The following is a 52,236-nucleotide window of genomic DNA, read 5'->3' on the forward strand; positions in this document are numbered from 1 at the left end:
CAACGTGACCTTCACGGTGGAGCTGATCAAGCCCATCGCCATGGAGGAGGGCCTGCGCTTTGCCATCCGTGAGGGTGGCCGCACCGTCGGCGCCGGCGTCGTCACCAAGGTCCTGGAGTAAAGTCATGGTCGCCCCGAAGATCCGTATCAAACTGCGTGGTTTCGACCACAAGGCGCTGGACCAGTCCGCGAGCAAGATCGTGGACACGGTCCGGCGTACCGGGGCGGACGTGAGCGGTCCCGTGCCGCTCCCCACCCGCATCCGCCGCTTCACGGTGCTGCGCTCGCCCTTCAAGTACAAAGACGCGCGCGAGCACTTCGAGATCCGCACCCACAACCGTCTGGTGGACATCATGAACCCCACCAAGAAGACGATTGACTCGCTGATGACCCTCGACCTCCCCACGGGCGTGGACATCGAGATCAAGACCGTCGGGGGCCGGGCATGACCAAGGGCATCCTCGGCACCAAGATCGGCATGACCCAGATCTGGCGCGGCGACCGGGCCGTGCCTGTGACGGTCGTGCTCGCCGGTCCCTGCCCCGTCGTGCAGCGCAAGACGCGGCAGACGGACGGTTACGAGGCCGTGCAGATCGGCTTCGCGCCCAAGCAGGAAAAGCGTGTGACGAGGCCCCTGCTCGGGCACTTCCGCAAGGCGGGCGTGTCCCCGGTGCGCTTCCTGCGCGAGTTCCGCGACTTCGCCCCCGAGGGCGACACCGTGAACGTGGACATCTTCGCCGCGGGCGAGAAGATCGACGCGACCGGCACCAGCAAGGGCAAGGGCTTCCAGGGCGTCATGAAGCGCTGGAACTTTCAGGGCGGTCCCGCGAGCCACGGCTCGAAGAAGTGGCACCGCCGCCCCGGGTCCATCGGCCAGCGCAAGACGCCGGGCCGCGTGTACAAGGGCAAGAAGATGGCCGGGCACATGGGCATGGAGCGCGTCACCGTGCAAAACCTCGAGGTCGTCGAGGTCCGCCCGGGCGAGAACCTGATCCTCGTGAAGGGGGCCGTCCCCGGCGCGAACGGCGGGCTCGTCGTCCTGCGCCAGGCCGTCAAGGGAGGCAGGTAAGATGGCGCAGATCAACGTCATCGGTCAGAACGGCGGTCGCTCCATCGAGCTCGACCTGCCGGAAGTGAACCCACACGTGCTGCACGAGGTCGTGACCTGGCAGCTCGCGGGTCGCCGCCGCGGCACGGCCAGCACCAAGACGCGGGCCGAGGTCAGCCGCACCGGCAAGAAGATGTACAGCCAGAAGGGCACCGGTAACGCCCGCCACGGCGACCGATCCGTTCCCACCTTCGTGGGCGGCGGCGTCGCGTTCGGGCCCAAGCCCCGCTCCTACAGCTACACCCTGCCCCGCAAGGTCCGGCAGCTCGGCCTGGCGATGGCCCTCGCCGACCGCCAGCAGAGTGGCAAGCTCCTCGCGGTGGACGGCTTCGGCCTCGACGGCAAGACCAAGGGCTTTGTCACCTGGGCCAGGGAGAACGGGATGGACGGCGGCGAGCGTGTGCTGATCGTCACCGACGACGCGCAGACCCGTCTGGCGGCGCGCAACGTCGCGTGGGCGACCGTGCTCCCGGTCGCGGGCCTGAACGTGTACGACATCCTGCGCCACGAGCGCCTGGTGATCGACGCGGTGGCGCTGGAACCCGCCCAGGACGACGGGCAGGCCGACCCGGCCAGTGCCCAGCAGGAAGGGGCCGCGCAATGAGTTTCTACGACATCATCAAGCAGCCCGTCATCAGCGAGAAGGCGTACGCGGGTATGGAGCGCGGGGCGTACTCGTTCTGGGTCGACCCCAAGGCGACGAAAACCGAGATCAAGACCGCCGTGCAGCAGGCGTTCGGCGTGACCGTGATCGGCATCAGCACCATGAACGTCGCGGGCAAGCGCAAGCGCGTGGGCAAGTTCGTCGGCCACCGCGCGGACCGCAAGAAGGCCGTCGTGCGCCTCGCCGAAGGCCAGAAGATCGAGGCCCTTGAGGCCCTGGCCTAAGGAGATTTGGAACATGGCCGTCAAGAAATACCGCCCGTATACCCCGTCGCGTCGCCAGATGACGACGGCGGACTTCTCGGGCCTGACCAAGAAGCGCCCCGAAAAGGCCCTCACCGAGGCCCTTCCCAAGACCGGCGGACGCAACCACCACGGCCGCGTGACCAGCCGCTTCATCGGCGGCGGGCACAAGCGCCTCTACCGCATCATCGACTTCAAGCGCCGCGACAAGGCGGGCGTGACCGCCAAAGTCGCCGCCATCGAGTACGACCCCAACCGCAGCGCCCGCATCGCCCTGCTGCACTATGTGGACGGCGAGAAGCGGTACATCCTGGCGCCCGAGGGCCTGACCGTCGGCGCGACCGTGAACGCGGGCCCCGAGGCGGAGCCCAAGCTCGGCAACGCCCTGCCGCTGCGCTTCGTGCCGGTCGGCGCGGTGGTGCACTCGGTCGAGATGCTGCCCGGCAAGGGCGCGCAGATCGCCCGCTCCGCCGGGACCTCGATCCAGGTGCAGGGCAAGGAGCGCGACTACGTGATCCTGCGCCTGCCCAGCGGCGAGTTGCGGCGCATTCACAGCGAGTGCTACGCGACCATCGGGACCGTGGGCAACGCCGAGCACAAGAACATCGTGATCGGCAAGGCGGGACGCAGCCGCTGGCTGGGCCGCAAACCCCACGTGCGCGGCAGCGCGATGAACCCGGTCGACCACCCGCACGGCGGTGGTGAGGGCCGCACCGGCGCGGGCCGCCAGCCGGTCAGCCCGACGGGACAGCTCGCCAAGGGCCTGAAGACCCGCAAGAAGCGCAAGATCAGCGACCGCTTCATCATCTCCCGGCGCGCCGGGAAGTAAGGAGGGGAACAGATGCCCCGCAGCCTGAAGAAAGGGCCGTTCGTGGATGACCACCTCCTGAAGAAGGTGGACGCCCAGAACGAGCGCCGCGACAAGCGCGTCATCAAGACGTGGAGCCGCCGCAGCACGGTCGTGCCCGAGATGATCGGCCACACCATCGCGGTCCACAACGGCAAGCAGCACATCCCGGTCTTCGTGAACGAGCAGATGATCGGCCACAAGCTCGGTGAATTCTCGCCGACCCGCACCTACCGTGGTCACGGCAGCGAGAAGAGCGCCAAGGGGAGCAAGAAGAAATGACCGCCCCCGTGAGTGAGCAGACCTTCCGCAACAAGAAGGAGCGCAAGCAGCAGGTCAAGCTGCGCAAGCCCGGCTACGCCGTGGCGCGGTACGTGCGCATGAGCCCGCGCAAGGTGCGCCTCGTCGTGGACGTGATTCGCGGCAAGAGCGTGGCCGAGGCCGAGGACCTGCTGCGCTTCATCCCGCGCGCGGCCTCCGAGCCCGTCGCCAAGGTCCTCAAGAGCGCCAAGAGCAACGCCGTGAACAACGACGAGATGCTCGAGGACCGCCTCGTGATCAAGGCGGCGTACGTGGACGCCGGGCCGACCCTCAAGCGCCTGATTCCCCGCGCGCGCGGCAGCGCCAACATCATCAAGAAGCGCACGAGCCACATCACGATCATCGTGGGCGAGCGCGAAGTCCGCAGCAGGGGGAACAGCTAATGGGCAACAAGATCAACCCGAACGGCTTCCGCCTGGGCATCACCCGGGGCTGGAACAGCCGCTGGTACGCCGGCAAGAAGGGCTACGCGAAGCTCGTCAAGGAAGACGAGCGGATTCGCACGCTGGTGAACAAGAAGCTCGCCGCCGCCGGCATCGCCCGCATCGAGATCGAGCGCGCGGGCCAGCAGGTCAACGTGATCATCAGCGCGGCCAAGCCCGGCATCGTGATCGGCAAGGGCGGCGAGAGCATCAAGCAGCTTCGCGGTGACATCGAGCGGGTCGTCAGCGCGGGCACGGTGGCCGTCAACGTCGCCGAAATCCCCAATCCCAACATCAGCGCGCCGCTGGTGGCCCTGCGGATCGCCGAGCAGATCGAGCGCCGCTTCGCCTTCCGCCGCGCGATGAAGCAGGCGGCCCAGCGGGTGATGGAGTCCGGCGCCCGTGGCGTCCGTGTGATCCTCTCCGGTCGCCTCGGCGGCGCCGAGCAGGCCCGCACCGAGAAGGTGCTCGAAGGCCGCGTGCCGCTGCACACCCTGCGCGCCGACATCGATTACGGCACCGCCCGCGCGGAGACGACCTACGGCTCGCTCGGCATCAAGGTGATGGTGTTCAACGGCGAGGTGATCGGCGGCAAGACGGAGACGCTGGCCCGCCCTCCCCGCCGCGACGACCGCCGCCCCGAAGGTGGCGACCGTCCGAACCGCCGCCGCCCCACCGCGCGGCGCCGCCCCGGAGGTGAGTGATGCTTCTCCCGAAGCGCACCAAGTTTCGTAAACAGCACCGCGGCCGGATGACCGGCGACGCCAAGGGCGGCGATTACGTGGCCTTCGGCGACTACGGCCTCGTCGCGCTGGAGCCCGCCTGGATCCGCAGCAACCAGATCGAGGCGTGCCGCATCGTGATGAGTCGCCACTTCCGGCGCGGCGGTAAGATCTACATCCGCATCTTCCCCGACAAGCCCGTGACCAAGAAGCCCGCCGAGACCCGAATGGGCAAGGGCAAGGGTGCGGTCGAGTTCTGGGTGAGCGTCGTGAAGCCGGGCCGCGTGATGTTCGAGGTTTCCGGCGTGACCGAGGAGCAGGCCAAGGAGGCGTTCCGCCTCGCCGGGCACAAGCTCCCGATCCAGACCAAGATGGTCAAGCGCGAGGTCTACGATGAAGCCCAGTGAGATGAGAAGCCTCGGGCTGGCCGACTTCGACCGCGAGATCGCCGCCCGCAAGAAGGAACTGATGGAGCTGCGCTTCCAGGGCGCGATGGGCAACCTCGCCCAGCCGCACCGCGTGCAGCAGCTCCGCCGCGAGGTCGCGCAGCTCAACACCGTCAAGGGTGAGCTGACCCGCGCCCAGACCACGGGAGAGAGCCGATGAAAAAGACCTTCACGGGCGTCGTGGTGAGCGACAAGGCCGACAAGACGGTGAGCGTCAAGGTCGAGCGCCGCTTCACGCACCCCCTGTACGGCAAGGTCGTCACGCGCAGCAAGAAATACGCCGCGCACGACGAGACCAACGAATACAAGATCGGTGACCGCGTCGAGATCATCGCCGTGCGCCCGATCAGCAAGACGAAGACCTGGAAGGTCACGAAGCTGATCGAGCGCCCGCGCGGCATCGAGACCACCGCGGTCGAGACCGAAGGGAGCCCGGCATGATCATGCCCCAGTCCCGCCTCGACGTGGCGGACAACAGCGGCGCGCGCGAGATCATGTGCATCCGCGTGCTCAACAGCGGCATCGGCGGCAAGGGCCTCACCACGGGCGGCGGCGGCAACAAGCGCTACGCCCACGTCGGTGACATCATCGTCGCCTCGGTCAAGGACGCGGCCCCACGCGGCGGCGTGAAGGCGGGCGACGTGGTGAAGGCCGTCGTCGTGCGGACGAGCCACGCGATCAAGCGCGCGGACGGCTCGACCATCCGCTTCGACAAGAACGCCGCCGTCATCATCAACAACCAGGGCGAACCGCGCGGCACCCGCGTCTTCGGGCCGGTCGCCCGCGAGCTGCGCGACCGCCGCTTCATGAAGATCGTGTCGCTCGCGCCGGAGGTGCTGTGATGCCTCTTCCCAGTGCAGGGTCTCACCACAACAACAAGCTCCATGTCAAGAAGGGCGACACCGTGGTCGTTCTGCGCGGCAAGCACAAGGGCGCGACCGGCAAGGTTCTCCTCGCGCTGCCGGAAGCTGCCAAGGTCGTCGTCGAGGGCGTGAACCTCGTGACCAAGCACGTCAAGCCCTCGGCGAGCAACCCCCAGGGCGGCATCGAGCAGCGCGAGGGCGCCATGCACGCGAGCAAGGTCGCGCTGGTGGACCCCGAGACCGGCAAGGCCACCCGCATCCGCAAGCAGATTGTGGACGGCAAGAAGGTCCGCGTCGCCGTGAAGAGCGGCAAGGTCATCGACTGATTCAGGGCCACGCTCAGGCGTGATCCCGGGCGACCAAGACCGCCCGAAGAGAGGCAAGAGACATGCAGACGCTCAAGACGAAGTACAACGAGCAGGTGCGCCCCGCGTTGATGACGCAGTTCGGATACAGCAGCGTCATGGCCGTGCCGCGCATCGAGAAGATTGTGGTGAACGAGGGCCTGGGGTCCTCCAAGGAGGACAGCAAGGCCATCGACCGGGCGGCGCGCGAGCTCTCGCTCATCACCCTGCAAAAGCCCATCGTCACCAAGGCGAAGAAGAGCATCTCCAACTTCAAGCTTAGGCAGGGAATGCCGGTCGGCATCAAGGTCACGCTGCGCAATGAGCGCATGTACGTGTTCCTGGAGAAGTTGATCAACATCGGGCTGCCGCGCATCCGCGATTTCCGGGGGATCAATCCCAACGCCTTCGACGGGCGCGGGAACTACAACCTGGGCATCAAGGAGCAACTGATCTTCCCCGAGATCACCTATGATATGGTTGACAAGGTGCGCGGGATGGACATCACCATCGTCACGACTGCCAAGACCGACGAGGAAGCTCGCGCGCTGCTCCAGGCGATGGGTCTCCCGTTCCGCAAGTAAGGAAAGCTTATGGCGAAGACCTCGAAAGTTGTGAAGGCGGAACGCGGCAGCAAGTTCGCCGTGCAGGACTACAACCGCTGCTCCCGCTGTGGCCGCGCCCGCGGCTACTACCGCTTCTTCGGCCTGTGCCGCATCTGCATCCGCGAGCTGGCCCACAAGGGCGAACTGCCCGGCGTGAAGAAGAGTAGCTGGTAAGACCGGCTTCCGCCCCGCCCCAGCCCCCCTGGATACGAACCCCCCGCCCCGCGAGGAGGCACTTTGGGTGGTGATCGTCCGGGAGACGGGAAGGACCCAACAGAAGAAAGGGCTTGCCCCGCCAACAAGAGGCAAGGCCGCGTTCTTTGGGAAGACTCGGGAGGTCGCACACGCGGCTTCCCCCCCGCCCGGGGCCACCGCGCCCCCGGAGGAACCATGCTGAGTGATCCCATCGCCGACATGCTCACGCGCATTCGCAACGCGACGCGCACCTACAAGGAGAGCGTCGATATCCCGGCCTCCAAGTTCAAGGAGGAACTCGCCAAGCTGCTCGTGCGCGAGGGCTACGTGGCGGGCGTCGAGCGCGTCCGCCCGGAAGGCCAGAAGTTCGACGTGTTGCGCGTGACCCTCAAGTACGGCCAGAAGCGCGAGCAGGTCATCAAGCACATCGAGCGCATCAGCCGTCCGGGTCGCCGCGCGTACGTGAGCGCCGACAACCTGCCCCGCATCCAGCGCGGGCTGGGCGTCGCGGTCGTCTCGACGAGCAAGGGCCTGCTTCCCGACCGTGAGGCCCGTCGTCAGGGCGTCGGCGGCGAAGTCATCTGCGTGCTCTGGTAATCGCCCCCATCCCTGAACACGGGGCCCCGGCAACGGACCCCGACACTTAAGGAGACCCATGTCACGTATTGGCAGACAACCCATCGCCGTGCCCAGCGGCGTGACCGTGAACGCCGACCCCGGCCTGTTCCGAGTCAAGGGGCCCAAGGGCGAACTCACCGTCCCCTTCAACCCCGAACTCAACATCCGCAACGAGGACGGCCAGCTTCTCGTCGAGCGTCCCAGCGACCGCCAGGAGCACCGCGCTCTGCACGGCCTGACCCGCACGCTGGTCGCCAACGCCGTCAAGGGTGTTTCGGACGGTTTCACCATCAACCTCGAACTGCGCGGGGTCGGTTACCGTGCCCGCCTCGTCGGCAAGAACCTGGAGCTGACCATCGGCTTCAGCCACCCCGTCGTCATCGAGCCGCCCGCCGGGGTCACCTTCGCGGTGCCCGAGCCCACCCGCATCGATGTGAGCGGGATCGACAAGCAGCTTGTCGGTCAGGTGGCCGCGAACGTCCGCAAGGTGCGCAAGCCCGACGCCTACCACGGCAAGGGTGTGCGCTTCGTCGGCGAGCAGATCGCCCTCAAGGCCGGTAAGGCCGGTGCCACGGGCGGGAAAGGGAAGAAGTGATGGCGAACCTGACCGCAGAGCGCCGCAGACTGCGCGCCCGCCGCAAGGTGCGCGTGGCCGCCGGGGAGCGCCCCCGCCTGAGCGTGTTCCGTTCCAGCAAGCATATCTACGCCCAGATCATTGACGACCAGACCGGCACCACGCTGGCCGCCGCGAGCAGCAGCGCCGTCAAGACGGGCACCAAGACCGACACCGCCGCCGCCGTGGGCCGGGCGCTGGCCGAGGCCGCCGCCGCCAAGGGCGTGAGGCAGGTTGTCTTCGACCGTGGGGGGTACAAGTACCACGGACGTGTGAAGGCGCTCGCGGACGCGGCGCGGGAGGGTGGCCTTGACTTCTAACCGTCGAAATGACCGTGAGCGCGAGACGAGCGAGTTCGAGGAGCGGATGCTCTTCGTCAACCGCACGTCCAAGACCTACCAGGGTGGCCGCCGTTTCCGCTTCGCCGCGCTCGTGATCCTCGGGGACCGCAACGGTCGCGTGGGGATGGGCATCGGCAAGGCGAAGGAGGTGCCCGTCGCCATCGAAAAGGCGAAGTCCATCGCGCGCAAGAACATGATCCAGGTGCCGGTGGAGAACGGGACCATCCCCCACGACATCGTGGGTGAGAACTCGACCAGCCGGGTGCTCCTCAAGCCGGCCGCCCCCGGCACGGGCGTGATCGCGGGGACGGTGCCCCGTTCCATCGCCGAACTCGCGGGCATCACCAACATGCTGTCCAAGGAACTCGGCAGCCGCAACAAGGTCAACGTGGCCTACGCGGTGTTCGACGGCCTGAAAAACCTCCGCACCGCCAAGCAGGTGCGCGCGATTCGCGGCATCACGGCCCCGGCGGCGCAGCCCACCCAGGCCGGAGGTGCCCAGTGACCGCCCCCGCCCAGACCGTAAAGGTGACCCTGAGGCGCAGCGTGATCGGTCGCCCCAAGAATCAGGTCGAGACCGTCAAGGCGCTGGGCCTGCGCAAGATCGGTGACAGCCGTGAGCTGACCGATACCCCCTCGGTGCGCGGCATGATCAAGACCGTGGCGCACCTCCTGGAGGTGGAAGCGTGAAACTGCACGAACTTACCCCCGCGCCGGGGAGCCGCAAGAACCGCAAGCGCGTGGGCCGTGGCCCCGGCGGCACCGACAAGACCGCCGGGCGCGGGCACAAGGGCCAGAAGGCGCGCAGCGGTGCGGGCAAGGGCCAGTTCTTCGAGGGCGGCCGCTCGACACTGATCAGCCGCCTGCCCAAGCGCGGCTTCAACAACGTCGGCACGACGTACGAGGTGATCAACCTCTCGCAGCTCGACCGCGTGGAGGGGGAGACCCTCGACCGCGCCGCGTTGGAGCGGGCGGGCCTGGTGCGCCGCAAGAACCGTCCCCTCAAACTCCTCGCCCGGGGTGAGGTGACCCGCGCCGTGACGATCCACGTCGATGCCGCCTCCGAAGCCGCCGTCCAGGCGGTGCAGGCGGCAGGTGGGCGGGTCATCCTGAACGCCAGCACGGATACGGGCAGCGAGAACGCCGAGCAGGCGGGCTAACATGCTGCGCGCCTTCCGTGACGCGTTCCGGATTCCGGACCTGCGGCGGAAGATTGTCTTCACCCTGCTGCTGCTCGCCGTGTACCGCCTCGGGAGCACCATCCCGACCCCCGGCGTGAACACCGCAGCCCTCGAACAGGCCACCTCGGGTGGCCTTTTCGGGTTGATCAGCCTGATCTCGGGCGGCAATCTTTCGCAGTTCTCGATCTTCGCCCTCGGCGTGCTGCCCTACATCACGGCGAGCATCGTCATCCAGCTTCTGACCACCACCGTCCCCACCCTGGAGAAACTCAGCAAGGAGGGCGAGGAGGGTCGCAAGAAGATCAACCAGTACACCCGCTACGCCGCCGTGGGGCTGGGGACGTTGCAGGCGCTGTTCTTCTCGCTGTACATCACCAGCAATCCGGCCTTCGTCGCGGTGGGCTGGGACCCTGGCCTCTTTACCGTCCTCGTGATGGTGCTGACCCAGGTGGCGGGCATCGCGTTCACCCTGTGGATCGGCGAGCGCATCACTGAAGTCGGCGTCGGCAACGGCATCAGCCTGATCATCACGGCGGGGATCATCGCCAACTACCCGCGCGAGATCGCGGCGACCGGGCAGCTCTTCCGCACCGAACAGGTCTCGCTGCTCCAGATTCTGGCCTTTGCCGCCGTCATCCTGGTGACCATCGCGGGCATCGTGTACGTGTACCAGGGCGAGCGGCGGGTGCCCGTCACCTACGCGCGGGCACGGGGCGGGGCTCCGGGCGGCGCGGCGCGCAATCTGGGCGGGCAGGCGACCTGGCTCCCCATCAAGGTGAACCAGGCGGGCGTGATTCCGGTGATCTTCGCCTCGGCCATGCTGATCATCCCCAACCTGATCGGCAGCGCCACGACGACGCGCGCCCCCGGGGTCAACGCCTTCATCCAGACGTATCTCACGCCGGGAGCGCCGTGGTACCTCGCGCTGGAGGCCCTGCTGATCTTCGGGTTCACGTACCTGTATAACAGCGTGCAGTTCGATCCACGGCGGATCAGCGAACAGCTCCGCGAGGCGGGCGGTTTCATCCCCGGCGTGCGTCCGGGCACGCCCACCGCCGAGTACCTGGGCGGGATCAGCGGTCGCCTGAGCCTCTGGGGCGCGATCTTTCTGGTGATCCTGACGATCGTGCCACAGATCGTCCAGAGGCTGACGGGCATCACGACCTTCCAGTTCAGCGGCACGGGCCTGCTGATCATCGTGGGCGTGGCGCTCGAAACCCTCAAGCAGCTTGAGGCCCAGCTCACGGTGCGGCGCTACGACGGCTTCATCAGCAAGGGCCGGATCCGCGGGCGCCTGAACAACTGAGAAGACCTCGACTTGAGCCGCTCACCCGCGTGGTGGGCGGTTTTCGACGTCACCCGGTCGAGAACAGGGCTGGGCAGGAACGTGCAGGTCCTCACCTTCGGCCCTATGCTGTACACCCACAGGAGGCAGCAGTGACGCAACGCAAGAACAAGGTCGTGATCTTTCTCGGCCCGCCCGGCGCGGGCAAGGGGACCCAGGCCGAACGCCTCGCCCGCGAGGGGGGCCTGACCAAGATCAGCACCGGGGACATCCTGCGCGACCACGTGGCGCGCGGCACCGAACTCGGGCGGCGGGTCAAACCCATCCTCGACGCGGGGCAGCTCGTGCCCGACGACATCCTGATCGCCCTGATCCGTGACCGCCTCGCGGGGATGGAGCCCGTCCGGGTGATCTTCGACGGCTTCCCCCGCACGACCGCGCAGGCCGAGGCGCTCGACATGCTGCTGGAGGAACTGGGCGCCCCGGTGAGTGCCGTACCCCTCCTCGAGGTCCCCGACGAGGTGCTGATCGAGCGCATCGTGGAGCGCGGGCGGCAGGCGGTCGCTGCCGGGCAGACGCCCCGCGCCGACGACACCGAGGAGGTCGCCCGCAGACGCCAGCAGGTCTACCGCGAGCAGACCCAACCCCTGATCGACTACTACGGGGGGCGCAGCCACCTGCGGCACGTGGACGGGGTGGGCACGATGGACGAGGTGTACGGGCGTATCATGCAGACGATGCCCTGACAGCGGTAACCCCATAAATTGAAGACGGTAGGGACGCGGGAGAGAAGGGGCTTCCCGCGTCCTCGTTTTGGCTGCTTGCGGACCTGAACTGTGACTCGCGCTTGCCTGTTGCCCGGAGGGCGTGCTAACTTCTCCTTTGGCTTGTACCAAGCCTGGAGGTTGCGTGGCGAGACGAAAGATGCCGGAACAGCGGGAGAAGCGCAAGAAGGAAGAGTCCGACACCGTGCGGGCGGAGGGCGTGGTCGAAGAGGCGCTGCCGAACACCACGTTCCGGGTGAAGCTCGACACCGGGCACGATATTCTGGCGTACATCAGCGGCAAGATGCGCATTCACTACATCCGCATTCTGCCGGGGGACCGCGTGGTTCTGGAGATCAGCCCGTACGACACGTCGCGCGGGCGTATCGTCTACCGCAAGTAGGCCGACAGGCACGGGTACCCAACAGATTCCCCGCAAAGGCCAGCGTGCCACCCTGGGGGGTCGAGCGCTGCCGGGCGCGCCACCATGATGGGTGGTGACGTGAGGCGGCTGCGAGGAGGAAGCATGAAAGTTCGCAGCAGTGTCAAGAGGATGTGTGACAACTGCAAGGTGATCCGCCGTCACGGGCGCGTGGTGGTCATCTGCACCAATGTCAAGCACAAGCAGAGGCAGGGCTGAGATGGCGCGCGTTGCCGGAGTGGACCTTCCGCGCGAGAAGCGGATCGAGATCGCCCTGACCTACATCTACGGGATCGGCCTGACCCGTGCCAAGGAGGTGCTGGCGCAGACGGGCGTAAGTCCCGATACCCGCGTCAAGAACCTCTCGGAAGCCGAGCAGAGCACGCTGCGTGACGCCATCGAGCGGACCTACAAGGTCGAGGGTGACCTGCGCAGCGAGATCGGCCAGAACATCAAGCGCCTGATGGACATCGGCGCCTACCGCGGCCTGCGTCACCGCCGCGGCCTGCCGGTGCGCGGCCAGCGCACGAAGACGAACGCCCGCACCCGCAAGGGCCCGCGCAAGACCGTCGCCGGCAAGAAGAAAGCGACGAGGAAGTAACGTATGGCGAGACCGACCAAGGGCAAGACCCCCCGCCGCGCCCGGCGCAACATCAGCGCGGGCCGCGCGTACGTCAGCGCGAGCTACAACAACACCATCGTGACGATCACCGACCTCGACGGCAATTCCGTCGCGTGGTCGAGCGGCGGCACCATCGGCTACAAGGGCAGCAAGAAGGGGACGCCCTACGCCGCCCAGCTCGCCGCCGCCGACGCGGTGAAAAAGGCCCAGCAGACCTTCGGCATGAACGTCGTGGACGTGATCGTGCGCGGCACCGGCTCGGGCCGCGAGCAGGCGATCCGCGCCATTCAGGCCTCGGGCATCGAGGTCAAGTCGATCATGGACGACAGCCCCGTGCCCCACAACGGCTGCCGTCCCAAGAAGAAGTTCCGCGCCTAGAGCGCGGCGCCGCCGCCCACCTGCCCCGTTTCCGCTGTGCCCTCATCCCACTATTTCGGGGCACTGAAGCCGCACCACCGGCGAGGAGACGGGCACCAGAGGGCGGCAGACCCGGTGACTGCCAGTCAGGGCAGCATCGCAAGGAGAATGGAAGCATGGGTCGTTTTCGTGGATCGATTACCAAGCTCAGCCGCCGCGAGGGCATCAACCTTGCGGAGACCGAGAAAGTCCAGAAGTACCTCGACCGCCGCCCCTACGCGCCCGGCCAGCACGGCCAGCGCCGGGGCCGGGGCCGTCCCAGCGACTACAGCGTGCGTCTGCGGGAAAAGCAGAAGCTCTCCCGCCTGTACGGCATGAGTGAAAAGCAGTTTCGCAACCTCTTCGAGGAGGCGGCGAACGTTCCCGGCGTGACGGGCACGGTGTTCCTGCAACTGCTGGAGCGCCGCCTGGATAACGTGGTCTTCCGGATGGGCTTCGCCAGCACCCGCCGTCAGGCCCGGCAGTTCGTCGGGCACGGGCACGTGCTGGTGAACGGCAAGAAGGTGGACATCCCCTCCTACCGGGTGAAGATCGGCGACGAGATCAGCGTCTCCGAGAAGAGCCGCCAGATGGGCTTCATCCAGGAGAACATGGAGGCGCAAAAGCGCCGCCGCACCAGCCCCTGGATCGAGCTGAACCCCGACACTTTCAGCGGCACCTTCTCGCGCCTGCCCGCGCGCGAGGACCTGGCGCTGCCTATTAACGAGAACTTCATCATCGAGTATTACTCGCGCTAAGGGAGGCCCCAGTGGACCAAAAGCGCCCCCAACTCAAGGCCCGCGTGGACGGCGATTACGGCGAGTTCGTGCTCGAACCGCTCGCGCGCGGCTACGGGGTCACCATCGGGAACCCCGTCCGGCGCATCCTGATGTCCTCGATTCCCGGCACCGCCGTGACGAGCGTGTACATCGAGGACGTGCTCCACGAATTCTCGACCATCCCCGGCGTCCGCGAGGATGTCATCCGCATCATCCTCAACCTCAAGGAACTCGTCGTGAAGTTCCACTCGCCCGGCCCCAAGACGCTGACGCTGCGCGCCCAGGGTGAGGGCGTGGTGCGGGCGAGCGCCTTCGAGGTGCCCAGCGACGCCGAGATCGTCAACCCCGACCTCGTGATCGCGACCCTCGCCGAGGACGGCAAGCTGGTCATGGAGGTGCGCGTGGAGGAAGGCGAGGGCTACGTCCCCGCCGACAAGCACGCCACCAAGGACCGCATCAACTCGATCCCCGTCGACGCCGTGTTTTCGCCGGTGCGCCGCGTCGCCTACCACGTGGAGAACACCCGCGTGGGTCAGCAGACGGACCTCGACCGCCTGATCCTGCGGGTCTGGACGGACGGCTCGACCGGACCGCAGGACGCGCTCGACAAGGCCGTGGAGATTCTGCGCGACGAGCTGACGGTCTTCGGCAACGTGGAGACGCTGCCCGTCGCCACCGTGCCCGACGTGCAGCCCGTCTATACGCCCGCCGTGTCCACCACGCTGCCGAGCGTGTACGACCTGCCGCGCCAGCCGGAACTCAGCATCAATCCCCAGCCGTACCCCGCCGACCTCGACACGCCGCGCGTGACGCTGGAGGGGCTGGGACTGACCACCCGCGTGCTGCACTCCCTCAAGGAGGAAGGCATCGACTCGGTGGACGCCCTGTGTGCCCTCTCCGACCGTGACCTGAAGAAGGTTCCCGGCATCGGCGAGCGCAGCCTCGACGAGATCAAGCAGCAGCTCGCGCAGTTCGGCCTGGCCCTGCGAGACTGAGCCGCCCGAGTGTTGTCATGCTGAGCGGAGTGGCGCGTCTCCCGCCAGACTGGGAATGAGACCCTGCGCTTCGTTCAGGGTGACAACCTTTCGGCACGACTTCCCCGGCGGTCCCACCCCGCCCGGTTCCCCCAAGGAGAATTCCTATGCGTCACGGCAAAGCCGGTCGCAAGCTCAACCGCAACAGCAGCGCCCGCGTCGCCCTGGCCCGTGCCCAGGCGACGGCGCTGCTGCGCGAGGGCCGCATCCAGACGACCCTCACGAAGGCCAAGGAGCTGCGCCCCTACGTTGAGAAGCTGATCACCACCGCCAAGGGCGGCGACCTCCACGCCCGCCGCCTCGTCGCCCGCGACATCCACGACAACGACGTGGTGCGCAAGGTGATGGACGAGGTGGCCCCCAAGTACGCCGACCGCCCCGGCGGCTACACCCGCATCCTGCGCGTGGGCACCCGGCGCGGCGACGGCGTGACGATGGCGCTGATCGAACTCGTCTGAGTGCAGACGTCATCACAGGCCCCGCTTCGGCGGGGTTTTTGCTGGCTGACGGCTGAAAGCTGATAGCTTTTGCCATGACCCCCACCCTCGTCATCGTCCCCGGCCTCGGCGACAGCGGCCCCGAACACTGGCAGACCCTCTGGACCGAGAAGTTCGGAGCGGCCCGGGTGCGGCAGGAAGACCCGGAGGCGCCCACTCCCGAGGCGTGGGCAGCGCGGCTTCAGGAGGTGATTGAGGCGACACCCGGGGAACTCGTGCTCGTCGGGCATTCGTGCGGGGTGCTCACCATCGTCCACTGGGCGCGGCTGTACGGGGGGAACGAGCGGGTGCGCGGGGCGCTGCTGATCAGCCCCACCGACGCCGGACAGGCGAACATGGGCGAGTTGGCCCCCGCCGTGCTCCCACTCGCCCCAGTGCCGCTCGACCCGCTGCCCTTCCCGGCCCTCGTCGTCGCCAGCGAGAACGACCCCTACGTGAGCTTCGAGCGGGCCGAGACCTTCGCGGATGCCTGGGAGGCCGCCTTCGTCACGGCGGGGGAGGCGGGGCACATCAACGTGGCGAGCGGGCACGGGGAGTGGGAGGAGGGCGAAATCCTGCTCGGCGAGGCCCTGCACGCCTGGACGCCGCCGGAGGTCACCCGCTTCCGGGCATAGGAAGAGGGCCGCACCCGTGCGTGGATGCGGTCCTTCTGGAGAAGAGCTTTAGTTGGCGGTCGCGGCGGCGGGCTGGGCGTACTTGTCGAGCAGGGCCTCGAAGGCGCGCTTGGGCTGGGCGCCCACCATGCCCTCGACGGGCTGGCCGTCTTTGAAGAGGATCAGGGTGGGAATGCTCATCACGCGGAACTGGCCCTGGGTGACGGGGTTGTCGTCCACGTTGAGCTTGCCGATCTTGACGCGGCCCTCGTACTGCCCGGCGAGTTCCTCGACGACCGGGGCGATGATGCGGCAGGGACCACACCAGGGGGCCCAGAAATCGACCAGGGTCAGGCCCTCGCCCGTCTCCGTCTTAAAGTTGCTGTCCGTGAGTTCCACAGGCTTCATGAACCCAGTCTACCCCCGGGGTCTGGGGGCGGATAGGGACGAGATGGACAGTGCCTAACCCGCCGTTCATGCGCTCAGGACGCTAGCCTGGGGGGATGGGAAAGCCGCTGAGGGACGACCTGCGACCCGGCGCCCGGCTGTTCGACGCGGGCGAGTGGTGGGAGGCCCACGAGGCGTGGGAGGGCCCCTGGATGCGCGCGACGGGCGACGACCGGCACTTCATCCAGGCGCTGATCCTCCTCGCCGCCGCCCTGCACAAACGCTGGCACCACGGCAGCCTCGCGCACCGCAACTTCCACAAGGCGGAAGCGTATTTGGACCGTCTACCCCCCGAGTACGGCGGGGTCGACCTCGCCCGGCTCCGTGCGGAGGTGTGGGCGGCCCTGCACGACCCGGCCCTGCGCCCGAGGGTGGAGGCGGGTCCGGACGGCCATTGAGGGAACAGGCGGACCTCCCTTATCCTGTGCGGAGGTCCGCCCGTGTTCGGCGGCAGACATGAAAGGTAAACCCATGATGGAACGCATCGCACTCTTTATTGACGGCGCAAACGTGTACGCGGCGGCCAAGCGGCTCGGGTGGAACTTCGACCACCGCAAGATTCTGGAGCACTTCGGGGGGTACGGGACCCTTCACAACGCCTTCTACTACACGGCGGTCCCCCTCCCGATGGACGACAAGCAGAAGCGCTTCATCGACGCGCTGACGTACATGGGCTACACGGTCCGCACCCGCCCCCTGCGCGAGTCCACCGACGAGCACGGCGACACCCAGCGCCGGGCCAGCCTCGACATCGAGATCGTGACCGACCTGCTGACCACCGACGCGCGGTACGACACGGCGGTCCTCCTGACCGGGGACGGCGACTTCGAGCGCCCCGTCGAGGTGCTGCGGGCGCGCGGCAAGCGGGTGATCGTGGCGAGCATCCCCGAGATGACGAGCTACGAGCTGCGCAACGCCGCCGACCAGTACATCGACTTCAAGGACATCCGCGAGTCCGTCGAGCGGCCCGGCTACCGCCTGCCCAGCGAGCAGCGGGGCGAGACGCGCGGTGCCGAGTCTCGCCCGTACTACGTCACCGCCCCCCTCAGCGACGCCGATGACCGCTGAGCCGATGACGACCGGGAAACCCAATACGACCCTGCCCATCGCGCTCGATGCGGTCGGGGGAGACCACGGGGCGCCGCCCAACGTGGAAGGAGCGGTGCAGGCCGCCCGCGCCGGGGTGCCCGTCCTGCTCGTCGGCGACCGGGTGAGGCTCCATGGCGAACTCGGCAAGCACGCGGGAAGCGTGAGCCTGCCCATCGACGTGGTGGACGCCCCCGACGTGATCGGCATGGACGAGCACGCCTCGGACGTGCGCAGCCGCACGGGCGCGAGCATCAACGTCTGCACCCGCCTGGTGAAGGAGGGCCGCGCCGCCGCCGCCGTCAGCATGGGGCACAGCGGCGCCACGATGGCCTCGGCGCTCCTCACCCTGGGGCGCGTGAAGGGGGTGGACCGCCCGGCGATCCTGACCCACCTCCCGGCCAAGACGGGTTTCGTCACCCTGCTCGACGTGGGCGCCAACGCCGACGTGAAGCCGGGATACCTCGCCCAGTGGGCCCGGCTCGCCACCGTCTACCTGCGGGTGATCGAGGACCGGGCGGACCCCACGGTCGGCCTGCTCTCCATCGGCGAGGAGGACCACAAGGGCAGCCAGACCGTGCTGGAGGCGCACGGCCTGTTGCGGGAACTGCACGGGAAGGGGATCAACTTCCACGGCAACGTCGAGGGCCGCGACATCTTCCAGGGCACGACCGACATCGTGGTGACGGACGGCTTCACCGGGAACGTGGTCCTCAAGCTCGCGGAGGGCGAGGCCAAGGTGCTCTTCGGCTGGGTGCGCGAGGCGCTGGGAAGTGACCTCAAGACGAAGGTGGGGGGGCTGCTCGTGCGCGGTGCGCTGCGCGGCCTCGCCGAGCGGATGGACCCCAGCACCTACGGGGCGAGCATCCTGCTGGGCGTGCGCGGGCTCACCTTCATCGGGCACGGGAGCGCGGACGCCCGGGCGGTCAAGAACGCCCTGCTGCGGGCCTCGCGGGCGCACGAGGCGAACCTGATCGCGCGGCTGGAGGCGGCGCTGGCTCCCCGGGCGGGCTGACCACCCGACAGGCTGACCTTCGCCGCTTCCTCACCCGTTCGTGAGAGGCTGGGCGGGTGCTGGACGAACTCGCCTTTCAACTGCAAAAGCCCCAGGTGTGGCTGGGCCTGGCCCTCACCCTGCTCGTCGCCTACGCCCTGTACCGCTTCGGGCGGACGCTGTTGCGTGCCCTGGAGCCGCATGTCCGCCGCCCGCTCCTGAGCGCGCTGGGGTGGCTGTGGCTGCTCGTGGTGGCGGTGGGCTGGCTCGGCGTCGCCACCCACGTCGCGTACCTGCCCAGCGTGCCCTTCCTATTCGACCTCGGCGGGGACATCGTGGGCGGCTTTCGCAACAGCGCCGGGCAGGTCGTGGTGATTCTGGCGCTCGCCCTGATCGCCTGGAACCTGATCGGGACCCTCAGCGCCCGCATCGTCGCCGAGGAGGAATTCAACCGCCGCAGCGTGCGCGTGCAGACCCTCAAGGGCGTGGTCGAGAGCACCCTCAAGGCCGTCGTGGTGGTCATCGGATTGATCGCCGGTCTCCAGGCGCTCGGGGTCAATGCGACCAGCCTCCTGGCGGGCGTGTCGGTGCTCGGCCTCGCGGTGGGCTTCGGGGCGCAGAGCCTGATCAAGGACGTGTTCACGGGCTTTTTCATCCTGCTCGAAGATCAGTACGGGGTGGGCGACGTGATCACGGTGAACACCGGGGGGCTCAGCGGCGGCGTCGAGCGGCTGAACCTGCGCGTGACCGCCCTGCGCGCCCTGGACGGCACCCTCCACATCATTCCCAACGGGCAGATCCTGACCGTCAGCGTGAGCAGCAAGGACTGGTCGCGGGTGGTCGCCACGGTGGACGTGAGCTACGCGGCGAACATCGACGACGCCCTGCGCGTGCTGGAGGCCGTGGGCCGCGAGTTGCACGCCGACCCCGAGTGGCGCACGTTCTTTCTCGAAGAACCCGAGATGCAGGGGGTCACGCAACTCACCCCCGACGGCGTACGTGTGCAGGCCCTCTTCAAGGTGCAGCCCAAGAGCCAGTACGCCCTGGGCCGCGAGTTCAACCGCCGCATCAAGATCGCGATGGACGAGGCCGGCATCGAGATTCCCTCGCCTCAGCGCAAGGTCACGCTCGGCGGCGCCCCCGTCGAACTCAAGCTCACCCAGGGCGGGCAGGGCGATCAGGACCCGCGAGAGACCCAGAACCGGACGCGGGCGCCCGTCAGGGTGGGCGAGACCCGGGACCCGGAGGACGAACGGTAGGTGGGGAGTGGGTGGGCCTGCTTCGCCGTCCACTCCCCACCTACCGTTGCCGCTCAGGCGGGCAGCGGCGTCAGCCCCGCGCCGCTCGGGGGCGGCAGCTCCTCCAGGGTGCCCCCGGCAAGCAGGGTGGAAAATTCCTCGCCGCTGAGGGTCTCGCGCCGCATCAGGACGGCCACGATCTCGTGCATCCGGTGCAGGTGCTCGCGCATCAGGGTGAAGGTGCGGGCGTAGGCGTCGTCGATCAGGGCGTGCACCTCCTCGTCGACCAGGGAGGCGGTCGCCTCGCTCATGGGGAGGGCCTGCGGGCCCCCGCCCAGGAAGTTGCCGTCGCCCTGGGCGAGGGCCACCTTGCCCAATCTCCCGCTCATGCCCCACTCGGTCACCATGCGGCGGGCAATGTTCGTGGCCTGCTGAAAGTCGTTCTGGGCCCCCGTCGTCACCTCGCCGTACACGACCTCCTCGGCCGCGCGGCCTGCCAGCGCCACCGCGATCATGTCCTCCAGCGCCGGGCGCGTCACGTGCAGCCGGTCGTCGGCGTCCGGCATCATGAACCCCGCCGCCCGCCCGCGCGGCACCACGGTGAGCTTGGCGACCCGGTTCGCGTGCGGGAGGAGTTGGGCGGCGAGGGCGTGACCGACCTCGTGATACGCCGTGACCTTGCGGTCGGCTTCTCGGACGACGAGGCTGCGACGTTCCGGGCCCATCAGTACCCGGTCTCTGGCCTCGTCCACATCCCGCCCCGTGATCCGACTCCGCCCCGCCCGCGCGGCCTGCAACGCCGCCTCGTTGAGCAGATTCTCCAGGTCCGCCCCCACCATCCCCGCCGTCCGCCTCGCCACCACGCCGAGGTCCACGCTGGGATCGAGGGGCTTGGTGCGGGCGTGGATCCGCAGAATCTGCTCGCGTCCCCGCACGTCGGGGGCATCGACGACGACCTGACGGTCGAAGCGTCCGGGACGCAGCAACGCTGCGTCCAGCACGTCGGGTCGGTTGGTCGCCGCCAGGATGATCACCTCCTGCCCGCTGCCGAAGCCGTCCATCTCCACCAGCAGTTGGTTCAGCGTCTGTTCGCGTTCGTCGTTGCCACCTTGCAGGTTCACGCCGCGCTTGCGGCCCACGGCATCGATCTCGTCGATGAAGACGATGCAGGGCGCACTCTTGCGCGCCTGCTCGAACAGGTCGCGCACCCGCGCGGCCCCGACGCCGACGAACATCTCCACGAAGTCCGAGCCGCTGATCGAGAAGTAGGGCACCTTGGCCTCACCGGCCACCGCCTTTGCCAGGAGCGTCTTGCCAGAGCCGGGGGGACCGACGAGGAGCACGCCGTGAGGAATCCTCGCGCCGAGCTGGTGGTAGCGCTCGGGCTGGCGCAGGAAGTCGACGACTTCCTGCAAGTCCTGCTTGGCCTCGTCGCAGCCCGCGACGTCGGCGAAGGTGAGCTTGATCTGCCCTTCGGCGATCACCGCCGCCTTCGACTTCCCGAACGTGCTCGCCGCGCCGCCGCCCGACGGGCCTCGCAGGCTGCGCCACAAGACGAGCAGGATCAGGCCGGTGAGGATCAGGGGAAGCACCTGGGCCATCCAGCCGAAGGGGGTGCCGCCCGCCGTGACGCGTACCGGGACGCCCGCCTCGCGCAGCCGGGTGAGGGTCGCGGCGTCGGGCGGCAGGACGACCGAACGCGGGCGCGTCCCGCTTTGCAACCAGACGCTGGCATTGCCTGCGCCGTCGAGGGAGATGGACTTGACTTCCCCCTGCCGCAGGTCCTCGAAAAACCGGCTGGTCGTGTACCCGCCCGCCGGGGCCGGGGGAATCGGCGAGGGGGCGTTCGTCGGCGGCCGGGCCCCGGCGGGGGCGGCGAGCAGGACAGCCAGCAGCGCCGCCAGCACGGGGCGCGGGGGGCGGGAACGGGACATGGCGTCATGCTACGCCGCGCTCCTCCTTCCATACCTTGCGCTCCGTGACCTTTGGGGCGGAATCCGGCAGGAAGAGCCGCCTGTTTCCTCAGCGTTCCGTCAGCCTGCACCCGTATGCTGGGGCCATGCGCACCGCATTTCTGCTCGGCTCGTTGGCCCTGGGGCTCAGCGCCTGCACCGTCTCCGTCCGGTCGAACGCCGGTCTGGTGGGGGGCAACCTGATTGCGAACGTGCGTCCCGACCGGGGCGAGGGCGGCAGCTACTTCGTGGGCGATCCCGTGCGCATCGCCGTCACCACGCGCGCCGCCGGGTACGTGACGCTGGTGGCCCTCCAGCCCAACGGGTTCGCCAGCACCCTGGTCCGCAACGTCTACGTGAACCCCGGCACCACCGTCTTTCCCCGCCCGCAAGACGGCGTGACCTACAACGTGGCCCCGCCGCGCGGTCTCCAGCGCGTCCGGGTGATCTTCACCCGCGTGCGGCCGACCTCGGACATCGTGCTCAGCGGCGTGTACAGCGGTGAGCGCCTGAATCTCGCCACCAACCAGTACCTGACCCCGTACGCCCCCGCCGACCGGGACGTGCAGGAGACGTACTTCTACATTCGGTAAGTCGCCAGCTTCCAGCGACCAGCCGCCAGCCGTTCACGCGCGGCTGGTTTTTCTTTACGCTGGGGCGCATGAGTCTGACCTTTGCCGAGGCGAGTGAACGGGTGGACGCCTACATCTCCCAGTTCGAGGAGGGGTACTTCCCGCCCCTGCTGATGCTCGCCCGGCTGACCGAGGAGACCGGGGAAATCGCCCGCGTCCTGGCCCACCAGCACGGCAAGACGCCCAAGCCCGGCGAGGAAAGCGGCGACCTGGAGATGGAACTCGCCGACCTCCTCTTCGTGATGGTCTGCCTCGCCAACGAGCGCGGCCTGAGCCTGGAGCGCGGGTTCACGCGGATGATGGAGAAAGTCGAGACGCGCGACGCGACCCGCTGGACGAAAAAGCAGCCCGGCGAGTGACGGCGCCGGGGTAGGCTGAGCCGTGCCCGACCCCTCCTCAACGGACCCCCGGTATCCCCTCGGCCCGATGCCCCAGCCCCTCACGCTCACGCCGGAGGAGCGGGCCGAGGCCGTCGCCGCCATCCGCGCCCTGCCCGGCGAACTGCGCGGCGCCGCCCTGGGCCTCTCCGCCTCCCAACTCGACACCCCGTACCGCGAGGGGGGCTGGACGGTGCGGCAGGTCGTCCACCACGTCGCCGACAGCCATATGAACGCCGTGGTGCGTCTCAAACTCGCCCTCACCGAGGACCGCCCGACGATCAAGCCCTACGAGGAGGGGCTGTGGGCCGAACTCGCCGACATGCGGCTGCCCCTCGAGCCGAGCCTCGACCTGCTCGACGGACTGCACACACGCTGGGCGGCGGTGCTTGCGAGCCTCACCCCGGAGGACTGGACGCGTGAATGGACCCACCCGGAGCACGGGCACACCTTCACGGTGGACACCCTGGGGGCGATGTACGCCTGGCACGGGCGGCACCACATCGCGCACGTCACCGGGCTGCGGCTGCGGCAGGGCTGGTAATCCGTGCAGTACGACCAGAGGTTCGACGTGCCCGTGACGTTGCGTTCGGCGGGTGTGGTCGTGATCAACGACCGGGACGAGGTGCTCCTCGTCTGCGAGCACAAGCCGGGCAGCCGGGGCCTGTGGCACATCCCCGCCGGAGGGGTGGAAGAGGGCGAGAACCCGCAGGACACGGCGGTGCGGGAGGCGTACGAGGAGACGGGCCTGACCGTGCGGCCCGTGGGGCTCCTCAATACCCTCCTGGGCCGGATGCCCGACGGCCCCCTCATCCTGCGTTTCGCGTGGCTGGCGGAGGTCGTGGGCGATGCGGACGCACCCGCCCCCTTGCCTGCCTTCGCCGGAGAGGTCAAGAAGGCCCGCTTCTTCACCCGCGGCGAGTTCGACGGGCTGTACGACCGGGGAGCAATCCGCATGTACCACACAAGGGTTTTCGTGGACACGGCGTACGCGATGCGGGAGGCGAGGGGAAAGGCGGGAGCCTGAGCCGCCCGTCTCTTAACCTCTCTGGCTTGGCTGACGGCTGACCGCTTTACTCGTACCCCAGTTCCCGCAGCGCCTCCTCGTCCTCGCGCCAGCCGGGGATCACGATGACCTCCAGGCCCAGGAAGACCTTGCGGTTGAGGAAGACTTCGAGCTGCTTTCTCGCCGCCTGGCCGATCTCGCGCAGTTGCTTGCCGCCCGCGCCGATCACCATGCCCTTGTGGGCGTTTTTCTCGACGACGATCTCGCCCTCGATGCGGACGAGGCCGTCCTCGCGCTCGGTCCAGCCGTTCACGCGGGTGGCGACCGAGTAGGGCAATTCCTCGCGCAGCTTCTTCATCGCCTCCTCGCGGATGATCTCGGCGGCCCACTGCTCGCGCGTCTGGTCAGACGCCCCCGAGTTCGGGAAGAAGAAGGGATTTTCGGGCAGCACGTCGAGTAGTTGCTCGCGCAGCGTGGCGACCGCCGCCGGGTTGTTCTGCGCGCTGAGCGTCGTCTCCTGCGTCTCGCCCGTGCGGCCCTCCAGCAGCGCCCGGTAGAGCTTCATCGCCTCGTCGGGGTACTTGGCGGCGTCCGTCTTGTTGCCCACCAGGAAAAGGGGCTTGGGAAGGTCACGCACCTGCCGGGCGACGAGTGCGTCCTCGTCTGAGGGGGGGCGGCGCAGGTCCACGACCCAGAGGATGGCGTCCACGTCGGCGAGTGCCCCCTGGACCTCCTGGTTCATGTACTTGCCCAGGGCGTCTTTGGGCTTGTGCAGGCCCGGCGTGTCCACGAAGACGATCTGCCGGGTCTCGGTCGTGTAGATGCCGCGCACGCCGCGCCTCGTCGTCTGGGGGCGCGGGCTGGTGGGGGCGACCTTGGTGCCCAGAAAGGCGTTGAGCAGCGTGCTCTTGCCCACGTTCGGCTTGCCGATGATGGCGACGAAGCCGCTGTGTGTGTCATGGGAGGTGGTCGCCTCGCCGGATTCGGGGGAGGGCATGGGGTCGGTCATGGGGGAGATTGTCTCACGGGGGAGGAGGGGCAACCGTGCCGGGCGGGGCCGCTCCTCACTTCCTGCGCGCCTGCACGCCCCCGATGATCCGGGTCATCACGCCGCGCGGCAGGAGGCGGGGCGCGAGCGTCTGGAGCCGGTTGAGCCGCCCCGGCACGACGACCGCCTGCCCGGAGAGCATGGCCTCCACCCCCTGCCGGGCGACCTCCCCGGCACTCAGCATGGTGGCGCGGGCGGGACCCTGGAGCAGCCGACTCTGCCCCAGCTTGGCGGTGTCCTGAAAACCCGTCTCGACCGGGCCGGGACAGAGGGCGGTGACCGAGACGCCCGTGCCGCGCACTTCCTCGTTCAGGGCTTCCGACAGGCTGAGCACGTAGGCTTTGGTCGCGTAGTACACGGCCATCAGCGGCCCCGGCTGGAAGGCGGCGGTGCTGGCGACGTTGAGCACCCGGCCCCGGCGGCGCTCCACCATGCCGGGCAGGAAGCGGCGGCTCAGGTCGGTCAGGGCGACGACGTTCACCTGCACCATCCGCGCGATCTCACCGGGGTCCTGGGTGTGGAACTCGCCGTAGCCGCCGAAGCCCGCGTTGTTGACGAGCAGGTCCACCGTCAGCCCGCGCGAGGCGAGTTCGCCCTCCAGCCACGCGCCCGCGCCCGGCCGGGTCAGGTCGAGCGCAAGGGGGAGGGCGTGGACGCCGTGCCGGGCTCCCAGCTCGTCGGCCAGCGCCCGCAACTGCTCCTCGCGGCGGGCCACCAGGATCAGGTTCGCGCCCCTGGAGGCGAGGTGCCGGGCGATCTCCTCGCCGATGCCGCCGCTCGCGCCGGTGACGAGGGCGGTCGGGGGGCCGGGCCGGGGGGTGGGGGCCGTCATGGGTCCATCGTGGGGCCGGGCCCCCGTGAACGGCATCAGAACAGGAGCGGCCTGCCTTTAGACCCACTTCACCGTCGCCCCCGCCGCCGGAACACATCGCCCCGCCTCCCCGTACTCTGGGGCATGACGACTCCTCCCTCGCCCGTCCAGGCGACGCTCACCGACATGTTCTCGCAGAGTTCGACCGTCCTCACCCGGCCCGGGCCCCAGACCTTCGAGCTGTTCGAGCGGCGGGGCGGAACCCGGCAGGCCTTTCTCTACGTGCTGCTGGCCGCGCTCGTCTCGGCCGTCATCGCCGCGATCTTCGCGCCCTTCCACGCGGACACCACCGTGATCGGGCAGTTCATCACCCGCCTGATCCTGATCCCCCTCCAGTTCGCCGTGTTCACCGGGGCGGTGTACCTGATCGGTAAGCACCTCTTCCGGGGCACCGGCACCTATCCGGAGGTGGCCTACTCCTTCGCCCTCTTCTTCGTGCCGCTGAGCATTCTCGGCACCGTGCTGGGCATCATTCCCATCCTGGGCTGGCTGGTCGGCATCCTGATCTCGGCCGCGATGATCTTCTACGGCTTCCTGGCGGTGGGGTCGAGCATGAACCTGCACGACGCCACCAAGGCCGCCGTCACGCTGATCCTCTCGGGGATCGCGTACTGGGCAGTGGGCGGCCTGCTGCTGGGACTGGTCCTCGCGCCCTTCACCCGTTAGAGCCAGTCACACGGGGGGTGGCCGCTTGACGGCCCTTTCCCCGAACGGAGCGGGCGACGACCAGAGGGGCACAGGCGGTGGGGGAAACCACGCCTGTGCCCCTCGCGCGGTCCGTCAGCGGGCGCCGTACACCCGCACCTCCACGTCGAGTTCCCCGCGCCCGCCGCCGTAGTAGGTGCCGCGCACGGGGGAGACGTCGCTGTACTCGCGCCCGTGACCGATCTTGACGTGCCGCTCGCGGGCGAGGCAATTGTTGGTGGGGTCGTAGCCCAGCCAGCCGAAGCCGGGCAGGAAGCACTCGACCCAGGCGTGGGTCGCCTCCGCGCCCACCAGCTCGCCGCCCGAGTACAGGTAGCCGCTGACATACCGCCCCGGAATGCCCAGCCCCCGCACGATGCCCAGCATCGCGTGGGTGAAGTCCTGGCACACCCCGCGCCCGTGGGTGGCGAACTCGGCGAGGGGCGTGCTCACCGTGGTCGCCCGCGTGTCGTACCGGAAGCGGCGATAGAGCGTGGTGGTGAGGTCCATCAGGAAGCCGGGGAGGTCGTCGCCGGAATCGGGCGTGGCAACCCCGAAGACTGCCGCCCAGTTCCCGGCGGGCACGCGCGGGCTGGCGACGAGGAACTCGGTGTGGGCTCCGCACGCGCCCCGCAGGGCGCCGAAGGAGATCGGCGGGGGCGGGGGCACGGGGTGGGTGTCCACGATGGCCTGGGCCTCGATCTTGAGGGTGGTGTGCGGCTCGTGGACGTGGACGTGGTGGACGATGGCCCCGAAATAGTCCTTGTACGAGGCGATGTCGGCCTCGGGCTCGACGGAGAGGTGAAACGAGCGCACGCTCTGGCGCGCCTCGCGGGACGGGTGCAGCCGCACCTCGTTGAAGGAGTCCCAGGCGGGTTTGGGGTAGCGGTACTCGGTGATGTGGCGGATTTCGCAGCGCATGGACGAATAGACCCTCAGCCCGGGCAGTCTGACAGGAGGGGGCGGCAAGAACGTGACGGCGTGCTCAGCCGGGCTGAAGAAACGCCGGGGCGGGGGCGGCTCATTCCTGCTGGAAGTACGCCGCGTTGATCGCCGCGCCCACCCGGTTGATGTCGCCCAGCAACTCGTCCAGGCCCGGGTCCTCCCGCTCCAGAATGTCCTCCACGCCCGTGAATTGAAGCCGGGCGACCAGCCAGCGCGAGAGGCGCAAGATCTCGGGGTGCGCGCCGGGATGCCAGCGGTCAATCTGCGTGAGGGCGTCGTGCAGGTTCTCGGCGCTGTAGCGCACGCTGCGCGGGAAGTATTCGTCGAGCAGCAAGAACTCGCCGATGCGGGCGGGGTCGATGCCGCTGTGCACTCGCTTGCGGTAGGCCTCGTAGGCGCTCGCCCCCTTCAGGACGCTCACCCAGCGCTGGTCTTGCACCGCGCGCTGCGCCGGGTCGCCCTGCGCCTGCCCGTCCAGCACCCGGTAGTGGGTCTGGAGCACGCGAATCACGTTGTCCCCGCGTTCGAGCATCTGCCCGGCGCGCAGGAAGGACCACCCCTCGTCGCGTGGGAGGGTGGCGAAGGCAATTCCGAAGAAAAACTGCGAGGCGTCGCGCGCCGAGGCGCAGAACTCGAAGAGCCCGTCGCTGTCGATGACCCCCTCGTTCTGGAAGCAGACGTTGAGGTAGGTGCGGTTGAGGGCCTCCCACATCTCCGAGGGGATGCGGTCGCGCAGGCCCCGCGCGTTCTCGCGGGCGCGCAGCACACTTGAGGCGATGCTCGCCGGGTTGCCCTGGTCAAAGGCCAGCCACGCGCTGACCGAGCGGGCGTCCACCCGACCGTACTTCTCGCGCAGCCGCCCCTCGCCCCCCGTCAGCTCGAGCAGGGGCGCCCAGTGTTCGCGCATCCGCCCCGTCATCTCCAGGGTGGCGTAGTAGTTGACGTTCAGCAGCCGGGCGGTGTTCTCCGCGCGCTCGACATACCGCCCGATCCAGAACAGGTTCTCCGCGAGGCGGGAAAGCAGCAGCATTCAGCGGTCCTCCCCTTGGGTGGTGTCGAGTTCGTCCTTTTCCAGTTCCTGCTGGAAGGAGTGCTGGCCGGGCGCGTCCGGTGGCGGCGGGGTGCCGACCGACGGTGCGCCCTGCGTCTGGCTCTGGGTCTGGGTGCCCCCGCCCGACTGAGACTGACTCTGGCCCTGGGTCTGGGCGCCGCTCGACTGAAACTGGCTCTGCGTGGAGGTCCCCGGCTCGAAGCCCCCCTGGTACTGGCTTTGCGCCTGGACGTTCATCGGCGCGCTGCCGTGCATGAGCTGGCTCATCCCCTGCGGGGTCGCCCGCCCGTCGTGGTCGAGGACCCAGGTGTCCTTGCTCCCGCCCCCCTGGCTGGAATTCACGACGAGGGAGCCCCGCCGCAGCGCCACCCGCGTCAGCCCCCCCGGCACGATGGTGACCTCCTGCCCGCACAGGATGTAGGGCCGCAGGTCCACGTGCGCGGGCTCGAACTCGCCCGAATCGGGGTAGAAGGTGGGGTGGCGGCTGAGGCCCACGACGGGCTGGGCGATGAACTCGCGCGGCGCGGCGCGCACCTTCACGAGGTACGCCTCCACCTCCTCGCGGGTGGCGTAGGGCCCCAGCAGCATCCCGTACCCGCCCGCCTCGCCGACGCCCTTGAAGACGAGTTCGTCCGCGTGGGCGAGCATGTACTCCAGGTGATCCGGGTTCCAGCCCAGGTAGGTGGGGACGTTGCCGAGCAGGGGTGCCTCGTTCAGGTAGTAGCGGATCATCTCGGGCACGTAGGCGTACACGGCCTTGTCGTCTGCCACCCCCGTCCCGATGGCGTTGGCGACGGCGACCCGGCCCTGGCGGTAGACCTCGACGAGCCCGGCGACCCCCAGCGCCGAGTCGGGCCGGAAGGTCAGCGGGTCGAGGAAGTCGTCGTCCACCCGGCGGTAGATCACGTCCACCTGCCGCCGGCCCCCGGTGGTGCGCATCCACACCCGCCCGGCGTCCACGAAGAGGTCGCGGCCCTCGACGAGTTCGACGCCCATCTGCTGGGCGAGGTAGGCGTGCTCGAAGTAGGCGGAGTTGTACATTCCCGGCGTGAGCACCACGACCGTCCCGTTCTCGCGCGGGCTGAGCGACTGGAGCAGGTGCAGGAGGGCGGTCGCGTAGTGCCCGACCGGGCGCACCCCCTGTCCCCGGAACATGCCGGGGTAGATGCGCGTCATCGCCTGCCGGTTGGCGAGGAGGTACGACACCCCGCTGGGCGAGCGTAGGTTGTCCTCCAGCACGAGGTACTCCCCGTGTTCGTCGCGGATCAGGTCGGTGCCGACGATGTGGGTGTACAGGCCGAGGGGCACCTTGATCCCGTGGACCTCGCGGCGGAAGTGGGCCGAGGTGTAGACGAGCTCACTGGGGATCACCCCGTCGCCGAGAATCTGGGCCTGGGAATAGATATCGCCCAGAAAAGCGTTCAGCGCCCGCACCCGCTGGGTGAGCCCGGCCTCCAGGTGGGCCCACTCCGAGGCCGGGATGACGCGCGGCACGGGGTCGAAGGGGAAGGTGCGCTCGGTGCCCTGCGCGTCGCCGTACACGGTGAAGGTGATGCCCTGGTTGCGAAAGGCGAGGTCGAGGAGGCGGTGCCTGCGCCCGAACTCCTCGACCCCCTGCGCGGCGAGGTACTCCCGGATGCCCTGGTAGTGGGGCCGCACCGTGCCGCCTGGCGTCACCATCTCGTCGAAGAACCTGCTGCCCGGCTCGTACTTCATGCCCCCGTCTCCTTCCCTGGGGCGCGGCCCCGGACGATGCCCCAAGATAACGAACTGCCCAGCCCGGGGAAGGCGGCGATCAGACAGGCCCCCATGACCCCACGTCCTACACTGCCCCCTATGACCCGACATCAGGAGCCCCAGGACAAGACCCTGCACCCCGACGACCGCGCGAGGCTCGATCAGGTCTTCATGCAGGTCGTGCTCGACGTGCAGGCGCAGGTGCAGCAGACCCGGCCCGCTCAAGCCGGCACCCTCGCCGCGATGTTCCACAAGGAGACCGTCTCCGACGCCCTGCAAGGCTGCGCGGTGCTGATCGCCGGGTGGAACGAGAACCGGGTGGACGGGGCGGGCGTGACCCGCGCGGCAAAAGCCCTGCGCAGCCTGGGGCTGGAGGACCTCGCGCAGAGGGTCGAGCGGCTGCGGGGTATTGACGAAGCCTGAAGGAAAACCTCCCGGCGGGGAAGCTCTGTGGGCCCTTCCACAAAGGGCGGCGGCGGGCTTTGACACAGTGAACCTTACTCCGGGGGAGTACGCCGCCCAGCCTGGCTGCACGGAACAGGGGCCGGGTGCGCGGGGACCGACAGTTCGGGCGGGAACTCCGCCCCGGCTCCGCGCGGCAAGGGCTAGACCCGGACAGGACGCCGCCCGGGCTCCTGTTCGCGTCTGGCCCTCCCGATGGGCTGGGGGCCGTGACGGAAACCTGGGCGGGGGTCCGGAAGGGCAACTCCCCCGATGGAAGTTCTGATGACCCTGTGGCTCGGCAAACCCGCCTGGATGTGGGGGGTGTTTCTCACGCTCGTCACGGCCCTGCTCGCCTTCGACCTCGGGGTGCTGGGCCGAAAGCGGGCGAAGGGCGGCTCTCAGGAGATCGGCGTGGCCGAGAGCCTGCGGCTGAGCGTCTTTTACATCGCCATCGCGCTCGCCTTCGGCGGCTGGGTGTGGCTCAGCCTGGGGGCGGAGAGCGGGCTGGCGTACTTCACGGGCTTCGCGGTCGAAAAGGCCCTCGCCCTCGACAACGTGTTCGTGATCAGCGTGATCTTCGCGGCGCTCGCCGTGCCCCGCCACCTCCAGCACCGGGTCCTCTTCTGGGGCATCCTCGGCGTGATCGTGCTGCGCGGCGTCATGATCGGGCTGGGCGCGGCCCTGGTGAGTAACTTCGACTGGATCATGTGGGTGTTCGGGGCGTTCTTGCTGCTGACCGGCGTGCGGCTGCTGTTCGTGAAGGGGGGCCATGAGGCGCCCAACCTGGAGCGGCACCCCGTCGTGCGTATGTTGCGCCGCGTCATGCCGATCAGCCCGAAGCTCGACGGCGAGAAGTTCGTGACCCGGCTGCCCGACGCCGCGGGCCGGGTGCGGCTCCACGCCACGCCGCTGCTGCTCGCCCTGCTGCTGGTCGAAGCCGCCGACCTCGTGTTCGCGGTGGACTCGATTCCGGCGATCTTCGCCATCACCCAAGACCCCTTCATCGTCTACACGAGCAACATCTTCGCCATCCTGGGCCTGCGCGCCCTGTACTTCGCCCTCGACGCCCTGATCCACCGCTTCCAGGCGCTCAAGCCCGCGCTGGCGCTGGTGCTCGTCTTTATCGGCGGCAAGATCTTTTACAACCAGTTCTTCGGCAAGCTCGACCCGGCGATCAGCCTCGGCGTGACGCTCGCCATCCTGGCCGGGGGCGTCCTCGTCAGCCTCTGGAAGACGCGCGGGGAGAGGGCGCGCCCCGCCGCGTAGCGCGGCCGGGAAGGGTCCCCGTCCTCACCCCCCCTGGCCTCCGGGGTGCTCCACCCAGAGGTTTTCTTCCACGTAGAGGCCCCGGTCCAGTGCCCGGTCGATCCGGACGAGGTTGAGGGCCTCCGGAACGGCGTACTCCCCGCTCACCGGAAAGACCATTCCCGTCCACCGTTCCCACTCGGCGACCGTCCCCTCGACCACCATCGACCGTTCGGCGGGACCCAGGACGGTGGCGCCCAGCCGCTGGTGGGTCCGAATCCAGGGATCGGTAGAAAGACCGTCGGGCCGCGTCCACCGGGCATATTCCGCCATCGGGACGTGTGGGAAGCGGTGCTTCGCGGTCGGCCGCAGCGGAGCGACGACGCGCTCCAGCCCCCGCCCGTGGGCCCGCCCCGTCAACGCCCGGAGCACCCGGGTCGCCAGGCCGCGTCGGTCGTCGGTCACGGCCACCGCCGCCGCCATGAAACAGAAGGTGTTGGGCCGACTGCCCGCCCCGTGTTCGGTGACCGAGCGGACGAGCGCGTCGTCGTAACCGGAGGGAAGATCCTCCGGGGAGCCGTCCCAGGCGAAGGGCACGCCCCACCCCCCGGCCACCACCCGGTTCTCCTCCAGCAGCAGAACGTTGTAGGCGGGGAAAAGGGCGTGCACCCGGTCCATGTACCTCGGCGGCACCGCGTCGTGGAAGATGAATTCGGGCCACCGCTCGCGGAAGGCCGCTGCGGCCTCGTCCTAGAGGTCGGGCCGCTCGGAGGTCGTCACCACCCGCAGGGGGTCGGGAGCGTGAGGTGGGGGCCGGGTCACGCCTCCTCGGCCCTCAGCGACCGCTGCGCTTCCCGGTCGGCCTGCGCAACTCTGTCGGCCTGTCCCAGCGCCCCCCACTCGTCGGGGCCGCCGCCAAGCTGGGGGGTGAGGCCCCGCAGGTAGGCGGCCTGCGCGATCAGGTACGCGGTGAGCGGCGTGGTCAGGAACTGGAAGAGCAGCACGGCGGCGAGCCGGGTAAAGGCCGCCGAGTCGGCGAGCTCGAAGGCCACCCCCAGGAAGATGCCCGCCGACCCCAGCGTCACGAGCTTGCTGCTCGCGTGCAGCCGCGCGTACAGGTCGGGAAAGCGCACCACCCCCACGGCGGCGGTCAGCACGAAAAACGCCCCGATCAGGATCGGGATGTCCCGCCAGGGGTGGAAGTCAGCCACGCCCGCCCCCGGGTGAGGCCGGAGCGGACGGCGGAGGGCGGACGGCGGAAGGCAGAAGGCCCTCTCCCGCTGACGGCTGACGGCTGACGGCTGACAGCTTCACCGCATCACCCGCCCCACCAGCAGATACCGCGTCAGCGCCACCGTGGACAAAAAGCCCAGCAGGCTGAGCACGATGGCGGCGTCGAGCGTGACGAGCAGCCGGGTCTTGACGGCGATCAGGGTGAACAGCACGACCAGATTCACGCTCAGGAAGTCGAAGGCCATGATGCGGTCGCCCCAGGAAGGCCCGCGCAGCACGCGGTAGGTGACGAGCAGGACGGACAGGGTGACGATGCCGAGCGCGAGATCAACGATCATGGGCCTCCACCTCCAGGCGGGGGGGCGTGGCGAGCAGGACACGCAGCAGCCGCTCTTCCACCCTCAGGATGGACTCGCGGGCGGTCCGGGCGTCGGGGGTCCCGATGGCGTGGGCGTACAGGACGCGGCGGTCGGCGTTGAACCCCAGCACGACGGTGCCGGGCATCAGGCCGATGGTGGCGGCCAGGAACGTCAGCGCACCCTCCCCCCGCAGCCGCAGCGGCACGGCCACGATCATCGGATTCAGGGGCGGGTGGGGCCGCAGGGCGAAGACGGCCACCTGCACGTTCGCCAGCGTGAGTTCGCGCAGGAAAAAGCCCACGAAGCCCAGCCCGGCCAGCACGCGGCGCACGTACTCGTGGGTGGCGAGGGCGCGCGGAAAGACGCTCAGGATGGCAAAGCCCAGCAGGAAGCCGACGCTGAGTTCCCGCAGGTTGACGGCCCCGGCGAAAAGCGCCCACACCCCGGCGAGGAGAAAGTTGAGGGTCAGCCCCCTCATGGTCCGTCCTCCTCCCCGGTCGGCGCGGGGGGAATGACCACGGGCCCGTCCCCCAGCACCCCCCGGATATAGCGCGCGTTGTCGCGCAGCTCGGCGGCGGTGGCGTCCGCCCGGGCGAACAGCGGCCCGGCGAAGAGGCTCAGGCCCGCCACGAGCGCGCAGGCGGCGTAGGCGGCGGCGTGCAGGGCCCGGGGCACGCGGTAGACCGGGAGCCAGTTCGGGTGCTGGCCCCAGAAGAAGCCGCGCCACACGTTCAGCATCGCGTACAGGGTGATCAGGCTGCTCAGCAGGGCGCTGAACACCGCCACCAGGGCCAGGGGCGAGCCCTGCGCGAGCCCCGCCCGCACGAGCGCGTACTTCGCCACGAAGCCCCCGCTGGGGGGCAAGCCCGCCACCGTCAGCGCGCACAGCAGGAAACACCCGGCGAGCAGCGGCAGGAAGTCGAGCATCCCCCGCACCCGCACCAGCCGCGAGCCGCTCGCCCGCTCGGCCACGCCCGCGATGGAGAAGAGGGCCGTGGTCACCAGCACGCTCACCGCGAAGTACCCCACGCTCGCCCGCAGCGCCTCCTCGGTGCCCACCCCCAGCCCGAAGGCGAGGTAGCCCACCGAACTCACCACCAGAAACGACAGGATGCGCCGCCACTCCCGCTGCGAGGCCGCTCCCAGCGCTCCGTAGAGCATCGTCACCGTGCCGAGCAGCAGCAGCAGCGTGTTCGTCACCGCCGCCTCCTGACTGAAGACGGTCGTAAAGACCCTCAGGAGGGCGTAGACGCCGACCTTCGTCAGGACCGCCGCGAAGAAGGTGCCCACGGCGGGCGGCAGCGCGGGGTAGGTGCCCGGCAGCCAGAAGCCCAGCGGGAACAGCGCCCCCTTCGCCGCGAAGACCACGAGCAGCAGCACCCCGACGGCGGTGACGGTCGGGTTGGGCCCCAGCTCTGCCGACCGCCTGGCGAGGTGGGCGAAGTTCAGCGTGCCCAGCACCCCGTACGCGAGTCCGCACGCGACGACGAGCAGGGCCGAGGCGGCGAGGTTCATCACGATGTAGCGGAAGCCCTCGCGCAGCTGCTCGCGGGTGGACCCCAGCACCGCGAGCGCATACGAGGCCACCAGCATCACCTCGAAGGCCACGAACAGGTTGAAGAGGTCCCCGGTCAGGAAAGACATCTGCACCCCCGCGAAGAGAAACTGCATCAGCGCGAGGAGGTGGTGCTTCTCGCGCACCGGGTCGGGGTCGGCGGCGGCCTGCCACACGGCGAGCACGGCGCTCACGGCCCCCAGCACGCTCACCCACGCGGCGAGGCGGTCGGCGGTCATCACGATGCCGAACGGGGCGGGCCACCCGCCCAGCGCGCCCACGAGCACCGTCCCGTCCGCCGTGGCCGCCAGCAGCCCCAGCGAGAAGGCGAGGGTCAGGAACACGCCCGCCAGGGAGAGGCCCACCCGCACCGGGCGGCTCCACGGCCACAGCAGCCCCAGCCCGAAGCCCAGCGGCGTCAGGATGGGGGCGAGGGTCAACCAGGCGAGGCCGCTCACGACGGGTCCCCCCCGGGGGGGCGGGCGGAGTAGACGAGGGTCCTGGGTTCCTCCGGGTCGGGGCGGTCCGGGCCCTGGTGCTCGGGGTCGGCGATCAATCCGTCTTCCGCCTCGGGGTCGCGGGCGAGGCTGTCGCCGAAGGCCTCCACGTCGTCGTGCCCGGCGACCTGATACGCGCGCAGGGCCACAGTCAGGAGCAGGGCGGTCGTGGCGAAGCCGATCACGATGGCCGTCAGGATCAGCGCCTGCGGGAGCGGGTCCACGTAGGGCCCCCGCAGGGTCAGCAGCGGCGGCGCGTCCTCCCGCAGCCCCGCCACCGTCAGGATCGCCAGGTTGCCCCCGTAGGTGATGAAGCTCAGCCCCAGCACCACCCGCACGATCACGCGCGACAGCAGCAAGAAGACGCCGGTGCCGATCAAAAGGCCGATCAAGAGCGCGAAGAGGGTCTCCATCAGCGGGCCTCCGGGGGGGCGGCCCGCCCCGGGCGTCCCGGGCAGGCCGTGGGCCGCCGCCCGCCGGGTGCCCCCCTCACTCGTCCCCCTCCACGCGCTCGTGCGGGTCCACCCGGATCAGGGCGTACGCGATGGCGAGGCTGCCGCCCACCACCACGAGGTAGACCCCCACGTCGAAGAGCAGCGCGGTCGCCCACTCGAACTCGCCCGTCAGCGCGGTCGTGAGGTAGCCGTAATCGCTCTTGAGGTAGGGCCTGCCGAGGAGGTAGGGCACCAGCCCGGTGACGAAGGAGAGGGCCAGCCCCCAGGGAACGAGGCGGGCCGGGTCGGTGCGCAGGGCGGAGTGCCCGTAGGCGATGCGGTGAAGGATCAGCGCGCAGGTGGTCATCAGCCCCGCGATAAAGCCGCCGCCCGGCGCGTTGTGCCCGCGCCACAGCAGCAGCAGCGCGAAGAGCAGCACGAGCGCGAAGACGGCGCGGCTCACCGTCCGGAGGATGGGGTCGCCGCTCAGGGGGGCGGGGGTGGGGGTACGGTCACGGGCGGGCGGGGCGGCGGGGGCCGGGGTCGGACGTTCGCGGGTCATGCCTCTTCCTTTTCCTTGGGCCGGGTCGTCCCGGGCGGCGTGGAGGGGGCCGGGGCGGGGCCAGCCTCCCCGGGCGCGCGGCCCTTTTTCCCGACCCGCACGAGGCCCAGCACGGCGAGCGCGACCATGCCGACCACCGTGATCTCCCCGAGGGTGTCAAATCCCCGGAAGTCCACCAGCAGCACGTTCACAACGTTGCGCCCGCCGCCGAGCTCGTAGCTGTTGGCGAGGTAGTACGGCGAGATGGGCGGCGCCAGGAAGCGCACCCCCGCGAGCACGAGCAGGGTGGCCCCCACCCCCGCCGAGGCCGCCAGCAGCAGGTCGACCCCGTAGCGCCAGCGGGTGCGGGGCAGGTCCCGGCTGCGCGGCAGGGAGCGGAAGACGAGCAAAAAGAGGATCACCGTCACCGCCTCGACAAGCAGTTGCGTCAGGGCGAGGTCGGGCGCGCGCAGGCCCAGGAAGGCGGCGGCGCTCCCGAAGCCCGTCAGCCCGACGGCCACGACGGCGGTCAGGCGGCTGCGCGCGAGCAGCACGCCGAGGGCCCCCGCCACGAGCAGCGCCGCGATGGGCAGCAGCGCGAGCGGCAGCGGCCCGATGGCGTGAAAGACCTGCGGCGAGCGCCACACCCCGTACCCGGCGATCAGCGCGGCGGCCCCCAGCATGATCCGGAGCTGGTCGGGCAGCGCGAGGCCCTGGGTGCGCGCGATCAGTCGGCTCGACAGGACGTTCACCCCCTCGGTGAGCGCGTAGTACACCGTATTCGCGTTCAGGCGCGGGGTGAGCCGCCGCCCCAGGGTGCTCACCCGCGCCGACTGCGCGATCAGCGCCGCCCCCAGCCCCCACGTGACGAACGTGGCGAGGAGCGCGGGCGTGACCCCGTGCCACAGGCTCAGGTGCCCCGGGTACGCGGCGAAGTCCAGCGCGTTCTGCGCCGTCCGCGTCAGGGCCTCGGCGCCCCCCGGCCACACCCCGAAGGTGAGCGCGGCCAGGGCGAGAAGCGCGGCGGGCCCCGTCAGCCCGGGCGGGGCCTCGTGCGGGTCGGCGCCCGGCGGGGAGCGCGGCGGCCCCCAGAACACCCGCAGCAGCCGGAAGGAGTACGCGAAGGTCAGGGCGCTCCCGGCCACCGCGACCCCGATGAACAGGGGCCCCTGGTGCAGCATCGCCTCGTAGAACAGCTCCTTGGAGATGAAGCCCCCCAGGGGCGGCACCCCCGCCATGCTGAGAGCGGCGAGGAGCGCGACGGCGAAGGTGACGGGCAGGGCCTTCCTGAGCCCGCCCAGGCGCGGCAGCTCGCGCGTGCCCGTCTCGTGGTCGATGATGCCCACCACGAAAAACAGCGCCGCCTTGAAGGCCGCGTGGTTGAGCAGGTGCGCCGTCGCCGCGAATCTCCCCTCCGCGTCGGCCAGCCCGTAGAGGCTCATCAGCAGGCCGAGCTGCGAGACCGTGGAATAGGCCAGCAGCGCCTTGAGGTCGGTCTGTCGCAGCGCGATCCACGCGCCCCAGACCAGCGTGGCGAGCCCCACCGGCACGATGATCCCGCTCCACAGCGGGCTCGTTCCGAAGAGCAGCCCGAACTTGGCGACGAGCAAGACGCCCGCTTTCACCATCGTCGCGGAGTGCAAGAAGGCGGAGACGGGCGTGGGCGCCTCCATCGCGGTCGGGAGCCAGAGGTGGAAGGGGAGCTGGGCGCTCTTGGTGAACGCCGCGAGCAGCGTCAGCAGCAGCGCGGGCGTGAAGAGGGGAGACGCGCGCAGGGCCTCCACGTCGAGCCCCGAGAGGGTGGTGCTGCCCCCCGCGAGCCCGATCATCGCCACGGCGGCGAGCAGGCCCAGCCCGCCCAGGGCGCTGACCAAAAAGGCCTTGACCGCCCCGTCGCGCGCCGCCGAGCGGGTGTGCCACAGGCCGATCAGGAGGAAGCTCGTGACGCTCGTCATCTCCCAGAACCCGAACAGGGCGATCAGGTTGTCGCTCAGCACCAGCCCCAGCATCGAGCCGCCGAAGAGCAGCAGGTACGCGTAAAACCGCCCGAAGCGCTCGTGCGGGGAGAGGTACGCGACCGAGTACAGGCTCGCCAGCGCGCCGATCACCCCGATCAGGGTGGCGAAGAGCAGCGAGAAGCCGTCCCCCCGGAAGGCGAGCGCGAGCCCCAGGGTGGGGACCCAGCGGGTGACCTCCAGCGCGGGGAGCGCCCCCGGCATCCCGGCGAGCGGCAGGGCGAGGAGCAGCGCGGGCACGAAGGCGAGCGCGGCCACATACCCGGTGCGCCGTCCCAGGCGCGGCCCCAGCCAGGCGCACAGCGCGGCGAGAAGAAAGGGCAGGAAAACGGCGAGCGTCACGGCCCGCCCCGGAATTGACAGTACATTCGTCTCGCCACCTTGAACCCCATGACGCCGCGCCCTGGGGTTCCGGAGCGCCGCGGAGCTGTGAACGGATGAGCCGTGGCCGTTCCCCTTCGGCCCTCCTGTCCCCGAATCGGCGCGTGGGCGCCCCCGACCGACATGCAAGAGTCAGTCTAAGGGACCCCGGAACGCCCTCCGTTAGACAGGAATGGGAACCGGAAGCTTTGCTCAAGGTCCCTCGGTGGCAAAACGCCGCCCGGCACGGGAGCCGCAGCGGCGTTCTCGGGGCGGAGGTCAGCGCCGACGGCGCCCGAGCACGAACCACCCGGCGGCGGCGGCGAAAAAGCCCACGCCCGCGTAGGTCCACAGGTTCGGTCCCGGCTGGGGCGCGGTGACCTGACCGTTCACGGGCACACCGTTATTCACGATCACGTCCGGCCCGTCGAGGGCGTCCGCCACGCTGCTCACCGCCGTGAAGATCAGGGCGTACTTGAGGATGTCGTAGCCGATCCCCCGGCTGCGGTAGTAGCTCTGCGGGTAGGGGAAGTAACGGCCCGGGGAGAGCTGGTAGCGGTACTGCCCGCCCGGCGTGGCGCTGTAGGTGATCGCGCTGCGCGGCACGCCGGCCGGAAGGCGCACATTTTTCCACCCGTTGAGCTGGGTGGGCGTCACGCGGGCGGCGGCGGCCCGGTTCGCGGCGCTGCTCGCCGGGGCGGTCGTGGTGCCCCGCTGGGTCGTGCTCGGGGTGCGGGTGGAGGGGAGGGGGCTGCGGGGGGCGGTGTAGGTGCTGCCCGCCGAGTTGTTGCGGGGCGGCGTGGAGCGCGGGGTCGGGGCGGGGGCACGGTAACGCGGGGCGCTGTAGGTGGACCCCCGGCTGCCGCCGAAGCCCCCGCCGCTGCGCCGCTGTGCGTCGGCGACGCCCGCCGCGAGCGCGAGGGTGGTCAGGAGGAGGGTGAGAGGACGGTTCATCTCCCTACAGTACGGGCCGGAGGGCGCCGAAGTTCCCGCCGGGCACACGGTTTTCGCCGGGGTGAAGGGCGGACGAAGGCCCGGCTAGACGGCCCCGCGCCTTCCCTCCCCGCGCCCGGCGTACACTCCTCCCATGCCGTTCGGCGCCGCGTTTTTCTATTGGTTCGGTCCCCACCGGGCCTGACGCCAGCGCTGCCACCCCAGCCACGAGCCGCCCGGAGGAAGCCCACCTCCCGGCGGTTTTTCTTCGTCTCATCCGAAAGGCAGGTCCCCGCCGTGACCCACCCCGACCCCCTCATCCAGGCTGGCCGCACCGAGAACCTCAACGTCACGGGCTTCACGCCCCTGATCACCCCCCGTGCGCTCAAGGCCAGCCTGCCCCTCACCCCGGGGGCCGAGCGCACGGTGCTCGCGGGGCGCAAGGCCGCCCAGGACATCGTGCACGGGCGCGACGACCGCCTGCTCGTGGTGGTGGGGCCGTGTTCCATCCACGACTTCGGTCAGGCCCTGGAGTACGCCGGGCGCCTGGCCGACTTGCGCGAGCGGGTGAAAGACCGCCTCGAAGTCCACATGCGCGTCTACGTGGACAAGCCCCGCACGACGGTGGGCTGGCGCGGCTTCCTGATGGACCCCGATATGACGGGGGCGAACGACATCAACAAGGGCCTCTCGCTGACCCGCGAGCTGATGATCCGCGTCTCCGAACTCGGCCTGCCCGTCGCCACCGAACTGCTCGATCCCTTCGCGCCGCAGTTCCTCTTCGACGTGGTGGCCTGGGCCTGCCTGGGGGCGCGCACCACCGAGTCGCAGACCCACCGGGTCATGGCGAGTGCGGTGAGCGCCCCGATGGGGTTCAAGAACGGCACGGGCGGCGGCCTGAAGCTCGCCGTGGACGCCATCGTGGCGGCAAGCCACCCGCACGCCTTTTTCACCGTGGACGACGACGGGCAAGGCTGCATCGTCCACACGCGTGGCAACCCGGACGGGCACGTCATCCTGCGCGGCGGGCGGCAGGGGCCGAATTACGCGCCGCAGTTCGTCGCCGAGGCCGAGAGCTTGATGCGCTCGGCGGGGCTCGACCCGGCGGTGATGGTGGACTGCTCGCACGCCAACAGCGGGGGCGACCACACCCGCCAGGGTCTGGTGTGGCGCGACGTGCTCCACCAGCGCACCCGCGGCCAGGGAACGGTCAAGGGCCTGATGGTGGAGAGCAACCTCCGTCCAGGCAAGCAGGCCATCCCCGCCGACCTCTCGGGGCTCCACCCCGGCGTGAGCGTCACCGACGCCTGCGTGGGCTGGGACGAGACGGAGGCGCTGCTGCTGGAGGCGCACGCGGCGCTGGGGCGGGAGACGGTGGCGAGTTGAGCCCGAGATGACGCCGGGGTGGCCCGCTCCTGCCGCTCGTTTCGCCCCTCAATCCCCGCCCCTCCTTCACCTTTCCCCACGTTCCGCTGCGGTGGCGTGCGGCAGACTGTCTCCCATGCGGCGGGTCGTAACGGGTGTGGAGGCGAGCGGGAAGAGTACGGTAGGCCGGGAGGTGGCGGCCCTGACTGCCCCGGGGGTGGCCCATGCCTGAGACGCGCAAAGCCTTCGGCGGGGGCCGCAAGCCCTCGGAGCGTCCCAGCAAGGTCTGCGCCACCTGCGGCCTGCCCTTCACCTGGCGCAAGAAGTGGGAGCGCGACTGGGAGAACGTGCGGTACTGCTCCGACCGCTGCCGGGCGGCGGCGAAACGGGGGACGCCTTGACCGCGCCCGCCGCCCTGCCCGCCTACGGCCTGGTGTGCATGACGGTCGGGCCCGAGGTCCGTTTCCGCACGGTCACCCTGACGAATTACCTCAAACTCCCGCCGGGGGAGCGCGAGGCCAGGCTCCTCGACCTGTACGCCGACAACATCTCGCGGGTGCGGCGGGCCGCCGACTTCTGCGCCGCCCGTGGCATCCGGCTCTACCGCCTGAGTTCGAGCCTCTTCCCGATGTTCGACCTGGAGGGGGACGACACCGGGCGCTCGGTCCTCGATCACCTCGCGCTGCCCATGCGGGAGGCGGGGCGGGCTTTTCTGGACGCCGGAATCCGCGTGCTGATGCACCCCGAGCAGTTCATCGTGCTCAATTCCGAGCGCCCCGAGGTCCGCGCCTCCAGCGCCCGGACGCTCGCCGCGCACGCGGACACGCTCGACCGCTTCGGCTTTCCGTGCTCGACCTGGAACCTGCTGCTGCTGCACGGCGGCAAGGGGGGCCGGGCCGCCGAACTCGCCGCCCTCGTGCCCGACCTGCCGGAGAATGTGCGCCTGCGGCTGGGCTTCGAGAACGACGAGCGTGCCTACGGCCCCGGGGACCTCCTGCCCGTGTGCGAGGCGACGGGCACGCCCCTCGTGTTCGACGCCCACCACCACGTCGTCCGCGAGAAGTTGACGGATCAGGAGGACCCCAGCGTGCGCGAGTGGGTGCTCCAGGCCCGTGAGACGTGGCATCCCCCCGAGTGGCAGGTCGTCCACCTCTCCAACGGGATCGAGGGCCCGCAGGACCGCCGCCACAGCCACCTGATCACCGACTTCCCGAGCGCGTACCTCGACGTGCCGTGGATCGAGGTCGAGGCCAAGGGCAAGGAGGAGGCGGTCGCGGCGCTGATGGGGCTGCCCGGCGTGCCGCTGCCCGGGGCGCAGGAGCTGACCGTGGACGGCGTGCCCCTGGATGCCGTCGAGGAGTAGGCGCCGCGCCCTGTCCCGCGTGTTGCCCGGCTGCGCTACCCTGCCCGTGTGAACGTCGTCGTGTTCGACCTGGAGACCACCGGCCTGTCGCCCGAGCGCGACGCCATCGTGGAGATCGGGGCCCTGCGCGTCCGGGAGGGGCGGGTGCGGGAGGCCGAACGCTTCGAGACGCTCGTCCGGCCGGTGGGGGTGGGAGGCGAGCCGCTGCGCATTCCCTGGCGGGTGCAGCAGATTCACGGCATCAGCGACGAGATGGTGCGGGACGCGCCGGGGCTGGCCGACGTGCTTCCCGAGTTCCTCGACTTCGTGGGCGACTCGCCCGTCGTGGCGCACAACATCAGTTTCGACCGGGGCTTCATGCGCGCCGCCGCGAGGCGTCACGGCCTGGCCTGGGCGCCCCCCGCCGAGCACTGCACCATGCAGCTCTCCCGGCGGGCTTTCCCGGGCGAGCGGTCCCACAACCTCGACGTGCTCGCCCAGCGCCTCGACCTGGGGTTCGCGCGGGACGGTCGCCACCGCTCCCTCGGCGACGCGCGGGTCACCGCCGAGGCCTTCGTCCGCCTGATGGAGCGGCTGCGGGTTCAGGGCTGAGGAAGGGCCGGAGCGCCGGGAACCACGGAGGTGGCCCCTCCCCGATGTGCTGGCGACCGGTTCCTGGCGACGGGCGACCCCCTCACGGCCGGGCGGCGGCGGGGACCCCGTTCCCCCTCGGCACGAAGACGATGGCGTTGGGCACGGGCCGACTCCAGACCGTGTTGAGATAGCCGCCCAGGCCGCCGTACCCCCCCGTCAGGTAGGCGGTCGCGCTGCTGCCGCTGTCGAGCCGCACGGCGTCGCGCACCCCGGCGGCGGCGAGCGCGGCGGCAAAGGCCTCGGGCGACCCGTGTTCGAGGTAGGCGATGGTGGGCTGCCCCGCCATCACCCCGAAGGCGACCTGCCGGGTGGGCCGCCACACGCCCGCCCGGGTGTCGAACTGCTCGCGGGCGGGATTCAGGGCCACCCGTCCCTCCCGCACGAGGAGGGGCCCGGCGCTCAGGGCGTCTTGCGCCGTCGTCCACGGGGCGTCGGTCGCCTGCCAGTTCAGGGTGGGGCTCAGGCGCTCGCCCACCCCGCGCGGCAACTGCGGGAACCGGGCCGGGTCGAAGGTGAAGGAGAGGACCCCGGCGGGCGGCACGTCGCGCCCGGTGACGACGCGGGAAACCGCCGAGCCCCCCGGCGCGAGGTACAGGGTCGTCAGCCCGTTCGTTCCGACGGCGGTGCGCCCGTCCCCCACGAAGGCCGTCAGCAACTCGGGCCGCACCTTCGCCCCGACGCTGTTCACCGTGACGGACCCGAACTCGCCGTTCAGGACGTAGCGGGGCCGGGGATAGCCGAAGAAGGTGCCCCCCTGCGCCGTGAAGCCCACCGTCGCCCGCCGCTCCAGGCTGGGCGCCGTCATCAGCCCGCCCACCGCCACGAGGTCGACGGGCAGGTGGCTCGCCGGGTCGAAGTACCCGCCGTTCACGCCCGCCACGCCGCCCGCCCCCTTCACCAGACTCGCCACGTCCCGCGCGGCGCCGGGGGGAGCGGTGACCACGCGCGGCTGGAAGCGCCCCGGATCGAAGCTCAGCAGGTGCAGCGTTCCGCGCGCCCGGTACGTCACGCCCTGCGGCAGCTCCTCGGGGTCGATGGGCGGCGGCACGCGGGTGTCGGTGTGGGTCGTCGTGTCGATCACCACGCGCGGCGGGTCCTCCAGCGTGAAGATCTCCGAGAGGCCGCCCCCCGTTCTCAGCCGTACGGTGGTCTGCGCCGTCCTCGTCCCGGCCGGGCCGCCCACCACATCGGGCTCGACGCTGAGGAGATCGCCGCTCTCCAGCGTCTGGGTCAGCCTCCCCGCCGTCACGCCCGGCAACAGCACGCTCAGGCCCGTGCCCTCGCGCGTGACCTGATGCGGGGCCTCCCCGCTGAGTTCGAGCACCACCCGCTGCACCTCCACCGTGCGGTGGAGCGTCCGGCTGATCCGCACCGTGTCCAGGTTCGCCACCGAGGCCGGGGGGGTGGGCGGCGGTGTAGGAGCCGGGGCCTGGGCGGGCGGCGTGGGCACCGGGGCGGGCGGCGCCGGGACGACGGGCGTGGGGGGTGGGGGCGTCACCGGGGCGGCGGACGGCCTGGGCCGCTCCACCGGCTCGGGGGGCCGCGCGGCGGGCCGGGCCTGCGCGGTGGGCGACAGGGGCGCGGCCGAGACCGGGCTCGCGGGCGGTCTGATCGGTGCAGCGGGCTCGGCTCGGCCCGCCGCCGGGGCGGGCGCGTCCGGCGAGGGCGGCAGCGTGGCGACGGGCACGGTGGCGGGCGCGGCGAAGTCGAGGATGTCGGGGGCGTCGGCGAGCACCTGCACCCCGAGGGCGCGCACCGCCGCCACGGGCACATACAGGCTCCCGCCGACGAGCTGCGGCGTGCCGAGCCGCACGTCCGCCGCCAGGGAAAAGCCCAGCGCCCGCCAGCCCCGCTCGGGCGAGAAGCGCAGTTCCCGCTCGCCGAGGAGCAGCCGCAGGTCGCGCGGGTCGTTGCGCACCGCCACCCCCAGCCGGGGCAGCGTCCACACCGCCAGCGCCTCGCCCCCCGCCACCACGCGCGACTCCACCGCCGCCGCCTGCCTCACGCCGCCAATCGCCACGGGCCGCGCGCCCGCCGTGGCCGCCGCCAGCAGCACGAGCGTCGCCACACCCAAAAGCTTGCCCCTGATCACGGCCGGGAGTTTATCCCACGGCGGGCGGGTCGGGGGCCAGGCGGTGGGGCCAGGCGGTGGGGGCAGTCGGCAGGTGGAGAGGACGGGTGCCCATCTCCTTCCACAGACCACTCACCTCCCTTTGTCAGAAGCGCGTTTGAGTCCGCCCCCTACACTTCCCCTGACATGATTGAACCTTCCCTTGCCCTCTACGGCGACGCGTTCGAGCGCGTGGACCGTCATCTGGAGGAGCTGCTCGGCGCGACCGGCGTGCGCTACTGCCTGCTGGTGGACCGCAAGGGCTTCGTGCTCTCGCACAAGGAAGCCCTGTGGGCCCCCCGGCCCCCCGCGCTCGACAGCGTGGCGACCCTCGTCGCCTCCAACGCCGCCGCGACCGCCGCGCTGGCGAACATGCTCGGCGAGCGCACCTTCAGCGAGCAGACCCACCAGGGCGAGAACGGCACCCTCTATGTCGAGTCGGTGGGCGATTCGGCCCTGCTGACCCTGATCTTCGACGGCAGCGTGCCGCTCGGGCGGGTGAAGGTGCACACCAAGAAAGCCATCGCGGGGCTCGCCGCCATCCTGAAAGAGCTTCAGGACGCGCCGCCCATCCAGCTCGGCGAGGACTTCTCGCACGGGGCGACCGCCCTGCTCGACGACCTGTTCGGCTAAAGGACGGAGGGAATTCATGAGCACCATCAACTTCGCGGCGCGAGAGATCAACTGCAAGATCGTCTATTACGGTCCCGGCATGTCGGGCAAGACCACCAACCTCAAGCACGTCTTCTCCAAGGTGCCCGGCCACCTGCGCGGCGAGATGGTGAGTCTTGCCACCGAGGACGAGCGCACCCTCTTCTTCGACTTCCTGCCGCTCGACCTCGGCTCGGTGCAGGGCTTCAAGACCCGCTTCCACCTCTACACCGTGCCCGGCCAGGTCTTCTACAACGCCAGCCGCAAGCTGATCCTGCGTGGGGTGGACGGTATCGTCTTCGTCGCCGACTCGGCCCCCAACCGGCTGCGCGCCAACGCCGAGAGCATGAGGAATCTGCGCGAGAACCTCGCCGAGCACGGCATCGACGTGCGCGAGGTGCCCATCGTCCTCCAGGTCAACAAGCGCGATGTCGAGGGGGCCCTGCCCACCGAGATGATCCGCGCCGTGATCGACCCCAGGAAGGAACTCACCCTCTTCGAGGCGACCGCCCACAACGGCGGCGGCGTGTTCGAGACCCTCAAGAGCGTGAGCCGTCTGGTGCTGGACCGGCTGGCGCAGAACAAATAGGCGAAGGGGGGGGACCTCCCCCTTGTCAGCTCGTCTCTATCGCCGCGTAAGCCTCGCCGAAGTTCAGCGCCTCCAGGTCCCGCTCGCGGATCAGGAAGTGCAGATACCCCGCGTCCCAGAAGGTGAGGTCGAGGGCCCGCACGGAGTCGAGGCGCAGGAGGTTGCGCCAGGTGTCGGCGCCCGTCATGTCGAGGGTGTCCCGCTTCCGGTCGTCGTACAGCCACGCCGGGTTCACGTCGCGGACCACAAAGGCGTCCTCCTCGGCGGGGTGGCCGATGCCGGTGACGTGGCCGAACAGTTGGCCCAGCTCCTCCCTGTGTCCGCCCTGTCCCGCGCGCAGCGACTCGCACAGGGCGTCGTAAGCCTCCTGTTCGTCTGTCGACAGGTTCTCGGTCAGCGCCTCGTAGGCGTGCGAGGTCCAGCGCGGCAGGTCGGATGCGAGTACGGTCACGAGGCCGTGCGGGGGCAGGTCGGCGTAGGTTTCGTTGGCAGGAGGCACGTCCGGCAGGGGACGGGGGCTCAACCCTTCATCGCCCGTGTAGAGCAGCAGGCGGTGCTCCACGTCGGAGGCGGGCTCGTCCAGCCCCAGGAAGACGTAGAGCATGCCCCGCTGCGGCAAAGGGTTTCCCGCGAAGTGAGGCACGTCCCGCAGGTTGAGTTGCAGGAGGAAGGTCAGGGCCTCGTCCTTTCCGTTCAGCGGCCAGTCGAGCGAGGCGGGGAGGTCGGGCAGCCCGCCGATGCGGCCCTCGCCTGTTCCGGGGTGCGGCTCGCCGAGGTAAAGCACAACCGCCGAGCGCACGGCGGCCAGGATGGCGTCCTCGATCTCGGTCAGGCCGTGGTGGCGGATCAGCCCTTGCAGGGAGGTCATGGCCCTCCAGCATGACACGGGGCCGGGAGCTGGCCCTTGCAGCCGCCCAAGGGGAAGGGAGGAAAGCCCGCGAGCCTTTCTCCCCGTGCCTTCGGCTGTTTTAGAACTTCCCGAAGCGGGTCAGCCGGAAGGGCGTCTCGGGCGTGCCGCCCATCAGCTTGTCGAGCTGCGCCTGGGTCACGACGAGATCGCCCCCGACGAGGGCGAGCGTGGCCGGGAAGCGCAGGCCCCTCAGCGGCTCCTCGGCGACGAGCTGGCCGCTGCCGTAGTCGGCGGCGAGGCTGACCTTGCTCACCACCTGGTCCTTGTTGCGCGCGACGTACAGGGTGCGGCCATCGAGCAGCAGGCCGTCACCGTTCATCAGGCCGCCCATGACCTTCCGAACCGCCTTGGTCCTCAGGTCGATGCGCCACAGGTCGCCGGTGTTGAGCTGCATGGCGAGGAGGTAACGCCCGTCCGGCGTGGCGGCGATGCCGTTGAGGTTGATGCCGGGGCCGTACTTGATCGGCGTGTTCGCCAGGTCGAGCCAGGCCGTGAGGTTGAGGTCGCGGTCCACCCGGAAGATGACGGGGCGGGTGGAGTCGGTGACGTACACGTTCCCGTCGGGGGCGGGGGTCAGGTCGTTGACGTAGGGATTGGGGCTCGCGGGTGTCTCCAGCACCTTGAGGGTCATCCCGGCGGGGCTGAGGATGCTCACCGTGCCCTGGGCGCCGCCCGCGATCCACAGGCGGCCCTGGGAGTCCACCTTGAGTCCCAGCGCGGCCTGACGCCCGAGCGCCCCGCCCTCCTGGAACTTGCTCACCGCGCCGCTCGCCGCGTCGACCGCGTAGATCGTGCCGTTCACGGCGCTGCCGGTGTAGAGCACGCCCTTCTTCGGGTCGTAGGCCACGCCCTCGGGGAAGTCCTGGGCGCCGGGCAGCGTGTAGTCGCGCGTGGTCAGGCCGTCGCGCGCGATGATCCCGCAGCGCTGGCGTCCGCCGCTCATCCCCGCCGGGTCGCTCTTGTAGTCGTCGGGGTTGGCGTGGATGATCAGCGTTCGGTTCAGCACGCCGTTCATCCCCGTCAGGCTCACCTTGTCGGTCATGAAGGTGGCACGCCCCGTCCCGTCCGACCCCACGTTGAGCATGGGCACGTCGCCGCCGTGGCCGTACTTGTTGGGGGCCTGCGGGTCGTCGTGGTTGCGGCTCATGCCGGGGTCGAAGTGCCCGCCCGCCGCGCCGAAGGGAACGACCGTGTTCGTGGCGGGGTCCACGCCGGGCGCGCAGCGCCCGTACTCGTGGACGTGCATCCCGTGTTGCCCCGGCGTCAGGCCGCGCGCCTCGACCGTGACCTGCACGCCCATGCCGGTCTGCCGGAAGGTCGCGGTGCCCTGGGTCTGCCCCGCCGGGTCGCGCAGGGTGGCGGTCGCGGACAGGGGCGTGCTCGCGGGGGCCATGCTCATGGGCTGGGCGCCCCCCGCCGAGGCGAGGCCGAGCGCGAGCACCCCCAGGACCGTCAGGTGTCTCATCACTGGCCCCCCACGTAGCGCACGCGGTACAAGACGCCGCTCTGGTCGTCGGTGAACAACAGGCTGCCGTCGGTGTAGGTGGCGACGCCCGCCACGCGCCCGAACTGCTTCCACTGCCCGTTTTCCTCGTACACGAAGCCCGTCACGAAGGGGGTGATGGTGCTGGGCTTGTTGTCGGTGCCGAAGTCCACCCGGGCGATCTCGTAGCCGCTGGGCTCGGAGCGGTTCCACGAGCCGCGGTAGGCGACGAAGGCGTCGTTACGGTACTCGGCGGGAAAGGAGGCGCCGGTGTAGAACATCATCCCGATGGCCGCCGCGTGCGCGGTGTAGGTCAGGAGAGAGCCCTGGGTGAGGTCGCAGTACTCCTGCTTGGTGATCTTGCCCGGAATCTGCGAGGAGTTCGTGTACGGGTCGGGCTGACGGTCCCCGTAGCAGAAGGGCCAGCCGTAGTTGCGCCCGCGCACGATGACGTTCACCTCCTCGGGCGGGAGGTTGTCGCCGTGCCAGTCCATCCCCTGATCCATCCCGTAAAAGGTCTTCGTCACCGGGTGCCACCCGAAACCGATGGTGTGGCGCAGTCCCCGGGCGTACACCTCGCGCCACTGCCCGTCGGGGCGGATGCGCAGGATGGTCGCCTCCTCGGGATTCTGGGTCGGGGCGTCGTTGTTCGTCGAGCCGAAGGAGGCGTAGAGGTAGCCGTCGGGGCCCCACTTCAACCCGCGCGCGGGGTGCTGCCCGGCGTCGGGGAAGCCGTCGGCGAAGACGCGCGGCACGCTCAGCGTCCCGTCTTTCGCCATGTCCATCACCCAGATCGTCTTCTCGCCGACCGCGTAGAGCTTGCCACCCCTCACGTCGAGCCCGTGGACGAGCTTGAGGTTTTGCGCGACCTGCTTGCGCTCACCCGCGTCGAACAGGCCGTCTTTGTTGACATCCTTCAGGTAGTAGATGTCGTTTTGCCCGCGCCGGGTCAGGTAGAGGCCGCCGTCGGGCATGACGTGCATCATCCGGGCGTTGCCGAGCCCCGTCGCCATCACCTTGATCTCGAAGCCCGCCGGGACCTTCAGCCGCGCGAGCTTGTCGGGGGTGAACTCCAGCGCGGTGGGCTCGTTGCGGGTGACGGTGGCGCTCACGGGCGGCTCGGGGGCGGGCACCGGGCGGGGGGTGGGCAGGGTGGTCTGCTGGGGGCCGGGGCCGGTCGGGGGGGCCGAACCCTGGGCCAGGGCGGTGGGCAGAACGCCGAGGGTCGCCGTCAGCGCGGCGAGCAGGGGCTTTCTCATGGTTGTTCCTCCGAAGCTCAACATCTCACCCTGCTCCGGAGAGCAATCTCAGTGCAGCACACCTTCTGAGACGAACTTCAGGGCGAGATCAAGAGGCCCCGCCGCCCGCCCGGGGCGGAACCTCCGGGCCCTTCCTTCCCGCCGGGCGCCGCCCCAGCCACCAGCGGGTCGCGGCCACGAGGGCGACGAGAGCCGAGAGCAGGCCCAGCCCCCACGCCATCCGCTGCGCCGAGCCGCTGAGCCACACCACGAGCCCGGTGACCGGCAGCGCCCCGGCGGCGGTGGCGAGCAGGAAGGGCCGCAGGCCCATGCGCGCCGCCCCCGCCACGAGGTTCATCACGTCGGCCGAGAGAATCGGCATCAGCCGCACGAGCAGCACCCCCTGCACCCCGTGGCGCTCGGCGAAGGCGTGGGCCGCGTTGCGCGCCCGCTCGCCCGCCAGCGTCCGCACCAGCGTGTCCCCCACCGCCCGCCCCAGCCCGTACCCGGCGGCGGCGCCCAGCAGCGTGCCGAGGTAGACGATGACAAAGCCCTCGACCGGGCCGTACGCGCGGGCCGTCACGGCGGTCATCACCAGCGCGGGGAGGACCGGCACTACCGCCTGAAGCACGAAGCCCAGGATCAGCGCGAAGGGGCCCGCCCACCCCAGCCCGTCCACGAAGGTGCGCGTGACGGTGGGGTCGCTCGACGTGAGGGCGGTGTACCCCCGCGCCAGGAAGCCCCGCACCTCCGGTGCCAGCCCGGTCCCGACGAGCAGCGCGAGCGTTGCGCCCAGGACCAGCCAGCGCACGGGTCGGAGGTGGCGGCGGGGGGCGGGGGTCACGGGCGCAGTCTAGAAAAAGGCGCGTGAGAAGGCCTTTCTGATGGGGCCAAGAACCAGGATAGTGTTGCGTCCCGCTACACTGCCCCCGATGCGTCCCGACCTGCTCGACCGCGTGCTGTCGCTGCTCCCTGCCCGGGGGGGGCGACCGGAACTGCAACTGCTCTGCGACATGCTGCGCGACTACCCCCAGCGCGGCGGCAAGGGCATCCGCTCGGACCTGCTGCTCGCGGGCGCCCGCGCGCACGGGATCGGGCCGGACTCGGAGCGCTGGGAGGGGGCGCTATGGCTCGCCGCCGCCCTGGAGCTGTTCCAGAACTGGGTCCTGATCCACGACGACATCGAGGACGACTCGGAGGAGCGCCGGGGCAGGCCCGCGCTGCACCGCCTGTACGGGGTGCCGCTGGCGATCAACGCCGGAGACGCCCTGCACGCCTACATGTGGGCGGCGGTATGGCGCTCGGGCGTGCCGGGCGGCATGGAAGAGTTTCTCGCCATGATCCACCGCACCGCCGAGGGCCAGCACCTCGACCTCGCCTGGGTGGAGCACCGCGAGTGGACCCTGCGTGAGGCCGACTACCTGGAGATGGTGCGCCTCAAAACCGCACACTACACGGTCGTCGTGCCGCTGCGGCTCGGGGCGCTCTCGGCGGGAGCCCGGCCCCAGGGCGCCTTCACCCCGGCGGGCCTCGCGCTCGGCGCCGCCTTCCAGATTCGAGACGACGTGCTCAACCTCGCGGGCGACCCCCTCAAGTACGGCAAGGAGATCGGCGGCGACCTGCTGGAAGGAAAAAGGACCCTGATCGTGCTGCACTGGCTCGCCGGGGCACCCGAGGAGCAAAAGGCCGTTTTTCTGGAGCAGATGCGCCGCAACCGCCCCGACAAGGACCCGGAGGCCGTCGCCGACATCCACCGCTGGTTGCTGGAGAGCGGAAGCGTCCGCTACGCCCAGGATTACGCGGACGCCCAGGCGCGCGAGGGGCTGGAGTTGCTCGCGCAGGCGTTGAGAAGCGCTCCGGATCAGGAGGCCGCGCGCGAGTTGCTGGACGGCGTGCGGGAGCTGGCGACGCGGGAGGCGTGAGGGGATGGGGGGCGTTCCCTGATCCTCGCCCTCGACGTGGGCTACTCGCCGACCGCAGCCAGGGCGGCGGGCATTCTGTTCAGGGAGTGGGCCGAGACGAACACCCGAAGAAGGTCCTCACCGCCTCCCTCGATTCCACGGAGAAGGACCTTCCCGGCCAGTTCTACCGGCTGGAACGGCCCGCCTTGCCCGAACCGCACGTCATCGTGATCGACGGGGACGTGTGGCGGGGGCCGAACAGAGGCCCGGCCTCGGGAGGCACCTGTGAGAGGCGCCGGAGGGGCGGGTCCCGGTCCTCGGGGTCGCCAAGTCGAGGTTCCAGGGGACACCGGGCTTCTCCGTGGGACGAGCAGGGGCCCCCTGCT

General features: G+C 70.0%; 71 protein-coding genes. 50 read left to right on the forward strand and 21 right to left on the reverse strand.

What is annotated here, in order from left to right; all coding sequences use genetic code 11:
* The 32 genes from IC605_RS17280 to IC605_RS17435 form a co-directional block, all read left to right on the forward strand.
* A partial coding sequence (locus IC605_RS17280) for an EF-Tu C-terminal domain-related protein (protein ID WP_216325569.1) occupies positions 1-121 on the forward strand: 121 nt, incomplete at its 5' end.
* Between the two features lie 4 nt (positions 122-125).
* Positions 126-449, forward strand: a complete 324-nt coding sequence (gene rpsJ / locus IC605_RS17285; RefSeq protein ID WP_102127870.1) for a 30S ribosomal protein S10 — start codon at positions 126-128, stop codon at positions 447-449.
* A complete protein-coding gene (gene rplC, locus IC605_RS17290; RefSeq protein WP_216327052.1) occupies positions 446-1,069 on the forward strand; it encodes a 50S ribosomal protein L3 in 624 nt (207 codons plus the stop codon). Before rpsJ ends, rplC begins: the two co-directional genes overlap by 4 nt.
* Before the next feature lies 1 nt (position 1,070).
* A complete protein-coding gene (gene rplD / locus IC605_RS17295) occupies positions 1,071-1,712 on the forward strand; it encodes a 50S ribosomal protein L4 (protein WP_216327056.1) in 642 nt (213 codons plus the stop codon).
* Positions 1,709-1,996, forward strand: coding sequence for a 50S ribosomal protein L23 (locus IC605_RS17300; RefSeq protein ID WP_216327059.1), 288 nt, complete (start codon positions 1,709-1,711; stop codon positions 1,994-1,996). Before rplD ends, IC605_RS17300 begins: the two co-directional genes overlap by 4 nt.
* 13 nt (positions 1,997-2,009) lie before the next feature.
* Positions 2,010-2,843, forward strand: a complete 834-nt coding sequence (rplB, locus tag IC605_RS17305; RefSeq protein WP_216327062.1) for a 50S ribosomal protein L2 — start codon at positions 2,010-2,012, stop codon at positions 2,841-2,843.
* A 12-nt stretch (positions 2,844-2,855) separates the two neighbouring features.
* The gene (gene rpsS / locus IC605_RS17310) at positions 2,856-3,143 is read left to right on the forward strand and encodes a 30S ribosomal protein S19 (RefSeq protein WP_216327065.1); all 288 of its coding nucleotides are present in this window, start codon (positions 2,856-2,858) and stop codon (positions 3,141-3,143) included.
* The gene (gene rplV / locus IC605_RS17315) at positions 3,140-3,565 is read left to right on the forward strand and encodes a 50S ribosomal protein L22 (protein WP_216327071.1); all 426 of its coding nucleotides are present in this window, start codon (positions 3,140-3,142) and stop codon (positions 3,563-3,565) included. The genes rpsS and rplV overlap by 4 nt, the downstream gene beginning before the upstream one ends.
* Positions 3,565-4,308 carry a 30S ribosomal protein S3 gene (gene rpsC, locus IC605_RS17320; RefSeq protein WP_216327073.1) on the forward strand — a complete coding sequence of 248 codons (744 nt, stop codon included), beginning with the start codon at positions 3,565-3,567 and terminating at the stop codon, positions 4,306-4,308. The genes rplV and rpsC overlap by 1 nt, the downstream gene beginning before the upstream one ends.
* On the forward strand, positions 4,308-4,733 hold the full coding sequence (gene rplP, locus IC605_RS17325; RefSeq protein ID WP_216327075.1) for a 50S ribosomal protein L16: 426 nt from the start codon (positions 4,308-4,310) through the stop codon (positions 4,731-4,733). Before rpsC ends, rplP begins: the two co-directional genes overlap by 1 nt.
* The gene (gene rpmC / locus IC605_RS17330; protein WP_216327077.1) at positions 4,720-4,932 is read left to right on the forward strand and encodes a 50S ribosomal protein L29; all 213 of its coding nucleotides are present in this window, start codon (positions 4,720-4,722) and stop codon (positions 4,930-4,932) included. Before rplP ends, rpmC begins: the two co-directional genes overlap by 14 nt.
* Positions 4,929-5,213, forward strand: coding sequence for a 30S ribosomal protein S17 (rpsQ, locus tag IC605_RS17335; RefSeq protein WP_216327078.1), 285 nt, complete (start codon positions 4,929-4,931; stop codon positions 5,211-5,213). Before rpmC ends, rpsQ begins: the two co-directional genes overlap by 4 nt.
* Positions 5,210-5,614, forward strand: coding sequence for a 50S ribosomal protein L14 (gene rplN, locus IC605_RS17340; protein ID WP_102127880.1), 405 nt, complete (start codon positions 5,210-5,212; stop codon positions 5,612-5,614). Before rpsQ ends, rplN begins: the two co-directional genes overlap by 4 nt.
* Positions 5,614-5,961 (forward strand): 50S ribosomal protein L24, encoded by a 348-nt coding sequence (rplX, locus tag IC605_RS17345; RefSeq protein ID WP_216327079.1) that lies wholly within the window; start codon positions 5,614-5,616, stop codon positions 5,959-5,961. The genes rplN and rplX overlap by 1 nt, the downstream gene beginning before the upstream one ends.
* A 62-nt stretch (positions 5,962-6,023) precedes the next feature.
* Positions 6,024-6,563, forward strand: a complete 540-nt coding sequence (gene rplE / locus IC605_RS17350) for a 50S ribosomal protein L5 (RefSeq protein WP_216327080.1) — start codon at positions 6,024-6,026, stop codon at positions 6,561-6,563.
* A 9-nt stretch (positions 6,564-6,572) separates the two neighbouring features.
* On the forward strand, positions 6,573-6,758 hold the full coding sequence (locus tag IC605_RS17355; protein WP_216327082.1) for a type Z 30S ribosomal protein S14: 186 nt from the start codon (positions 6,573-6,575) through the stop codon (positions 6,756-6,758).
* A gap of 216 nt (positions 6,759-6,974) precedes the next feature.
* Positions 6,975-7,376, forward strand: coding sequence for a 30S ribosomal protein S8 (gene rpsH, locus IC605_RS17360; RefSeq protein WP_102127884.1), 402 nt, complete (start codon positions 6,975-6,977; stop codon positions 7,374-7,376).
* A 58-nt stretch (positions 7,377-7,434) separates the two neighbouring features.
* On the forward strand, positions 7,435-7,992 hold the full coding sequence (gene rplF / locus IC605_RS17365; protein ID WP_216327084.1) for a 50S ribosomal protein L6: 558 nt from the start codon (positions 7,435-7,437) through the stop codon (positions 7,990-7,992).
* Positions 7,992-8,330: a 50S ribosomal protein L18 gene (gene rplR, locus IC605_RS17370; protein ID WP_216327085.1), complete on the forward strand. Its 339-nt coding sequence runs from the start codon at positions 7,992-7,994 to the stop codon at positions 8,328-8,330. The genes rplF and rplR overlap by 1 nt, the downstream gene beginning before the upstream one ends.
* Positions 8,320-8,856 carry a 30S ribosomal protein S5 gene (gene rpsE, locus IC605_RS17375; protein WP_216327088.1) on the forward strand — a complete coding sequence of 179 codons (537 nt, stop codon included), beginning with the start codon at positions 8,320-8,322 and terminating at the stop codon, positions 8,854-8,856. The genes rplR and rpsE overlap by 11 nt, the downstream gene beginning before the upstream one ends.
* Positions 8,853-9,041: a 50S ribosomal protein L30 gene (gene rpmD / locus IC605_RS17380; RefSeq protein ID WP_216327091.1), complete on the forward strand. Its 189-nt coding sequence runs from the start codon at positions 8,853-8,855 to the stop codon at positions 9,039-9,041. Before rpsE ends, rpmD begins: the two co-directional genes overlap by 4 nt.
* Positions 9,038-9,511, forward strand: coding sequence for a 50S ribosomal protein L15 (gene rplO / locus IC605_RS17385; protein WP_216327094.1), 474 nt, complete (start codon positions 9,038-9,040; stop codon positions 9,509-9,511). Before rpmD ends, rplO begins: the two co-directional genes overlap by 4 nt.
* A gap of 1 nt (position 9,512) precedes the next feature.
* Complete coding sequence (gene secY / locus IC605_RS17390) at positions 9,513-10,838, forward strand: preprotein translocase subunit SecY (RefSeq protein ID WP_216327097.1); 1,326 nt, start codon at positions 9,513-9,515, stop codon at positions 10,836-10,838.
* Between the two features lie 131 nt (positions 10,839-10,969).
* Positions 10,970-11,563: an adenylate kinase gene (locus IC605_RS17395; RefSeq protein ID WP_216327100.1), complete on the forward strand. Its 594-nt coding sequence runs from the start codon at positions 10,970-10,972 to the stop codon at positions 11,561-11,563.
* Between the two features lie 178 nt (positions 11,564-11,741).
* Positions 11,742-11,984 (forward strand): translation initiation factor IF-1, encoded by a 243-nt coding sequence (gene infA, locus IC605_RS17400; RefSeq protein WP_019588656.1) that lies wholly within the window; start codon positions 11,742-11,744, stop codon positions 11,982-11,984.
* Between the two features lie 123 nt (positions 11,985-12,107).
* Positions 12,108-12,221 (forward strand): 50S ribosomal protein L36, encoded by a 114-nt coding sequence (rpmJ, locus tag IC605_RS17405; protein ID WP_102127891.1) that lies wholly within the window; start codon positions 12,108-12,110, stop codon positions 12,219-12,221.
* 1 nt (position 12,222) lies between these two features.
* Complete coding sequence (gene rpsM / locus IC605_RS17410) at positions 12,223-12,603, forward strand: 30S ribosomal protein S13 (protein ID WP_216327103.1); 381 nt, start codon at positions 12,223-12,225, stop codon at positions 12,601-12,603.
* A gap of 3 nt (positions 12,604-12,606) precedes the next feature.
* Positions 12,607-13,002 (forward strand): 30S ribosomal protein S11, encoded by a 396-nt coding sequence (rpsK, locus tag IC605_RS17415; RefSeq protein ID WP_102127893.1) that lies wholly within the window; start codon positions 12,607-12,609, stop codon positions 13,000-13,002.
* 155 nt (positions 13,003-13,157) lie between these two features.
* Positions 13,158-13,778, forward strand: a complete 621-nt coding sequence (rpsD, locus tag IC605_RS17420; RefSeq protein WP_216327106.1) for a 30S ribosomal protein S4 — start codon at positions 13,158-13,160, stop codon at positions 13,776-13,778.
* Between the two features lie 11 nt (positions 13,779-13,789).
* Positions 13,790-14,794, forward strand: coding sequence for a DNA-directed RNA polymerase subunit alpha (locus tag IC605_RS17425; RefSeq protein ID WP_216327108.1), 1,005 nt, complete (start codon positions 13,790-13,792; stop codon positions 14,792-14,794).
* A gap of 146 nt (positions 14,795-14,940) precedes the next feature.
* Positions 14,941-15,291: a 50S ribosomal protein L17 gene (gene rplQ, locus IC605_RS17430; RefSeq protein WP_102127896.1), complete on the forward strand. Its 351-nt coding sequence runs from the start codon at positions 14,941-14,943 to the stop codon at positions 15,289-15,291.
* A 74-nt stretch (positions 15,292-15,365) separates the two neighbouring features.
* Positions 15,366-15,944, forward strand: coding sequence for an RBBP9/YdeN family alpha/beta hydrolase (locus IC605_RS17435; RefSeq protein WP_216327110.1), 579 nt, complete (start codon positions 15,366-15,368; stop codon positions 15,942-15,944).
* A gap of 48 nt (positions 15,945-15,992) precedes the next feature.
* Here IC605_RS17435 and trxA read toward each other — a convergent pair whose 3' ends face one another.
* Positions 15,993-16,331 (reverse strand): thioredoxin, encoded by a 339-nt coding sequence (gene trxA / locus IC605_RS17440; protein ID WP_216327112.1) that lies wholly within the window; start codon positions 16,329-16,331, stop codon positions 15,993-15,995.
* Positions 16,332-16,426: 95 nt separating this feature from the next.
* Here trxA and IC605_RS17445 point away from each other — a divergent pair, with 95 nt between their 5' ends.
* The 4 genes from IC605_RS17445 to IC605_RS17460 all read left to right on the forward strand — a co-directional run bounded on the left by IC605_RS17445 (position 16,427) and on the right by IC605_RS17460 (position 19,709).
* Positions 16,427-16,768 carry a DUF309 domain-containing protein gene (locus IC605_RS17445; protein WP_216327114.1) on the forward strand — a complete coding sequence of 114 codons (342 nt, stop codon included), beginning with the start codon at positions 16,427-16,429 and terminating at the stop codon, positions 16,766-16,768.
* A gap of 76 nt (positions 16,769-16,844) precedes the next feature.
* Entirely contained in the window at positions 16,845-17,438 is a 594-nt protein-coding gene (locus IC605_RS17450; protein ID WP_216327310.1) for a LabA-like NYN domain-containing protein, read from the forward strand.
* 4 nt (positions 17,439-17,442) lie between these two features.
* A complete protein-coding gene (plsX, locus tag IC605_RS17455) occupies positions 17,443-18,471 on the forward strand; it encodes a phosphate acyltransferase PlsX (RefSeq protein ID WP_246580989.1) in 1,029 nt (342 codons plus the stop codon).
* A gap of 56 nt (positions 18,472-18,527) precedes the next feature.
* Entirely contained in the window at positions 18,528-19,709 is a 1,182-nt protein-coding gene (locus IC605_RS17460) for a mechanosensitive ion channel family protein (RefSeq protein WP_216327118.1), read from the forward strand.
* Positions 19,710-19,762: 53 nt separating this feature from the next.
* On the opposite strand, the gene ftsH is transcribed toward IC605_RS17460, so the two are convergent.
* A complete protein-coding gene (ftsH, locus tag IC605_RS17465; protein ID WP_216327120.1) occupies positions 19,763-21,622 on the reverse strand; it encodes an ATP-dependent zinc metalloprotease FtsH in 1,860 nt (619 codons plus the stop codon).
* Between the two features lie 125 nt (positions 21,623-21,747).
* On the opposite strand from ftsH, the gene IC605_RS17470 reads away from it, so the two are divergent.
* From IC605_RS17470 to IC605_RS17485, 4 genes are all read left to right on the forward strand, one after another.
* Positions 21,748-22,233 (forward strand): DUF4384 domain-containing protein, encoded by a 486-nt coding sequence (locus IC605_RS17470; protein WP_216327122.1) that lies wholly within the window; start codon positions 21,748-21,750, stop codon positions 22,231-22,233.
* 68 nt (positions 22,234-22,301) lie between these two features.
* A complete protein-coding gene (locus tag IC605_RS17475) occupies positions 22,302-22,631 on the forward strand; it encodes a nucleotide pyrophosphohydrolase (protein ID WP_216327125.1) in 330 nt (109 codons plus the stop codon).
* A 22-nt stretch (positions 22,632-22,653) separates the two neighbouring features.
* Entirely contained in the window at positions 22,654-23,193 is a 540-nt protein-coding gene (locus IC605_RS17480; protein WP_343216653.1) for a YfiT family bacillithiol transferase, read from the forward strand.
* Between the two features lie 3 nt (positions 23,194-23,196).
* Positions 23,197-23,676, forward strand: coding sequence for a Nudix hydrolase (locus IC605_RS17485; RefSeq protein ID WP_216327130.1), 480 nt, complete (start codon positions 23,197-23,199; stop codon positions 23,674-23,676).
* A 46-nt stretch (positions 23,677-23,722) separates the two neighbouring features.
* Here IC605_RS17485 and era read toward each other — a convergent pair whose 3' ends face one another.
* Both era and IC605_RS17495 read right to left on the reverse strand, forming a co-directional pair.
* The gene (gene era / locus IC605_RS17490; RefSeq protein WP_216327132.1) at positions 23,723-24,664 is read right to left on the reverse strand and encodes a GTPase Era; all 942 of its coding nucleotides are present in this window, start codon (positions 24,662-24,664) and stop codon (positions 23,723-23,725) included.
* A 55-nt stretch (positions 24,665-24,719) separates the two neighbouring features.
* Entirely contained in the window at positions 24,720-25,535 is an 816-nt protein-coding gene (locus tag IC605_RS17495) for an SDR family NAD(P)-dependent oxidoreductase (RefSeq protein ID WP_216327135.1), read from the reverse strand.
* 123 nt (positions 25,536-25,658) lie between these two features.
* Here IC605_RS17495 and IC605_RS17500 point away from each other — a divergent pair, with 123 nt between their 5' ends.
* Complete coding sequence (locus tag IC605_RS17500) at positions 25,659-26,240, forward strand: YIP1 family protein (protein WP_216327138.1); 582 nt, start codon at positions 25,659-25,661, stop codon at positions 26,238-26,240.
* Positions 26,241-26,354: 114 nt separating this feature from the next.
* Here the strand turns inward: IC605_RS17500 and IC605_RS17505 are convergent, their stop codons facing one another.
* The 3 genes from IC605_RS17505 to IC605_RS17515 form a co-directional block, all read right to left on the reverse strand.
* Entirely contained in the window at positions 26,355-27,179 is an 825-nt protein-coding gene (locus IC605_RS17505) for a transglutaminase family protein (RefSeq protein ID WP_216327141.1), read from the reverse strand.
* A gap of 100 nt (positions 27,180-27,279) precedes the next feature.
* The gene (locus tag IC605_RS17510) at positions 27,280-28,233 is read right to left on the reverse strand and encodes an alpha-E domain-containing protein (protein ID WP_216327143.1); all 954 of its coding nucleotides are present in this window, start codon (positions 28,231-28,233) and stop codon (positions 27,280-27,282) included.
* The gene (locus IC605_RS17515; protein WP_216327146.1) at positions 28,234-29,970 is read right to left on the reverse strand and encodes a circularly permuted type 2 ATP-grasp protein; all 1,737 of its coding nucleotides are present in this window, start codon (positions 29,968-29,970) and stop codon (positions 28,234-28,236) included. It lies immediately after the preceding gene.
* A gap of 120 nt (positions 29,971-30,090) precedes the next feature.
* On the opposite strand from IC605_RS17515, the gene IC605_RS17520 reads away from it, so the two are divergent.
* The gene (locus IC605_RS17520; protein ID WP_216327149.1) at positions 30,091-30,414 is read left to right on the forward strand and encodes a hypothetical protein; all 324 of its coding nucleotides are present in this window, start codon (positions 30,091-30,093) and stop codon (positions 30,412-30,414) included.
* A 303-nt stretch (positions 30,415-30,717) separates the two neighbouring features.
* Positions 30,718-31,701, forward strand: a complete 984-nt coding sequence (locus tag IC605_RS17525) for a TerC/Alx family metal homeostasis membrane protein (protein ID WP_246580990.1) — start codon at positions 30,718-30,720, stop codon at positions 31,699-31,701.
* A 24-nt stretch (positions 31,702-31,725) separates the two neighbouring features.
* Here IC605_RS17525 and IC605_RS17530 read toward each other — a convergent pair whose 3' ends face one another.
* From IC605_RS17530 to IC605_RS17570, 9 genes are all read right to left on the reverse strand, one after another.
* Positions 31,726-32,349 (reverse strand): hypothetical protein, encoded by a 624-nt coding sequence (locus IC605_RS17530; protein ID WP_216327155.1) that lies wholly within the window; start codon positions 32,347-32,349, stop codon positions 31,726-31,728.
* A 149-nt stretch (positions 32,350-32,498) separates the two neighbouring features.
* A complete protein-coding gene (gene mnhG, locus IC605_RS17535) occupies positions 32,499-32,891 on the reverse strand; it encodes a monovalent cation/H(+) antiporter subunit G (protein ID WP_216327158.1) in 393 nt (130 codons plus the stop codon).
* 99 nt (positions 32,892-32,990) lie between these two features.
* Complete coding sequence (locus IC605_RS17540) at positions 32,991-33,251, reverse strand: MrpF/PhaF family protein (RefSeq protein WP_216327160.1); 261 nt, start codon at positions 33,249-33,251, stop codon at positions 32,991-32,993.
* The gene (locus IC605_RS17545; protein ID WP_216327163.1) at positions 33,241-33,750 is read right to left on the reverse strand and encodes a Na+/H+ antiporter subunit E; all 510 of its coding nucleotides are present in this window, start codon (positions 33,748-33,750) and stop codon (positions 33,241-33,243) included. The genes IC605_RS17540 and IC605_RS17545 overlap by 11 nt, the downstream gene beginning before the upstream one ends.
* Positions 33,747-35,285 (reverse strand): proton-conducting transporter transmembrane domain-containing protein, encoded by a 1,539-nt coding sequence (locus IC605_RS17550; RefSeq protein WP_216327166.1) that lies wholly within the window; start codon positions 35,283-35,285, stop codon positions 33,747-33,749. Before IC605_RS17550 ends, IC605_RS17545 begins: the two co-directional genes overlap by 4 nt.
* Positions 35,282-35,737 (reverse strand): sodium:proton antiporter, encoded by a 456-nt coding sequence (locus IC605_RS17555; RefSeq protein WP_216327169.1) that lies wholly within the window; start codon positions 35,735-35,737, stop codon positions 35,282-35,284. Before IC605_RS17555 ends, IC605_RS17550 begins: the two co-directional genes overlap by 4 nt.
* Before the next feature lie 76 nt (positions 35,738-35,813).
* On the reverse strand, positions 35,814-36,320 hold the full coding sequence (locus IC605_RS17560) for an MnhB domain-containing protein (protein ID WP_216327172.1): 507 nt from the start codon (positions 36,318-36,320) through the stop codon (positions 35,814-35,816).
* Positions 36,317-38,656: a hydrogen gas-evolving membrane-bound hydrogenase subunit E gene (gene mbhE, locus IC605_RS17565; RefSeq protein ID WP_216327175.1), complete on the reverse strand. Its 2,340-nt coding sequence runs from the start codon at positions 38,654-38,656 to the stop codon at positions 36,317-36,319. The genes IC605_RS17560 and mbhE overlap by 4 nt, the downstream gene beginning before the upstream one ends.
* A 297-nt stretch (positions 38,657-38,953) precedes the next feature.
* Entirely contained in the window at positions 38,954-39,628 is a 675-nt protein-coding gene (locus tag IC605_RS17570) for a hypothetical protein (RefSeq protein WP_216327178.1), read from the reverse strand.
* A gap of 276 nt (positions 39,629-39,904) precedes the next feature.
* Between IC605_RS17570 and IC605_RS17575 the strand changes: the two genes are divergently transcribed.
* The 4 genes from IC605_RS17575 to IC605_RS17585 all read left to right on the forward strand — a co-directional run bounded on the left by IC605_RS17575 (position 39,905) and on the right by IC605_RS17585 (position 42,926).
* Positions 39,905-40,993: a 3-deoxy-7-phosphoheptulonate synthase gene (locus tag IC605_RS17575; RefSeq protein WP_343216654.1), complete on the forward strand. Its 1,089-nt coding sequence runs from the start codon at positions 39,905-39,907 to the stop codon at positions 40,991-40,993.
* 203 nt (positions 40,994-41,196) lie between these two features.
* Positions 41,197-41,373, forward strand: a complete 177-nt coding sequence (locus IC605_RS24775) for a DUF2256 domain-containing protein (protein ID WP_246580991.1) — start codon at positions 41,197-41,199, stop codon at positions 41,371-41,373.
* Positions 41,370-42,335: a UV DNA damage repair endonuclease UvsE gene (gene uvsE / locus IC605_RS17580; protein WP_281416383.1), complete on the forward strand. Its 966-nt coding sequence runs from the start codon at positions 41,370-41,372 to the stop codon at positions 42,333-42,335. Before IC605_RS24775 ends, uvsE begins: the two co-directional genes overlap by 4 nt.
* Before the next feature lie 48 nt (positions 42,336-42,383).
* A complete protein-coding gene (locus IC605_RS17585; RefSeq protein WP_216327181.1) occupies positions 42,384-42,926 on the forward strand; it encodes a 3'-5' exonuclease in 543 nt (180 codons plus the stop codon).
* A gap of 82 nt (positions 42,927-43,008) precedes the next feature.
* On the opposite strand, the gene IC605_RS17590 is transcribed toward IC605_RS17585, so the two are convergent.
* On the reverse strand, positions 43,009-45,060 hold the full coding sequence (locus IC605_RS17590; RefSeq protein ID WP_425514229.1) for a phosphodiester glycosidase family protein: 2,052 nt from the start codon (positions 45,058-45,060) through the stop codon (positions 43,009-43,011).
* Positions 45,061-45,225: 165 nt separating this feature from the next.
* Between IC605_RS17590 and mglB the strand changes: the two genes are divergently transcribed.
* Both mglB and mglA read left to right on the forward strand, forming a co-directional pair.
* Positions 45,226-45,711, forward strand: coding sequence for a GTPase-activating protein MglB (gene mglB / locus IC605_RS17595; protein WP_216327184.1), 486 nt, complete (start codon positions 45,226-45,228; stop codon positions 45,709-45,711).
* Positions 45,712-45,727: 16 nt separating this feature from the next.
* Complete coding sequence (gene mglA / locus IC605_RS17600; protein ID WP_216327187.1) at positions 45,728-46,318, forward strand: GTPase MglA; 591 nt, start codon at positions 45,728-45,730, stop codon at positions 46,316-46,318.
* Positions 46,319-46,343: 25 nt separating this feature from the next.
* Here the strand turns inward: mglA and IC605_RS17605 are convergent, their stop codons facing one another.
* The 4 genes from IC605_RS17605 to IC605_RS17620 all read right to left on the reverse strand — a co-directional run bounded on the left by IC605_RS17605 (position 46,344) and on the right by IC605_RS17620 (position 50,793).
* On the reverse strand, positions 46,344-47,186 hold the full coding sequence (locus tag IC605_RS17605; protein WP_216327190.1) for a DUF1963 domain-containing protein: 843 nt from the start codon (positions 47,184-47,186) through the stop codon (positions 46,344-46,346).
* A gap of 100 nt (positions 47,187-47,286) precedes the next feature.
* Positions 47,287-48,693, reverse strand: a complete 1,407-nt coding sequence (locus tag IC605_RS17610; protein WP_216327192.1) for a superoxide dismutase family protein — start codon at positions 48,691-48,693, stop codon at positions 47,287-47,289.
* The gene (locus IC605_RS17615; protein ID WP_216327195.1) at positions 48,693-49,970 is read right to left on the reverse strand and encodes a PQQ-dependent sugar dehydrogenase; all 1,278 of its coding nucleotides are present in this window, start codon (positions 49,968-49,970) and stop codon (positions 48,693-48,695) included. The genes IC605_RS17610 and IC605_RS17615 overlap by 1 nt, the downstream gene beginning before the upstream one ends.
* A gap of 88 nt (positions 49,971-50,058) precedes the next feature.
* A complete protein-coding gene (locus IC605_RS17620; protein ID WP_216327198.1) occupies positions 50,059-50,793 on the reverse strand; it encodes a TVP38/TMEM64 family protein in 735 nt (244 codons plus the stop codon).
* A gap of 88 nt (positions 50,794-50,881) precedes the next feature.
* Between IC605_RS17620 and IC605_RS17625 the strand changes: the two genes are divergently transcribed.
* Positions 50,882-51,871, forward strand: a complete 990-nt coding sequence (locus IC605_RS17625; RefSeq protein WP_216327201.1) for a polyprenyl synthetase family protein — start codon at positions 50,882-50,884, stop codon at positions 51,869-51,871.
* Positions 51,872-52,236: the final 365 nt, after the last annotated feature.

The organism is Deinococcus aestuarii (genome assembly GCF_018863415.1).
Taxonomy (GTDB): Bacteria; Deinococcota; Deinococci; order Deinococcales; family Deinococcaceae; genus Deinococcus; species Deinococcus aestuarii.

What these genes read in the sequence shown, in the direction of transcription:
- rpsJ (WP_102127870.1), top strand. Translation starts at nt 126, where the DNA reads ATGGTCGCCCCGAAGATCCGTATCAAACTGCGTGGTTTCGACCACAAG.
- rplC (WP_216327052.1), top strand. Translation starts at nt 446, where the DNA reads ATGACCAAGGGCATCCTCGGCACCAAGATCGGCATGACCCAGATCTGG.
- rplD (WP_216327056.1), top strand. Translation starts at nt 1,071, where the DNA reads ATGGCGCAGATCAACGTCATCGGTCAGAACGGCGGTCGCTCCATCGAG.
- IC605_RS17300 (WP_216327059.1), top strand. Translation starts at nt 1,709, where the DNA reads ATGAGTTTCTACGACATCATCAAGCAGCCCGTCATCAGCGAGAAGGCG.
- rplB (WP_216327062.1), top strand. Translation starts at nt 2,010, where the DNA reads ATGGCCGTCAAGAAATACCGCCCGTATACCCCGTCGCGTCGCCAGATG.
- rpsS (WP_216327065.1), top strand. Translation starts at nt 2,856, where the DNA reads ATGCCCCGCAGCCTGAAGAAAGGGCCGTTCGTGGATGACCACCTCCTG.
- rplV (WP_216327071.1), top strand. Translation starts at nt 3,140, where the DNA reads ATGACCGCCCCCGTGAGTGAGCAGACCTTCCGCAACAAGAAGGAGCGC.
- rpsC (WP_216327073.1), top strand. Translation starts at nt 3,565, where the DNA reads ATGGGCAACAAGATCAACCCGAACGGCTTCCGCCTGGGCATCACCCGG.
- rplP (WP_216327075.1), top strand. Translation starts at nt 4,308, where the DNA reads ATGCTTCTCCCGAAGCGCACCAAGTTTCGTAAACAGCACCGCGGCCGG.
- rpmC (WP_216327077.1), top strand. Translation starts at nt 4,720, where the DNA reads ATGAAGCCCAGTGAGATGAGAAGCCTCGGGCTGGCCGACTTCGACCGC.
- rpsQ (WP_216327078.1), top strand. Translation starts at nt 4,929, where the DNA reads ATGAAAAAGACCTTCACGGGCGTCGTGGTGAGCGACAAGGCCGACAAG.
- rplN (WP_102127880.1), top strand. Translation starts at nt 5,210, where the DNA reads ATGATCATGCCCCAGTCCCGCCTCGACGTGGCGGACAACAGCGGCGCG.
- rplX (WP_216327079.1), top strand. Translation starts at nt 5,614, where the DNA reads ATGCCTCTTCCCAGTGCAGGGTCTCACCACAACAACAAGCTCCATGTC.
- rplE (WP_216327080.1), top strand. Translation starts at nt 6,024, where the DNA reads ATGCAGACGCTCAAGACGAAGTACAACGAGCAGGTGCGCCCCGCGTTG.
- IC605_RS17355 (WP_216327082.1), top strand. Translation starts at nt 6,573, where the DNA reads ATGGCGAAGACCTCGAAAGTTGTGAAGGCGGAACGCGGCAGCAAGTTC.
- rpsH (WP_102127884.1), top strand. Translation starts at nt 6,975, where the DNA reads ATGCTGAGTGATCCCATCGCCGACATGCTCACGCGCATTCGCAACGCG.
- rplF (WP_216327084.1), top strand. Translation starts at nt 7,435, where the DNA reads ATGTCACGTATTGGCAGACAACCCATCGCCGTGCCCAGCGGCGTGACC.
- rplR (WP_216327085.1), top strand. Translation starts at nt 7,992, where the DNA reads ATGGCGAACCTGACCGCAGAGCGCCGCAGACTGCGCGCCCGCCGCAAG.
- secY (WP_216327097.1), top strand. Translation starts at nt 9,513, where the DNA reads ATGCTGCGCGCCTTCCGTGACGCGTTCCGGATTCCGGACCTGCGGCGG.
- infA (WP_019588656.1), top strand. Translation starts at nt 11,742, where the DNA reads ATGCCGGAACAGCGGGAGAAGCGCAAGAAGGAAGAGTCCGACACCGTG.
- rpmJ (WP_102127891.1), top strand. Translation starts at nt 12,108, where the DNA reads ATGAAAGTTCGCAGCAGTGTCAAGAGGATGTGTGACAACTGCAAGGTG.
- rpsM (WP_216327103.1), top strand. Translation starts at nt 12,223, where the DNA reads ATGGCGCGCGTTGCCGGAGTGGACCTTCCGCGCGAGAAGCGGATCGAG.
- rpsK (WP_102127893.1), top strand. Translation starts at nt 12,607, where the DNA reads ATGGCGAGACCGACCAAGGGCAAGACCCCCCGCCGCGCCCGGCGCAAC.
- rpsD (WP_216327106.1), top strand. Translation starts at nt 13,158, where the DNA reads ATGGGTCGTTTTCGTGGATCGATTACCAAGCTCAGCCGCCGCGAGGGC.
- rplQ (WP_102127896.1), top strand. Translation starts at nt 14,941, where the DNA reads ATGCGTCACGGCAAAGCCGGTCGCAAGCTCAACCGCAACAGCAGCGCC.
- IC605_RS17435 (WP_216327110.1), top strand. Translation starts at nt 15,366, where the DNA reads ATGACCCCCACCCTCGTCATCGTCCCCGGCCTCGGCGACAGCGGCCCC.
- trxA (WP_216327112.1), bottom strand. Translation starts at nt 16,331, where the DNA reads ATGAAGCCTGTGGAACTCACGGACAGCAACTTTAAGACGGAGACGGGC.
- IC605_RS17445 (WP_216327114.1), top strand. Translation starts at nt 16,427, where the DNA reads ATGGGAAAGCCGCTGAGGGACGACCTGCGACCCGGCGCCCGGCTGTTC.
- IC605_RS17450 (WP_216327310.1), top strand. Translation starts at nt 16,845, where the DNA reads ATGGAACGCATCGCACTCTTTATTGACGGCGCAAACGTGTACGCGGCG.
- plsX (WP_246580989.1), top strand. Translation starts at nt 17,443, where the DNA reads ATGACGACCGGGAAACCCAATACGACCCTGCCCATCGCGCTCGATGCG.
- ftsH (WP_216327120.1), bottom strand. Translation starts at nt 21,622, where the DNA reads ATGTCCCGTTCCCGCCCCCCGCGCCCCGTGCTGGCGGCGCTGCTGGCT.
- IC605_RS17470 (WP_216327122.1), top strand. Translation starts at nt 21,748, where the DNA reads ATGCGCACCGCATTTCTGCTCGGCTCGTTGGCCCTGGGGCTCAGCGCC.
- IC605_RS17475 (WP_216327125.1), top strand. Translation starts at nt 22,302, where the DNA reads ATGAGTCTGACCTTTGCCGAGGCGAGTGAACGGGTGGACGCCTACATC.
- era (WP_216327132.1), bottom strand. Translation starts at nt 24,664, where the DNA reads ATGACCGACCCCATGCCCTCCCCCGAATCCGGCGAGGCGACCACCTCC.
- IC605_RS17495 (WP_216327135.1), bottom strand. Translation starts at nt 25,535, where the DNA reads ATGACGGCCCCCACCCCCCGGCCCGGCCCCCCGACCGCCCTCGTCACC.
- IC605_RS17500 (WP_216327138.1), top strand. Translation starts at nt 25,659, where the DNA reads ATGACGACTCCTCCCTCGCCCGTCCAGGCGACGCTCACCGACATGTTC.
- IC605_RS17505 (WP_216327141.1), bottom strand. Translation starts at nt 27,179, where the DNA reads ATGCGCTGCGAAATCCGCCACATCACCGAGTACCGCTACCCCAAACCC.
- IC605_RS17510 (WP_216327143.1), bottom strand. Translation starts at nt 28,233, where the DNA reads ATGCTGCTGCTTTCCCGCCTCGCGGAGAACCTGTTCTGGATCGGGCGG.
- IC605_RS17515 (WP_216327146.1), bottom strand. Translation starts at nt 29,970, where the DNA reads ATGAAGTACGAGCCGGGCAGCAGGTTCTTCGACGAGATGGTGACGCCA.
- IC605_RS17520 (WP_216327149.1), top strand. Translation starts at nt 30,091, where the DNA reads ATGACCCGACATCAGGAGCCCCAGGACAAGACCCTGCACCCCGACGAC.
- IC605_RS17525 (WP_246580990.1), top strand. Translation starts at nt 30,718, where the DNA reads ATGACCCTGTGGCTCGGCAAACCCGCCTGGATGTGGGGGGTGTTTCTC.
- IC605_RS17540 (WP_216327160.1), bottom strand. Translation starts at nt 33,251, where the DNA reads ATGATCGTTGATCTCGCGCTCGGCATCGTCACCCTGTCCGTCCTGCTC.
- IC605_RS17545 (WP_216327163.1), bottom strand. Translation starts at nt 33,750, where the DNA reads ATGAGGGGGCTGACCCTCAACTTTCTCCTCGCCGGGGTGTGGGCGCTT.
- IC605_RS17555 (WP_216327169.1), bottom strand. Translation starts at nt 35,737, where the DNA reads ATGGAGACCCTCTTCGCGCTCTTGATCGGCCTTTTGATCGGCACCGGC.
- IC605_RS17560 (WP_216327172.1), bottom strand. Translation starts at nt 36,320, where the DNA reads ATGACCCGCGAACGTCCGACCCCGGCCCCCGCCGCCCCGCCCGCCCGT.
- IC605_RS17570 (WP_216327178.1), bottom strand. Translation starts at nt 39,628, where the DNA reads ATGAACCGTCCTCTCACCCTCCTCCTGACCACCCTCGCGCTCGCGGCG.
- IC605_RS24775 (WP_246580991.1), top strand. Translation starts at nt 41,197, where the DNA reads ATGCCTGAGACGCGCAAAGCCTTCGGCGGGGGCCGCAAGCCCTCGGAG.
- mglB (WP_216327184.1), top strand. Translation starts at nt 45,226, where the DNA reads ATGATTGAACCTTCCCTTGCCCTCTACGGCGACGCGTTCGAGCGCGTG.
- mglA (WP_216327187.1), top strand. Translation starts at nt 45,728, where the DNA reads ATGAGCACCATCAACTTCGCGGCGCGAGAGATCAACTGCAAGATCGTC.
- IC605_RS17605 (WP_216327190.1), bottom strand. Translation starts at nt 47,186, where the DNA reads ATGACCTCCCTGCAAGGGCTGATCCGCCACCACGGCCTGACCGAGATC.
- IC605_RS17610 (WP_216327192.1), bottom strand. Translation starts at nt 48,693, where the DNA reads ATGAGACACCTGACGGTCCTGGGGGTGCTCGCGCTCGGCCTCGCCTCG.
- IC605_RS17615 (WP_216327195.1), bottom strand. Translation starts at nt 49,970, where the DNA reads ATGAGAAAGCCCCTGCTCGCCGCGCTGACGGCGACCCTCGGCGTTCTG.
- IC605_RS17625 (WP_216327201.1), top strand. Translation starts at nt 50,882, where the DNA reads ATGCGTCCCGACCTGCTCGACCGCGTGCTGTCGCTGCTCCCTGCCCGG.